General features: G+C 42.6%; 48 protein-coding genes, 2 tRNA genes and 1 pseudogene (2 of these 51 cut by a window edge). 6 read left to right on the plus strand and 45 right to left on the minus strand.

The annotated features are described in order from the left end of the window. The 10 genes and pseudogenes from ODU55_RS00270 to ODU55_RS00315 all read right to left on the minus strand — a co-directional run. On the minus strand, positions 1 to 414 hold the 5' portion of the coding sequence (locus ODU55_RS00270) for a class C sortase (RefSeq protein WP_398581476.1). 438 nt of this gene lie to the left of the window's left edge; the window shows 414 of its 852 coding nt (coding positions 1-414); it begins with the start codon at positions 412 to 414; the stop codon falls past the left edge of the window. Then, positions 411 to 1,274, minus strand: coding sequence for a class C sortase (locus ODU55_RS00275; protein WP_398581477.1), 864 nt, complete (start codon positions 1,272 to 1,274; stop codon positions 411 to 413). The genes ODU55_RS00270 and ODU55_RS00275 overlap by 4 nt, the downstream gene beginning before the upstream one ends. After that, positions 1,252 to 2,163: a class C sortase gene (locus ODU55_RS00280; RefSeq protein WP_104930196.1), complete on the minus strand. Its 912-nt coding sequence runs from the start codon at positions 2,161 to 2,163 to the stop codon at positions 1,252 to 1,254. The genes ODU55_RS00275 and ODU55_RS00280 overlap by 23 nt, the downstream gene beginning before the upstream one ends. A gap of 429 nt (positions 2,164 to 2,592) precedes the next feature. After that, positions 2,593 to 3,447 (minus strand): collagen binding domain-containing protein, encoded by an 855-nt coding sequence (locus ODU55_RS00285; protein ID WP_398581478.1) that lies wholly within the window; start codon positions 3,445 to 3,447, stop codon positions 2,593 to 2,595. A 24-nt stretch (positions 3,448 to 3,471) separates the two neighbouring features. Then, on the minus strand, positions 3,472 to 5,397 hold the full coding sequence (locus ODU55_RS00290; RefSeq protein ID WP_398581479.1) for an isopeptide-forming domain-containing fimbrial protein: 1,926 nt from the start codon (positions 5,395 to 5,397) through the stop codon (positions 3,472 to 3,474). A 38-nt stretch (positions 5,398 to 5,435) separates the two neighbouring features. Then, positions 5,436 to 13,799 (minus strand): SpaA isopeptide-forming pilin-related protein, encoded by an 8,364-nt coding sequence (locus ODU55_RS00295; protein WP_398581480.1) that lies wholly within the window; start codon positions 13,797 to 13,799, stop codon positions 5,436 to 5,438. 1,119 nt (positions 13,800 to 14,918) lie between these two features. Beyond that, positions 14,919 to 15,377: pseudogene (locus tag ODU55_RS00300) on the minus strand (DNA mismatch repair protein MutT); the annotation flags it as partial. Further along, positions 15,373 to 15,618 (minus strand): hypothetical protein, encoded by a 246-nt coding sequence (locus ODU55_RS00305; RefSeq protein ID WP_398581481.1) that lies wholly within the window; start codon positions 15,616 to 15,618, stop codon positions 15,373 to 15,375. The pseudogene ODU55_RS00300 and the gene ODU55_RS00305, both read right to left, overlap by 5 nt. A gap of 8 nt (positions 15,619 to 15,626) precedes the next feature. Next, the gene (locus ODU55_RS00310) at positions 15,627 to 18,077 is read right to left on the minus strand and encodes an ATP-dependent Clp protease ATP-binding subunit (protein ID WP_398581482.1); all 2,451 of its coding nucleotides are present in this window, start codon (positions 18,075 to 18,077) and stop codon (positions 15,627 to 15,629) included. A gap of 3 nt (positions 18,078 to 18,080) precedes the next feature. Then, entirely contained in the window at positions 18,081 to 18,539 is a 459-nt protein-coding gene (locus tag ODU55_RS00315; protein ID WP_105108258.1) for a CtsR family transcriptional regulator, read from the minus strand. Between the two features lie 143 nt (positions 18,540 to 18,682). On the opposite strand from ODU55_RS00315, the gene ODU55_RS00320 reads away from it, so the two are divergent. Further along, positions 18,683 to 19,021, plus strand: coding sequence for a thioredoxin domain-containing protein (locus tag ODU55_RS00320; RefSeq protein ID WP_398581483.1), 339 nt, complete (start codon positions 18,683 to 18,685; stop codon positions 19,019 to 19,021). Continuing rightward, the gene (locus ODU55_RS00325; RefSeq protein ID WP_398581484.1) at positions 19,021 to 19,722 is read left to right on the plus strand and encodes a GNAT family acetyltransferase; all 702 of its coding nucleotides are present in this window, start codon (positions 19,021 to 19,023) and stop codon (positions 19,720 to 19,722) included. The genes ODU55_RS00320 and ODU55_RS00325 overlap by 1 nt, the downstream gene beginning before the upstream one ends. A gap of 375 nt (positions 19,723 to 20,097) precedes the next feature. On the opposite strand, the gene tsf is transcribed toward ODU55_RS00325, so the two are convergent. Beyond that, on the minus strand, positions 20,098 to 21,138 hold the full coding sequence (tsf, locus tag ODU55_RS00330) for a translation elongation factor Ts (protein ID WP_029186461.1): 1,041 nt from the start codon (positions 21,136 to 21,138) through the stop codon (positions 20,098 to 20,100). Positions 21,139 to 21,435: 297 nt separating this feature from the next. Beyond that, entirely contained in the window at positions 21,436 to 22,212 is a 777-nt protein-coding gene (gene rpsB / locus ODU55_RS00335; RefSeq protein ID WP_012775356.1) for a 30S ribosomal protein S2, read from the minus strand. Positions 22,213 to 22,513: 301 nt separating this feature from the next. Between rpsB and ODU55_RS00340 the strand changes: the two genes are divergently transcribed. After that, positions 22,514 to 22,584 (plus strand) — tRNA-Cys (locus ODU55_RS00340). A 171-nt stretch (positions 22,585 to 22,755) separates the two neighbouring features. Here ODU55_RS00340 and nusG read toward each other — a convergent pair. From nusG to pbp2a, 4 genes are all read right to left on the minus strand, one after another. Next, positions 22,756 to 23,295: a transcription termination/antitermination protein NusG gene (nusG, locus tag ODU55_RS00345; protein ID WP_002940254.1), complete on the minus strand. Its 540-nt coding sequence runs from the start codon at positions 23,293 to 23,295 to the stop codon at positions 22,756 to 22,758. 109 nt (positions 23,296 to 23,404) lie between these two features. Further along, positions 23,405 to 23,581 (minus strand): preprotein translocase subunit SecE, encoded by a 177-nt coding sequence (secE, locus tag ODU55_RS00350; RefSeq protein ID WP_002940255.1) that lies wholly within the window; start codon positions 23,579 to 23,581, stop codon positions 23,405 to 23,407. 9 nt (positions 23,582 to 23,590) lie between these two features. Beyond that, a complete protein-coding gene (gene rpmG, locus ODU55_RS00355; protein WP_002940258.1) occupies positions 23,591 to 23,743 on the minus strand; it encodes a 50S ribosomal protein L33 in 153 nt (50 codons plus the stop codon). Between the two features lie 33 nt (positions 23,744 to 23,776). After that, on the minus strand, positions 23,777 to 25,975 hold the full coding sequence (pbp2a, locus tag ODU55_RS00360) for a penicillin-binding protein PBP2A (protein ID WP_398581632.1): 2,199 nt from the start codon (positions 25,973 to 25,975) through the stop codon (positions 23,777 to 23,779). Positions 25,976 to 26,191: 216 nt separating this feature from the next. On the opposite strand from pbp2a, the gene ODU55_RS00365 reads away from it, so the two are divergent. Together ODU55_RS00365 and ODU55_RS00370 are read left to right on the plus strand one after the other, a co-directional pair. Then, a complete protein-coding gene (locus ODU55_RS00365) occupies positions 26,192 to 27,160 on the plus strand; it encodes an NAD(P)/FAD-dependent oxidoreductase (RefSeq protein ID WP_398581485.1) in 969 nt (322 codons plus the stop codon). Between the two features lies 1 nt (position 27,161). After that, a complete protein-coding gene (locus tag ODU55_RS00370; protein ID WP_398581486.1) occupies positions 27,162 to 28,028 on the plus strand; it encodes a pseudouridine synthase in 867 nt (288 codons plus the stop codon). A 26-nt stretch (positions 28,029 to 28,054) separates the two neighbouring features. On the opposite strand, the gene purR is transcribed toward ODU55_RS00370, so the two are convergent. The 7 genes from purR to rsgA form a co-directional block, all read right to left on the minus strand. Continuing rightward, entirely contained in the window at positions 28,055 to 28,867 is an 813-nt protein-coding gene (purR, locus tag ODU55_RS00375; RefSeq protein WP_398581487.1) for a pur operon repressor, read from the minus strand. A gap of 101 nt (positions 28,868 to 28,968) precedes the next feature. Continuing rightward, positions 28,969 to 29,835 carry an aminoglycoside phosphotransferase family protein gene (locus ODU55_RS00380; protein ID WP_398581488.1) on the minus strand — a complete coding sequence of 289 codons (867 nt, stop codon included), beginning with the start codon at positions 29,833 to 29,835 and terminating at the stop codon, positions 28,969 to 28,971. Next, a complete protein-coding gene (locus ODU55_RS00385; RefSeq protein ID WP_172115013.1) occupies positions 29,835 to 30,776 on the minus strand; it encodes a 3'-5' exoribonuclease YhaM family protein in 942 nt (313 codons plus the stop codon). The genes ODU55_RS00380 and ODU55_RS00385 overlap by 1 nt, the downstream gene beginning before the upstream one ends. Then, positions 30,766 to 32,004: a DNA recombination protein RmuC gene (locus tag ODU55_RS00390; protein ID WP_398581489.1), complete on the minus strand. Its 1,239-nt coding sequence runs from the start codon at positions 32,002 to 32,004 to the stop codon at positions 30,766 to 30,768. Before ODU55_RS00390 ends, ODU55_RS00385 begins: the two co-directional genes overlap by 11 nt. Further along, complete coding sequence (locus ODU55_RS00395; RefSeq protein WP_398581490.1) at positions 32,005 to 32,637, minus strand: thiamine diphosphokinase; 633 nt, start codon at positions 32,635 to 32,637, stop codon at positions 32,005 to 32,007. Next, entirely contained in the window at positions 32,630 to 33,289 is a 660-nt protein-coding gene (gene rpe, locus ODU55_RS00400; RefSeq protein ID WP_398581491.1) for a ribulose-phosphate 3-epimerase, read from the minus strand. The genes ODU55_RS00395 and rpe overlap by 8 nt, the downstream gene beginning before the upstream one ends. Positions 33,290 to 33,303: 14 nt before the next feature. Next, positions 33,304 to 34,179, minus strand: a complete 876-nt coding sequence (gene rsgA, locus ODU55_RS00405; RefSeq protein ID WP_398581492.1) for a ribosome small subunit-dependent GTPase A — start codon at positions 34,177 to 34,179, stop codon at positions 33,304 to 33,306. A 427-nt stretch (positions 34,180 to 34,606) separates the two neighbouring features. On the opposite strand from rsgA, the gene ODU55_RS00410 reads away from it, so the two are divergent. Continuing rightward, a tRNA-Leu gene (locus ODU55_RS00410) sits at positions 34,607 to 34,688 on the plus strand. 75 nt (positions 34,689 to 34,763) lie between these two features. On the opposite strand, the gene ODU55_RS00415 is transcribed toward ODU55_RS00410, so the two are convergent. The 22 genes from ODU55_RS00415 to argH form a co-directional block, all read right to left on the minus strand. Further along, the gene (locus ODU55_RS00415) at positions 34,764 to 35,099 is read right to left on the minus strand and encodes a type II toxin-antitoxin system RelE/ParE family toxin (RefSeq protein WP_398581493.1); all 336 of its coding nucleotides are present in this window, start codon (positions 35,097 to 35,099) and stop codon (positions 34,764 to 34,766) included. Continuing rightward, complete coding sequence (locus ODU55_RS00420; RefSeq protein WP_024375775.1) at positions 35,092 to 35,385, minus strand: antitoxin; 294 nt, start codon at positions 35,383 to 35,385, stop codon at positions 35,092 to 35,094. Before ODU55_RS00420 ends, ODU55_RS00415 begins: the two co-directional genes overlap by 8 nt. A 124-nt stretch (positions 35,386 to 35,509) precedes the next feature. Next, positions 35,510 to 37,093 carry an ATP-binding cassette domain-containing protein gene (locus tag ODU55_RS00425; protein ID WP_398581494.1) on the minus strand — a complete coding sequence of 528 codons (1,584 nt, stop codon included), beginning with the start codon at positions 37,091 to 37,093 and terminating at the stop codon, positions 35,510 to 35,512. A gap of 33 nt (positions 37,094 to 37,126) precedes the next feature. Beyond that, complete coding sequence (locus ODU55_RS00430; RefSeq protein ID WP_398581495.1) at positions 37,127 to 38,704, minus strand: ATP-binding cassette domain-containing protein; 1,578 nt, start codon at positions 38,702 to 38,704, stop codon at positions 37,127 to 37,129. A gap of 103 nt (positions 38,705 to 38,807) precedes the next feature. Then, positions 38,808 to 39,674, minus strand: coding sequence for a helix-turn-helix domain-containing protein (locus ODU55_RS00435; RefSeq protein WP_398581496.1), 867 nt, complete (start codon positions 39,672 to 39,674; stop codon positions 38,808 to 38,810). Positions 39,675 to 39,802: 128 nt separating this feature from the next. Then, on the minus strand, positions 39,803 to 42,247 hold the full coding sequence (locus ODU55_RS00440) for an LTA synthase family protein (RefSeq protein ID WP_398581497.1): 2,445 nt from the start codon (positions 42,245 to 42,247) through the stop codon (positions 39,803 to 39,805). Positions 42,248 to 42,259: 12 nt separating this feature from the next. After that, positions 42,260 to 43,990: a hypothetical protein gene (locus tag ODU55_RS00445; RefSeq protein ID WP_398581498.1), complete on the minus strand. Its 1,731-nt coding sequence runs from the start codon at positions 43,988 to 43,990 to the stop codon at positions 42,260 to 42,262. Between the two features lie 330 nt (positions 43,991 to 44,320). Then, entirely contained in the window at positions 44,321 to 44,947 is a 627-nt protein-coding gene (locus ODU55_RS00450) for a DUF1269 domain-containing protein (RefSeq protein ID WP_398581499.1), read from the minus strand. Between the two features lie 156 nt (positions 44,948 to 45,103). Further along, positions 45,104 to 45,976, minus strand: a complete 873-nt coding sequence (rsmA, locus tag ODU55_RS00455) for a 16S rRNA (adenine(1518)-N(6)/adenine(1519)-N(6))-dimethyltransferase RsmA (RefSeq protein ID WP_398581500.1) — start codon at positions 45,974 to 45,976, stop codon at positions 45,104 to 45,106. A gap of 22 nt (positions 45,977 to 45,998) precedes the next feature. Then, on the minus strand, positions 45,999 to 47,165 hold the full coding sequence (locus ODU55_RS00460) for an MBL fold metallo-hydrolase (RefSeq protein ID WP_398581501.1): 1,167 nt from the start codon (positions 47,163 to 47,165) through the stop codon (positions 45,999 to 46,001). Positions 47,166 to 47,326: 161 nt separating this feature from the next. Beyond that, positions 47,327 to 47,584, minus strand: coding sequence for a Txe/YoeB family addiction module toxin (locus ODU55_RS00465; RefSeq protein ID WP_099810201.1), 258 nt, complete (start codon positions 47,582 to 47,584; stop codon positions 47,327 to 47,329). A 1-nt stretch (position 47,585) separates the two neighbouring features. Then, on the minus strand, positions 47,586 to 47,846 hold the full coding sequence (locus ODU55_RS00470) for a type II toxin-antitoxin system Phd/YefM family antitoxin (protein WP_044763722.1): 261 nt from the start codon (positions 47,844 to 47,846) through the stop codon (positions 47,586 to 47,588). Between the two features lie 75 nt (positions 47,847 to 47,921). Continuing rightward, positions 47,922 to 48,377, minus strand: a complete 456-nt coding sequence (locus tag ODU55_RS00475; RefSeq protein ID WP_398581502.1) for an 8-oxo-dGTP diphosphatase — start codon at positions 48,375 to 48,377, stop codon at positions 47,922 to 47,924. A gap of 4 nt (positions 48,378 to 48,381) precedes the next feature. Then, complete coding sequence (locus ODU55_RS00480) at positions 48,382 to 48,750, minus strand: hypothetical protein (RefSeq protein WP_398581503.1); 369 nt, start codon at positions 48,748 to 48,750, stop codon at positions 48,382 to 48,384. Then, a complete protein-coding gene (gene rnmV / locus ODU55_RS00485; protein ID WP_398581504.1) occupies positions 48,743 to 49,312 on the minus strand; it encodes a ribonuclease M5 in 570 nt (189 codons plus the stop codon). The genes ODU55_RS00480 and rnmV overlap by 8 nt, the downstream gene beginning before the upstream one ends. Next, positions 49,296 to 50,078 carry a TatD family hydrolase gene (locus tag ODU55_RS00490; protein ID WP_398581505.1) on the minus strand — a complete coding sequence of 261 codons (783 nt, stop codon included), beginning with the start codon at positions 50,076 to 50,078 and terminating at the stop codon, positions 49,296 to 49,298. Before ODU55_RS00490 ends, rnmV begins: the two co-directional genes overlap by 17 nt. Positions 50,079 to 50,162: 84 nt before the next feature. Further along, a complete protein-coding gene (rpmH, locus tag ODU55_RS00495; RefSeq protein WP_002939016.1) occupies positions 50,163 to 50,300 on the minus strand; it encodes a 50S ribosomal protein L34 in 138 nt (45 codons plus the stop codon). Between the two features lie 168 nt (positions 50,301 to 50,468). After that, a complete protein-coding gene (locus tag ODU55_RS00500; RefSeq protein ID WP_398581506.1) occupies positions 50,469 to 53,684 on the minus strand; it encodes an LPXTG cell wall anchor domain-containing protein in 3,216 nt (1,071 codons plus the stop codon). Between the two features lie 613 nt (positions 53,685 to 54,297). Continuing rightward, positions 54,298 to 55,293 (minus strand): RNA-binding cell elongation regulator Jag/EloR, encoded by a 996-nt coding sequence (gene jag, locus ODU55_RS00505; protein WP_398581507.1) that lies wholly within the window; start codon positions 55,291 to 55,293, stop codon positions 54,298 to 54,300. A 19-nt stretch (positions 55,294 to 55,312) separates the two neighbouring features. Beyond that, on the minus strand, positions 55,313 to 56,125 hold the full coding sequence (locus tag ODU55_RS00510) for a YidC/Oxa1 family membrane protein insertase (RefSeq protein ID WP_105095027.1): 813 nt from the start codon (positions 56,123 to 56,125) through the stop codon (positions 55,313 to 55,315). Then, positions 56,109 to 56,468, minus strand: coding sequence for a ribonuclease P protein component (gene rnpA, locus ODU55_RS00515; RefSeq protein WP_004194560.1), 360 nt, complete (start codon positions 56,466 to 56,468; stop codon positions 56,109 to 56,111). The genes ODU55_RS00510 and rnpA overlap by 17 nt, the downstream gene beginning before the upstream one ends. A 70-nt stretch (positions 56,469 to 56,538) precedes the next feature. Further along, positions 56,539 to 57,671, minus strand: partial view of an argininosuccinate lyase gene (argH, locus tag ODU55_RS00520; RefSeq protein WP_398581508.1) — the 3' portion only. It continues 262 nt past the right edge of the window; the window shows 1,133 of its 1,395 coding nt (coding positions 263-1,395); its start codon lies off the right edge, out of view — the gene reads right to left on this strand; its stop codon occupies positions 56,539 to 56,541.

A 57,671-nucleotide genomic window follows, 5' to 3' on the forward strand; every position in this document is an offset into this window, starting at 1 on the left:
AATAACACTTCTGCGCCCCATACCTCCAATAGGTAAATCTGTTCCAATAACAGAAGCGACTCCATCATTTAAATGCTGGGCTGTGGCTCCGATATAAATCGGCTGGCGAATTTCAATACTTGGAATGCTCAGATAACCAATCACACCGCCTTCCAAATTAGGAACAACAACAGAATTACTATCCGAACTATTCTTTTCTGCAAAAGGGTCAATTGTTGGGATATCTCCGCTACTGATTTGTTCTTCATAAGTATCAATCGCCGCTTTTTGCTCTGACGAAAATGATGTCGAACGGCTTTGGTAGGACTGATAGTGTCGATAGGTCTGAAACTCATGCAAAGACATATTCGTCAGTAAGACTAACGGCAGTAATAAGCCAATCAGCATGAGAATGTAGCCAATTTTTTTCATCATTTCACTTTTACCTTCCGATTCTTCTTCCTACTGCGAAGATAGAGGATCGCAACAATCACTAGTATAATCAGTAAAGCTATTAAGTAGGATAGCGTTAGCATATCCAAAAAGAATACTGGTTTTTCCTTTTTGGCAACTTCAGGCTCGTAAGAAACACGGTGGCCACGTACCAACAAACGATGACTGTTGATCATATACGGTGTACAGGTCAATAAAGTAGCATAGTCTTTTCCAGCCTGTACCAAGACAGGATCGAAGTCACTCGGCTCAACAACTAAGATTTGATCCACCTCATAAGCTAGTGTTTCTGCGATGTTATGAATGTAAAACTGTTCCCCGACTTTGAGACGATCGAGATTGGTAAACAGGGAAGCATTGGGCAAACCACGATGGGCTGTTATGACAGTGTGAGTACTTTCACCACCAACCGGCAATGACGACCCCTCTAAGTGTCCGGCCCCTTTTTGTAATACATATTCAGTTGTCCCAGCATAAATGGGAATCCGCTCATTGATTTTTGGAATTTCCACAAAACCAATTTTTTCCTTAACCTCAAGCATGCGCGCATATTCTGCAACTCCAGCTTTTTCTTCCTCTGTGTAGGGATCTTGCAGCTTGCGAGGGTCCAATGTCTGGTTATAGGCCCTAGCATATTCCAATCTTTTTAAAACTTCCTCACTCGGTAACTGTTGGGCTTGTTCATAAAACGACTGAATTTCACGATCAGAATCATAGCGATAGTAAAACTGTGAAATCCAAGGATACAGTGTCACTATTAAACCAAAGAGAAATAGGAGTTTCAGGAGTATGGATTGTTTGGATTTCCCCTTTTTCGTTTTATGTTGTAAGCGTTTTATCATTCTCAAACTTCTCTACCTGCTTTTTCTTTTTCCGTCTTCTTGTAAATAAGATAATCAACAAAATAATCACCAACATTCCCAAAGCATACAGAAGATAACGGATAAGAATACGCTTCTCTGCATTTTCAGCTGCTTTAAGATGGTCTTCCGCAACGTAAGGAACACGATGACCACGAACCAATAAACGGTGTGTATTCACCATATAAGGTGTACAAGTTAATAACGTCGCATAATCCTGCCCAGGTTTTATCAAAAGTTCGTCAAACTGAGTTGGCTCAACAACCAATATTTGGTCTACTTTATAAGCTAACGTTTCTGCAATATTGTGAATATAGAAAGTATCGCCGATTTTTACCTTGGTTAAGTCCGTAAATAGGCGAGCTTTCGGCAAACCTGTATGAGCAGTTAAGACTGTATGCGTATCACTTCCCCCAACCGGTAAAGAAGTTCCTTCTAAGTGACCGACACCTTTTTGTAACACGGTTTCAGAGGTTCCTGCATAAATAGGTATTTTTACATCAATTTTTGGAATTTCAACATATCCCATTTTCTCATGCAATTCCAACATCCGTGCATACTCCGCCCGTCCAGCTTCATGACGTGATTTAGTATAAGGGTCTTCAGAGACCACATTATTCAAGCTTTCATTAAAAGCTCGAGCCAAATCCATTCGTTCTTGAACCTCTTTGGTCGTTAAGTTTTGTTTTTCTTGATCGAAAGAAGTCGTTAGTTGATCAGCCTCGTACCGATAATAAAAATTGGAAATATGTGGATAGAGTAAAATCCCCAGTCCGATTAAAAATACTAGATAAAACGGGAGGTTACTCTTCTTTTTTTTCTTTGTTACTTTATCTGACTTTTTTTGTATTTGATTCTTATTTTTTTTCATGACTTTTCTACATTTTTGTTATGATGCCACTGCAAGCATCTTGCATCGTCTTTCCTTCAACTTTGTGAACACACGTTGAATCTTCTAGAGTTTTTTCAGTCTAAACTCAACGAAAACCCAAACCGAAGACAAAGACTTGTTGATAAGTTCTTGACAACGGATACTGTTGATTTTCGAGGAGTATAGTCCTTTAGTTCACTTTTAGTACTAGATAGCGAGCCGCTGGCATAACTGGAGTTAGACAAAGCGAGTCAACGAAGTAATAAAAGAAAAACTAAATGACGATATAAGACTGTTTCTCACCCTATATTATACCACACCCCCCCTCGCATAGTATGGGCAATGCCTCTCCTTTAAACCGAAAAAATCCCATTGCCACAGATTCAACCTGACAATGAGATTTTTCCTTTATTCGTAGCCTGTCAGGCACTATCGTTTCGTATAAGTAACCAAACGATAGCCCAGCAAGAAGAGGATAATGCCTAACGATAAAACCGCTATGACCACCGCATTCCCTGTATATGGAATCTCAATACCGGGCGGTGTGATGGGCTTGTTCTTGATTTTTACAATCTCAGAAACATGGGAATCCGAGCTAATCTCAAACGGTATCGTATCGTGAGACAGAAGATACCCTGTAGGTGCCTGCACCTCCTTTAGGTAATAACGACCATAAGGAAGAGGACCTACTTGAAAACGACCATCTGAGCCTGAAGTGACATGATAAGAATTGCCGTCGATATTCACTTCCTTCAGTTCTCCATTCACTTCCTCAAGGACTACAAACTCTGCCCCTGATAAGGGAGCGGTGCTTGTTGAAACCTTCAGAAAGGTTTTACTGCCGGTTTCCTTGCTTGGTCTTCTGACTTTTGCCTCAATCTTCAACACACTTCCATCTACCTTCATGACAAATGGAATGACTTCGAGTTTTGTAGGAGTCCCTACTTGTCGAACGTAATACCATCCCTTAGCCAAGCCCTGAAAGCTGGCTTGACCATCTGAAGTGAGAGCCTGTGAGGAAATTGGCTCACCATAGTGCTGTGTTAATTCTGACCGACTTTTTTCATATAAAGTATCTGCCAACTGTCCAGAAGAGGCTGGCTCTTCTGCAGCAATATACCAAGCCTCCAAGCCGGTTGACACTTGACTGGCATCTATTCCGTCTGGAAGAGGAATATGAACCTGAACATCAAAGGAGTCTTGTGCTTGGAGTGAAAGTGAGGGCAGTGATAGTACACATATAACTGCTATAAAACAACTTATCAGCTGTATCAGTCGTCTCATCTGTCCCTCCTTTTCTAGTATGAATTAGGCTTCTTCTTCAGATTGGCGTTTTTTCAAAGCGATGAAGGCAAATACCATTGCACTCAAACCTACAACTGTAAATACAACTGTACCGATACCACCCGTTTGTGGGATGGTTACTTTTTTGTTTTCTACGCGTTGATGACCTTCAATTGGTGTATCTGTAGCTGTTGTCCAGCTATTAGCACCAACTACAAATTCGATTGGTGTAGTTAATAATGCATATCCATCTGGTGCCTTGGTTTCGACAAGCTTGTAGTTACCTGCTTTCAAACCTTTGACTTCGAACTTACCATCTGCTGATGATACGAATGTGAAGGCTTTATCTTGAGCTGTTACCCATTCCCACTGCATATTCATGGCTTCGTATGCAGCATCACGAGTAGCTTTCAATGTTGGAATGTTAGCTGTCTCTTTTTTGTTCACTGCAGCTACGTAAGCAGCTTCTGCTACTTTATAAGCATTGATTGCTGCTTCTTGAACAGTTCTATCTTTCAAAGCAAGGAACTCAGTACCATTTGCGTTTGTGACGATGAACTCTGCTCCAACAAGTTTTTTCACAGCATTTGTATCAGTCGCATCGTCTGTCTTGATGAATCGTTTACCATAAGTGATAACTTCTGGCTCTTCTGGTGTCAGTGGATTCGGGTTAGGGTTTGTCGTGTTTTTTACATTAATAGTACCAGTAGCACCTTTTGAGTAGTTAGGAAGTGAACCTGAAACGCTAGTTTCCTCGATTACAACGTATTCTTTAGAGTCATCAAGATCTGTTAATTTACCTGAGTTAGTACCTACTGGGAGTTTGATTTCACCTACACGTACACCAGTTTCTTTTTCATACACACCGAATACAACTTCTTTTTTGTTTACACCTGTATCCCATGTTTTTTCAACTGTAATTTCACCGTTTGAAGGGGTTGTTGATTTTGGTTCTGAGAAGTCGCTTGGACGGTTACCATAAATCAATTTAACTTGGTTAGGGATACCTGTATCAACAGCAGCAGAATCATTCAATGTTGCGTTGTATGTCAAAGTGAAGTTTACATCAGCTGTTTTCGCAGCGTTTTCTAATTTTGTAAGACCAGCAGCAGTTAGTTTAACAGTAAAGCCACGTTTGGTTTGAACCAAGTCGTAATCAGTAGTAGCCAAATCAGCAATCTGTGCAGAAGTGATTTTCAATGAATCTAGTGTGAAGTCAAGACCTGCAACCATGGTATCTTCCCATGCAAATGTCTTGTAAGCAGCATCTTTAGGAACTTTTGTAGTAATTTTATATTCGATTGTATCGCCAATGTTTACTGGTTTTTGAGTTTTTGAACCATCTGCAAATGTTTTATCGATATCAGGTTTATCTTCCGTGTTTTTTGGATACACGTGAAGTGGAGTATTAGTATCAAAGTAACCTGTACCATCTGTTTTTGCTTGTGGCAAGACTAGTTTGAACGGTACAGCTTTCATACCAGTCAATTCATTTTGACCATTGTAATATGATGAGTTTTCTTTGTCCTCAACGAAGATATAAGTACCCTCACCAAGAGTGAATTCTGCACCGCTAGTTTGTGTAGTTGAGGTGTATGTAGTTTTTACATATCTATCTGTGTCATCAGCAATACCAAGATCAGCACCTGTCTTAGTATTTATAGCGCCTACATCAGTAGTCTTTTGCCATACATCAAATTTTACTCCAGCAACTTCCTTAGCAGAGTCACCGAAATAATCTGTCAAGTTAGCAATTGTATTACCATTGTATTTGGTAAAATCTTCAGTATATGAAAATTTGTTGAAGTCTGCTTCGTTCATAACGATTTTATGAACGACAACTTTTGTATCTTGAGTAGCTGCATGAGCTACTGGAGCAAGACTTACCAGCGTGCCAAGCACTGTCAATAGCGTGGCAAACACTGAAAATAATTTCGTCATTTTTTTCATGAATGTTCTCCTATTTTTCATCTTATGTGCATTAGGTACTATATAATGTTTTTGCGACGTAACTCAACGGCTAAAGTTACTAACATCATCACCCCCCCTAATGCAATATATGGGATTGCACCCATTCCACCTGCTTGCGGATATTCTCCTTTGCGGAGGTTTTTCACGACAATCAGGTGAGAATCCATATCGTCCAGACTGACGAGGTCACCACCATCTCGGATGGTAATCGTACCATCTGCACCTATATCGATATGGAATTCTTTTTCGATCTTTTGATAGCCCTCTGGAGCTACCGTTTCTTTCAGGATATAGGTTTTCCCTAAAGCCAATTGGTCAAAGCTCACTTCATCCCCTGTCGTCGTCGTTGTTTTGACAACGGCTGAGGCAGGATTATCACCTTCTCTTAGCTCAAACTGGGCTTCTAACCGTTGATTTGGATCACGGTAAGAGCGCTTGGCTAGTTTGATGGATGTGGTCGAGCGTGTGTTCTTCATGGTGAAGAGGACAACATTCTCCCCATTCGCTCTTTGAGCTAGGCTAACTTGATCATCTCCGTTATGGAGATAAGTCGTACCATCATGGTTAATCTGGAAACGATATTGTTTCGGATTTAGTTGATAGCCTGTTGGAGCAGCTGTTTCTTCCAAGATATAGTAACCAAAACTTAGTGGTGTTTCGAATATACCATTTGCAGTTGTACCACTAGCAATTTCAGCATCTTTAACTCCATCATTGTTCGAATCGCTATAAATCTTGAATGTTGCTCCGTCTAGGAGTTGATTATCATTACGACTATCCGATTTTTGGAGTCGGAACTTGAATTGCTTGAAGTTCTTGACGGTTATCTCAAGGGTAGCCCCTTGTGACACATCAACCGTTACCATATTCGAATCAAAGTCTATGAGTCTCAGACTTCCATCTGCTTGGATCTCGAATTTAATATCTCGCAACTCAGTGGTTGGTCTATAACCACCGGTCGGAACGACTGTCTCTTTCAAGATATAAATACCGACTGGCAGGTTCGAGAAGGTAATACTATTGTCCGCATTGCTGGTAGTGCCTTTCATGCTAACACCATCAATGACTACGGGTCGATTATCCTCTGTAAAGAGTTCAAATCGAGCGTTCAATCCAGTCGTTGGATTATGGTAGTCCCGTTTCTTCACTTTGATGCTACGACGTTCATTTTTAACGGTAATCGTTGTTGAGCGATCCGTCGCATCAATGTCACCGATAGCAAAGTTGTCATCTCCATTATCTGTCGTTACGCTACCATCTTCTGCAACCACCAGCTTGTACTTTTTACCGTTGGTCACATACCCTGTCGGTGATTGGCTTTCTTGGAGATAGTAGGTACCCGCGTCTGTAACAGTAAATTCAAGAATACCTTGGCTATTTGTTGTCTTTTCGTCCCCTATCTGGGTTGTTTGGTCAGAAGCAAAGAGCTTGAACTTGGCTCCTGCGAGAAGAGTTTGCTTGGTCTTGTCTATTTTCTTAACCTTGATTTTCTTCTCAAACTCATTTTTAAGGACGATAGACAAACGGTTATCCTTGGTTGTAGTCCCCACTAGGTTTGCAGGGGCATCCACCCCAAGTACAATCTGATTGGAAGCATTAACAGTAAATGTAAATGCTTCTAACTGTTTGTAACCACTTGGTGCACTGATTTCTTCCAATCTATAGCGCCCCTGTGGAAGCAAGAAGACAGCATCTCCATCAGCTCGTGTCGTCCATTCTACTGTCTTAGCAGTTGGAGTAACAACACCACTATAATTATTTTGATGCCATGTCACATCTTTAAAGTTTGGAGCAGGTGTTTGATCCAGTGCAGTTATTTTCAATCGAACGCCTGCCAGACTGACACCTGTCGCTTTTTTCAGTTTTTGAACGCTCATCTCAAGGAATGGGACGTTTTTTACAGTCAGGCGGATTTCTCGATTTTCATCTGCGTTGCTGGTCGTCAAGAGTTCTGCTGGTCCTTCAAGAACGGTTAGTGTTCCATTGGCAGCAATCTGTACCTTAATATCCGTAATTCCATTGTAATTGCTTGGTGTTCGTACCTCTTTGAGGACATAAACACCAGGATTGAGATTACGGAAGACAAGGTTCTCACCAGACGACGTCGTATTTCCGGCATCGACACGACTACCATTTTCACGATAAAGTTCAAAACGGGCATCCAGTCCAGCATCTGTCGTCGAATCTTTCTTGATGACTTTAAAGTTATAGCTTTTTTGCGTATTTTTTACTTTAATACTAATAGCGTTCGCAAGAACACCGCTCACACCAGGTAAATCTGCTACGCTGACCGAATTCGTTTGACTTAAAACTCTAAAACGTGTCACCGCTTTTTGTTGGGTCACGTCATAGGCTCGTGTGGTTTCCTCCAACTCCAGCAGAACAGGTGCCGTTAAACCATCGTAACCTTCTGGCGCCTGTACTTCTACCAGTGCATACCGACCAAGAACCGTAGCAGTTAAGCGTGTCAGTACACTTTGACCTGTAAATTCCAAAGTTTGCACAAGGTTGCTGTCATTAAGAGTAACACTTGATACAGTATCAGCTGTTGTACTATCGTCAACTTTGTAGAGCTTAAAGGTGACAGGTTTTGAGATTTGGGTGTTATTGCTATCAACCTTCTCAATTTTGAACTCTGGATTTTCGATGTTATCGATTTTAATAATATTGGCTGTATCATTACTTCTACCTGCGTCAATCGTTTGGGTAGCATCTCGAACACTTACCTGCAGGTCTTTGATTCCCAACCATCTACCTGTTCCTGTCTGTAGATTTCGTACACGAATGTATCGTGCATAGATATCTACCGATTGAGTAAGGTCAAGCGTTGTGAAATCACCGAGTGATTGGTAGGTGATGCCATCTGATGAATACTCAAGGGTATAGCTATCCATCTTGTCACGGTCACTACCATCTGTAGCATTTTTACCTTGCGCAAAGAGGATTTGTGTCACGCGTTGAACCGAACCTAAATCTACTCCCCACCATTGACCTTCATTCAAGGTTGAACTTGGAAGTTGGTACAAGGCTCCAGTGGTTAGATTTCCATCAAGAGATTTATCATCTGTATTAGAGCCATAGGTAGGGGCACTAGCAATCTCTGCCGATTTTATCACACGCAAGTCGCTTGCTGTGTGGCTACTAGTGTCTGAATTAGGATAGAAGCGCACACTGCCATCTCTATCAACATGAATCGTGTACGTTTCTGTCGATTTAATGTAGCCAGATGGGGCTTGGGTTTCTATCAGAGTATAGACCCCAGGCTGGAGGTTTTCAAAGACAAAGTCTTGGTTAGCAGCTTGCTGTTTGACGATGGTGACGTTTGGAACATCATTCTTGGTCAACGTAAAGGTCATTTGCCCAGTGATAAGATTAGTCAAATCACTAATCCCTTTGACACGCTTGCTAACTTTGAATTTTCCGAGTGGATAGTTCTTTACTTTTATCGTAATCGTATCTGGTGAGCTCGTCGTCACGTCAATACCTTCAAGATAATCACTAGAAACTTCCACTACACCATCTGCCCGAATGGTAAATGGTACCAAACCTGATAAGCCGATATAGCCAGACGGAGTTGTTTCTTCTTTGATGTAGTATGTTCCTGGGGCAAAGTTTTTAGGGAAACTTACTTCTCCATTGGTAAAGTTTGAAATTTGTCTATCAATGACATTTCCTTGGCTATCAGTGATACCGATGCGGGTCTGCACAGTTACTTTTTGTCCAGTCAGTGCATCTACTTTCTGCACTTTCACCTTATAAGTTGGAGGGCGGTTAGTGATTTGACTGCCTCCTGATGCAAAGGTAATCGTACCTGTGTCAGAAACGGTGAATCGAGCGGCAGCTGTGGTTAGCTTGCTATAACCTGATGGTGCGCTGGTTTCCCAGAGTTCATAGGTTGTCCCACCTTGCAGGTGATCTACTCGGAGTTTCCCTTGTGCATTTGAGGTCAACCCTGTCAACACTCGTTTGTAGCCTGTTTGGGTCATCTGACGAAGTTCAAACACTGCATCAGCGAGTGGCTGACCTTGCTCGTTTACCTTGGTAAACTCGGTACTGAAGTCCTCATCCACAACATTGATGCTAAAGTTACCGTTAACAACTTCGATGGCTCCTGTCTGAGTATTGGCAGTATCTGTTAACTTACGTATTTTCAGCTCTCCATTCTCTTCATAGACTTCAATATCTATTGGAGAAATCGTTTTATAGCCTGCTGGAGCTTTTGTCTCTGTCAAGGTATAGGTCCCTTTTGTGAGGTTAGAGAAAATGAATTGACTCGCAGGAATCACATCACCTATAGTAATGTCATAATTGCCACCATTTTTGCTCTGAAGTCTGAAGACCGCACCTTTTAGTGGCTGGATTTCACCAAGCTCAAACTTATTGATTTGGAGTGTAGTTGGCTTGGTATTGACAACTTCTGTTGGACTATTGGCATCGTATTGTTTACCATCAATGGTAATATTTTGACTATTGGTGATGACAATCTTGTGCTCTGTCGGGTCTAAGATATAGCCAGATGGCGCTTGCGTTTCTCTAAAGGTGTAAGTACCGGCAGCTATCTCTGAAAACTGAATATTCCCATCATCATCAGAAACTGCAGTTCGATACGGCTCAGTCCCTCTATACAGTGTTAAAACTGCACCTGCTAGTGGACGTTTTTGACCATTTTCATTCGTAACTTTTTTCAATTTCAGGCTATACCAATCTACAGGATAAGCACCACCTCGTGAGGCTGTATCTCCTTCACGACGATAAATATTTCTTGTTCTTCCGTTGCCCAGAACTGGATTTCTATACTTAACACTCATACCATTATAGTACAGTCCGTTCGTTTGGTACTTTTTCCTCTCCGTCAGTCGAACTACAATTGCCTTATTGGCCGTATTCCCATCATGGTAAAATTCAATTGTGTGAGTACTAGTAAAATTATCAAATGCAGCATTGGAATTTCTTTCGCTATAAACCTTTACCGATATACCTATACTATTGTCTGGTAAACCATAATGATGGACATTTCCATTTTGTGAAGTCCCTTTATAACCTAACTTCACCAAACTATCCTTGGAATAGGACATAGCCTTGGTACCATCTGCAATATAGATTTCGATAGACTGAGGAATACTACTTGATACGTTCCCATTAGGATATAGTTCTAAACCTGGATGTAAAAAATCCCAAAACTTTCGACTATCCCCGCTAGCGCTACCTATATTTGCGCCAACTGCATTATAGACCAGTTCCCAAGTAAACGTATCGGCAGTCTGGCTATATTGGTATTTATTCATTCCTCCAAACCTAGACAGTCCTCCTTCACTACCATCAGTGTTTGTAGCATCTAAAGTCCCATTTGTCTGTACCGTTTTTTCGCAATTCATCCCGCTTCCATTGTAAGTGGATTTGAAATTCAGCGTCTTACTAACATATGTCTGATTACGAGTAGCCGTAGTGTACCACTCTGGAAGATTTGGGATGACCCCTGTTTTATAGAGTTCGTTCGTTGCTCTGTTGTTAATTTTTATCACATTACTGGTTGGTGCACCAATCTCAAACCAACCATAATAATCCTGTACAGAATAAGCATCTGCTGTCAATACAAAACGAAGTAAGTTATCTTTTTCATGATATACATTAGCTATCATCTTACCATTTGCAGATACAGTGGTCCATACATTATTAGGATTGGCAACATGACTCAACTTTAACTCTGGTGGCAGTTCTAACGTAAATGAGTCCCCTGCACGCGCAAAAGCAGGTATTTTCAAGTTCATTCTCATCGAACCATCAAAACCACCCCAAATAGTAGAACCTGACTGATACATAACGTAATTGATACTGACAGGGTCTATACTGGTTACTCCATAGTTTCCACAAGTACCCGTTGGAAATATCGGTGTCATTGTATTATTTTTTTTATTTGTAAAGACATAGTAAAGATTTTCCCAGTCTGTCTGTCTGCTAGAAAGAATGTAACCTGATGGAACCGCTTCGGTTATTTCATAGTATATTCTCTTTTTAGTCGCTGTGCTTCCTGTACCAGAAAACTTGTCAACATTAGCAATCGTAACTTGTGTCGTATTTGCGCTAATTGTTGCCGTGCGATTGGTTAAACTTCCACCATTTGCCGTAAAGGTCACATCGACCTTATCACTACCAGTCTCCCAGTTTTTCTGTATGGTAATGTCACCTTTCAGGGCTTCTAGTTGTGCTCCTGAAATAGTATGGTTAGCTTTCTCGTTTGTGACATTCGTTATCGTCTTGACTAGAGCAATAGCACCTGGCGGAACATCCGTAACTGTAATTTGATTATTTGTCGGTGTTACAACAGTTGCAGAACTTTCCGTGTAGCTACCTGTAGCGGTCGGCGTATAAATGTAAACTGTATAGTTATGAACCGCCTGTGAGCTATCTAAAGCAACGTCGAATGTAAACGTTTGTGGATCTGTGGTATCATTTAGCTGCGAACTAGTCCATTCGATGACTTTGTCATTGCCATCACGATACTTACCAATGGTACGGTTGACGTTCGAGGTATTGACCGTATCAACTTTTAAGTCGCCTAAAGGACCTCCGTCATTTTCAGCTGGAAGTGTAATGGTATCTGCTGTTGATAAGGTACGCGTTTCAGCTTGACTTAAGGTAACTGACGTACCATTATAGGTAAGTTTACTTCCCTTTGGAGCATTCACTGTTACTTCCGAACGATAATCTAAACTGTAGTTATCACTCGGAATCACTACAGGAGTTTCAATCGTATAGACGTATGTTCCATTTTCAACTGGTAAGTTATCTGTTGCAGACTTGAAGTTATCTGAACTTCCATAGTAGGTCGTATTGGTTGTTATCGGAGTGCCATTTTTTGTGACTGAGGTAATTCGTGGTTCTCCTAGACCTGAGTCTGTTGTGGTGGAGAAGGCATTTCTGATAGAGGTGATATTGCTATTAGCACCCCCTACCGTAGTCGTATACTCCCAGATGATTTTTGTGGTATTAGTAGCCGAGTCAACCACTACTTCCTTTTTCTTCAAGACACCATCTTGTGCATAACTCTGATAGAAACCTGGGATAGAAATCGTGATTGGCTTGAAGATGTACTTGAAGATAGACTCTTCACGTGTATAGGTAGTTGTTTTATTACCAGATACGGTCGTGGTAGTCGTCGTTGTGGTCGTTCCTGTTACTGTAGGCGCTGCAAACAATGAAACATCAAACAATGACCGTGCCATTCTATTTGAACGTCCCCCCAATGAAGCACTTAACATTGAACTGATATCATAGGTTATTAAAGAACTCTTGAGATTATTAACAAGCGTTAGCTCTTTCGTCACATTAGCCTCTGATAAGACTACGGTCTCTTCTTTAGAAAGTTCATAATTATCCGCAGTTGTTTTTTGAACAACTGTATAGGTTCCTAGCGGGAGATTTGAAATGGTTACAAGACCATCTTTATCTGTTCGTCCTGTATAGACCGTATCGCTCTGCTCAGTATTGCGAACTTCAAATTCTGCACCCTCAATAGCATTGTTTGCCGAATCTTTCTCTTCTGCTTGTGCTGAGGTAGACTCTGTAGATTTTGTGACTTTAATCTGGATAGCACCTCGTTGATCAACAGCCTCCGCTACCGTTCCCTCTGCTTCCGAAGTTGTTGTACTAGCTTGTGACTCTTGACTCTCAGGTGTTTGTCCTTCTGTTTCAGAGGTAGGAGGATCCTGGGCAGGACTGACCTCATTGACATCTTCACTGGAGGTAGTAACTTCTTTTTTAGGGTAGTCTTTAAATACACTTGGTTCAGACTTAAAGTAAGCGATGACGTCTTCTTTGATGACTGCCACAAACTCTCCCTTTACAACGTCACTTACTTTAGTAAAACTTACCGTTAACTCATCAGCTAGATTTTCCGAATTAACTTTTGGAAGCAAACGGTAGGAATGATACTGTTCCCCATAGGGTGGGAGGGTTTCTGCATTTTTCGCTAATTCATCAGAAGCACCTAAGACGGTATTTCCCTCTTGCATTTGTGAGTTAGAAATTAAGTCATTCTCGTTATATGAGTCATCTAACTCCCAATCTTTAGTTAAAGTCTCCTTCTTTAATTCCAGACCTTTTTGTGCAATGACAACTAAACCGTTATCTTCAATTCCCTGCTTATCTACGCTTATGGTTAAACCCAAGGTATTCGGACTTGACAACGACTCATCTATACGAAGTGATAACTTCTCTTTTTCTTCTTTTTTATCCTCAATATAGGTTCGCCTTATCGTCCTGTCAGCATTAGCGATTTGTTCCTCTGCCAAGACGCTTGCTATTCCAGAGAAACTATTTGCAATTAGTAGCGTAACTGATAATAACTTAGCTATTTTATAAGCTTCTTTTCTCAGCTTCATCTTTCCCTTCCTTCGCTTTACCTTTCTATTACATCAATGATCTCTATCTACTTTAAACAAGCGCATATCAGCCGTTTCTTTTTGATTACTTCAACGAGCAAAGCGACTCAATTTCCAACCTTTTACAGTTAGTAGACTATAAAAGTAGCCTACAGCTCGTTACCTTGCGCTAAAAGACTATAATTCGAATACATCAACTCTAATACGTGACAAGTAATACTTTTAAGAGTAGTATCGTCATTTAGTTTTTCTTTTATTACTTCGTTAATTCGCCTTGCCTAACTTCAGTTATGTCTGCGGCTCATTGCCTCGTACTAAAAGTAAACTAAAAGACTATATATTACATAGCTATCCCAACAAATTGTACATACATTAGTATTATATCTCGACCCCCAAAAAATCAAGTGGCTTTTATATCAAGCAAACCTTCTCGCCCACCTCTACAGACGCTCCCGTTAAAACATCCTTATGCTCATGAACAATTTTAACGCCATCAATTTTCTTTAATTTATCCAATACAATATTTTGGTTCTCTCAAGAAATTAAGTAGAACGTTCTGCTTTAAAATAGTTAAAATCATTTTACAGTGAACAAAAACTACCCCCCCCTTAAATATCGAGGGGAGGGTGATTTCATAACTTGCAAAGTTAGTATAGCATAAGTGTTTGGAAAGTGCAAGCATTTTTTTGATTGTTTTACACGTCGTACGCATGAAGAAAATGCATGTAACCATTTTCTTGATACATGCATTTTTTCAATTTATTTTCATAGTTTTTACATTTAGTCATGAATAATTCCTCAAATTCAGACTAATTATAGCATAAATTTTTGCTAAAAAACTATATAAAATATGAAAGTATGTTTTCCGAAAACAAAATTTTCTTCATGTGTTTGGCGTGTTTTTTGATTGTTTTATACTTACTTTGAGAATTTACCGTTTTAGTTCAAAAAGTTCCAAATGAAAGTTCCAAAACATTGCTTGAAAACGAAAAACTCAGGAGCTGTTTCAGGTCATCAAGTTTTTACCAGACTCCCTCAAACCATCCTAAGTTTGTAACAACCGTTCTATTCTGTATGATAACTTTGTGTCAATTCCATCAGGAGTTGACTTTTTTCATTTCACAAACTAGGGTAAGACCTTCGCGGTTTGCGTTTGGACCACCGCTCTTCCCCAACTTCCTCAACAAATTCTCCATATTTGGACAAAAAATTATTGTAGACAATCTTTTTGTCTGGTGAAATGACGTTCACCAACTCCGTTGCAGTATAGATATTAAATGGTTGACACAATAAATTTAGAAAAGTAGGATTCCACTTCATCCGTCCCTGGATCCGTTGAATGGAGGCCGTGACAATCTCGTAATGGTCAAAGGCAAAATCCTCTGCCGTCAAGGCTCGACCTTCATAGGAGCACTGCGATGCTTTAAAATCCACATCAATAATAATAGGCTCCCGTCCATCTGGACCTGGCTTGACTAAGTCCAAGGCCTGACTGGGCAAGTAGACCAAGTGAGCAAGCGTCATTATCCTGCCACGTGGATCCCGCTCAGGATTGGAAAACGTCAACAATTGCTCAATCCAAGGAGTTGCGCTTGGTTGCTGAATCAATCTGCACAACGACACCGCCTACCAAGTCATTCTCCCAGTAGACCTGAAAGGCTTGAGCCTTAGGGGCAAGCAGGCTTTCCAAAATCTCCTCACGGCTAATCACCTCTTCCCCCTCTGGCATTTCCTCTGCCAAGGCTTCTAAAAACGCAGCTTGATTGCGGCGGATAAATTCTTCACGCTCTTCTTCCAGAAGCGGTCTTAGTTCTACCATTTTTCCTCCTATTTGACCACATCAAATTTGAGTTCTTCGCCCTTGACCCCAACCTTCAAGGTCGAACTAGTAGTCAAGTCACCACGGAGTAACATTTCTGCCAACGGATCTTCCAATTTGGTTTGTAAGAGCCTACGTAGCGGACGAGCTCCCATTTCTGGGTCATAACCTTGTTTAGCCAATAATTTGAGGGCGGACGGTTGCAGTTTAAGGGTAATTCCTTTCTCAGCTGTTACAGCCAACAAAGGTTTAATCATGACCTTGACAACATCCTGCATATGAGTTTCCGTTAGGCTATGGAAGACAACTTTCTCGTCAATACGGTTGATAAATTCTGGACGATAGGCCTTTTTCAATTCCTCAAAAATGCGTCTCTCCACTTCCTTGTGGTCCTTAGATAAATCAAGGGCACCAAAACCAACTGTCTTATCATCACGAAGGGCTGTTGCTCCCAGGTTTGACGTCATGATGATAATGGTATTTGAGAAATCAACCTTACGTCCCTTACTGTCCGTCAGAACACCATCATCTAAGACCTGCAAGAGAACATTGAAAATATCTGGATGAGCCTTTTCAACCTCGTCAAAAAGAAGAACAGAATAAGGTTTATTACGAACTTTTTCTGTCAATTCGCCACCTTCTTCATAGCCCACGTAGCCCGGAGGTGCACCGTTTAAACGGCTGGCTGCGAATTTCTCCATGTATTCAGACATATCAAAACGGATAAGAGCAGATTCATCATCAAAGAGGACTTCTGCCAAGGCCTTGGCAAGCTCTGTTTTACCAACACCAGTTGGTCCTAAGAACATAAAGGAACCAATCGGTCTGCGACCTGTACGAATCCCCGACTGATTGCGGCGAATAGCTCTGCTAACTGCAGAAATAGCTTCTTCTTGACCGATGACACGTTTATGCAGTTCTGCTTCCAAATTCAGATATTTCTTGGTATCTGACTGACTGAGCTTGGCTACAGGAATACCTGACAAGCGGCTAAGTGTTTCTAAAATATCTTCTTCCGTCACTTCTAAGTCATAGTTTTGATTAGCTTTTGTTGTTTCTTTCGCTTCAAGTAAGAGCTTGCTGACGGTCTTGTACTTTCTAGCCATCAAGGCCTTGTCTATGCTGGTCAGACCTGTTTCCTCAGTCTGCCCTTTCACTCGATTTTGTACCGTTGCACTGGCTTCATCTAGCAAGTCAATGGCAGAATCTGGCAGGTTTTTGCTGGTCAAATACCGCTTAGCGTAGGTCACGGCAGTCTCAACAGCAGTATCTCCAATACGGACCCTATGGTATTTCTCAAACGTTCCTTTTAAACCTGTTAAAATCGCAATGCTATCTTCCACCGTCGGCTCTTCAATGGTTACTTTGGCAAAACGGCGTACCAAGGCTGCGTCCTTCTCAATATGTTTTTGGTACTCATCTTGAGTCGTCGCTCCGACCGTACGGAGAGTGCCACGAGCAAGAGCTGGTTTGAGGATATTGGCTGCATCCAAGGTCGAATCAATCCCTGACCCTGAACCCATAATGGTATGCAACTCATCGATGAAGAGGATGACCTGACCATCTTCCTCGATGTCGTTGATGATATTATTCATCCGCTCTTCGAAATCACCACGGAAACGAGTTCCAGCGATAACGTTCATTAAGTCAAGTTCCAAAACCCGCATCTTAGCCAAGCTGACAGGGACATCACCTGCAGCAACACGTTGAGCAAGACCCAAAGCAAGTGCAGTTTTTCCGACACCAGCATCACCAACTAGAACTGGGTTGTTCTTGGTTTTACGTGATAGAATTTGGATCATCCGCGAGATTTCTGCATCGCGACCGATAACTGGCTCCATCTTGCCTTCACGGGCCAAAGCGGTCAAATCACGAGTATAGTCCTCTAATCCACCAGTCTGTGGAGCTGGAGGCATGCCCATCATCTGCCCCATATTCGCAGCCTTGGATTTTCCACCCTTCATCACACTACGGATTGCTTTTAAGTCTTCCTTAGTAAATCCTGCACGGGCTTCCAAATTTTTACGCAAATCCAAGAAACGGATCTTATCATCTGAGTCTTCAAAATGAAAACCAACCTTGTCCAAAATCTGACTAGCTGTTGAACGTTTATCCAAGAGCATAGCCATGAACAAATGTTCTGTACCTAACTCCTTGGCCTTGACAACTCCAGCAATTTTCTTGGCCAAACTAGCCGTTTCATCCAAACGTTTTGAAGAAGGCAAGATACGGAAACTATCCAACTCTTCCCGATAAACCTTATCCGTCACAACAAAAGTCGCATGTTCATAGTCAGAAATCGAAACAGGATATTCTGCCAAGACAGCTCCCGCAACGGTATCATGGTTGATGACAAATGATAAGAGAACATGCCAGGTTTCCAAGTAATCACAGGCATAACGTTGGGCGACCAACTGGGCATCTTCAAATACCCTTTGTAAACCAGTTGAAATTTTCATGAATCAATCCTCTTTCCTATCTAAGCGTCGTAAGACTTGACGCATCATGCGAGCGCGAATGACACTTGCATCTTTTCCTAATATTTCATCAGAGCCTGTGGACAAAAAGAGATTGCCTTCTCGTTCTGTCATCAAACCTTCATCAAAAAGGAGTTGTAAAATATCCGCATATACCGTAGCAGATAGTTGCTCGCCCATATTGTTCAATAAATCATGAACCAATTCGTGCTTGTCCGAAAAGGTAATCCGACCAATACGAATGTAGCCACCGCCACCACGCTTGCTTTCCACTATGTAGCCTCGACTGGCTGTAAAACGGGTTTTTATCACGTAGTTAATCTGACTTGGCACCACTTCAAACCGACTGGCCAATTCACTCCGACGCAACTCTGCCACATTGACCTGGTCCAAGATGGCTTTGATATGTTCTTCGATATAATCTGATGTATTCTTCATCGCCATAGTATCGCCTCTTTCTTTGACTATCTTTGACCATTATACCCTAAAATGAAGAATTTTGAAAGCAAAAGCCCAGTCCCTTCCGTAGCAGAATTTTGAAATCTGCTCTGCTTTATCCTATAATAAAAGAAAAAAAGGAGAACATTATGAACTTCCAAGACTACATCCAAGATTTTACTAGCGTAACCGTGGAGCAGGCACAGGGCCTCCTAACTGCTCAAGAGGGCGACGTTCTCTTCATCGGACGAGCAACCTGCCCTTACTGCAACCGCTTTGCACCAAAACTCCATAAGGTCGCCCAAGACAAGCAAGTGACCGTCCACTTCCTCGACTCCAGCCAAGTCAGTCCTCAACTTCAAGCACTTCGCGACCACTACCAAGTGCCTACAGTCCCTGGTCTTTTAGTCGCTAAATCGACTGGCGTCCAAGTCCGCTGCAATTCCAGCATGACGGAAGAAGAAATTGCGGCTTTTATTGAGGACTAATGCTAGACATTTCCTACCAAGCCAACACCTTCCACATCTCTCATCACGGAAGACCAGTAGGCAAGATTCACAGCTACCAAAATCCCTACCACCAGACCAATACCTATCTGCGACTGGATTTAGTTGATTTCGATTGTACCATAGCAGAGCAGCTCTTCCAGTCCCTACAGACTTCCTTGGGCAAAAAGCCTCTTCAGGTTATGCTCTCCTCTGCAGAGCAGGAAAAAATCCATTTCCTCACCGCAGCTGGATTTGTCTGCAAGCGGAAATGTTATGAGTTCGAAGTGACCAAACAAGACTATCTCAGTCAAACAGGCACTACCAACCTAAACATAGTCCGCAAAGGTACCGCACTCTACCAAAGAGCTAGCCAGCGATTCTTTGACCACTATCAGACAGTTCATCAAGACATCAACCCTTGGACTGCCAGTCAAGAAGAATTCGAAAAGGATTTACCTGAACTAGTTTATACAGACTCAGAAAACTGGGCCTTCGTAGAAAACAATGAAATTGCCTACGTATGCGGAAAAGATGTACAAAGCTTTGATTCCTTCATCCAAGCAGTTATTGGCTCCCTATTTGAACAATATGAGCAAATTAGCTTTGAGGCTGATGACTGTGATCCTATCGCCATGCGCTTGGCTGACCAATTCCGACAACCACACAAACCTAGCTGGGATACTTATATTTTAGAAATCTAACAAAAAGCACCGACCACAAGGCCGGTGCTTTTTAAGGAGATTATGAAAAATATTTAGGATTGAGTATAGTATAACTCACTCGACCTACTCAGGCATCAGCCCTAAGACCGATTTATCAAAAAAAGAACCTCCTTTCGGAAGTTCTTGAATTGTCGAGCAGTCTTTCAGTTTGCTTTTAGTACTCGCTTCAAAGGTTTGGGGAACCTTTGAAGGCTGGAAATAGTGCGAACCAAGTTCGCCTCAAAAGAGCCGTAGGCTGTACTGAAGTACGGCAAGGCGAGTTCAAATACTCCAGTGGAGTATTTGAAGTTGGAAATATGGAAACAACGTTTCCTCGCTCGTCGAAGTAATAAAAGATAAAATGAAGACTACCAATTATTTACCAAGAGCTGCTGCCATCGTAGCTGCAACTTCTGCTTCGAAGTCGTTTGAAGCTTTCTCGATACCTTCACCTACTTCGAAACGAGCAAATTCTACAACTGAAGCGTTCACTGAGTTCAAGTAAGCTTCAACTGTTTTGCTGTCGTCCATGATGTAAACTTGTGCAAGAAGTGTGTAAGCTTGGTCAACTTGAGTATTGTCAAGCATGAAGCGGTCCATTTTACCTGGGATGATTTTGTCCCAGATTTTTTCTGGTTTGCCTTCTGCTGCCAATTCAGCCTTGATAGCTTCTTCAGCTGCTGCAATCACTTCGTCAGTCAATTGAGCTTTTGAACCGTACTTCAACAATGGCAATGCTGGTTTGTCAACCATTGCACGGCTTTCGTTGTCTTGTTCGATTTTGTGGTTGATTTGTGCCAACTCATCTTTAACGAATTGCTCATCCAATTCAGTGTAAGAAAGAACAGTTGGTTTCATCGCAGCGATGTGCATTGAGATTTGTTTTGCAAGAGTCTCATCTCCACCGTCGATAACTGAGATAACACCGATACGGCCGCCGTTGTGTTGGTATGCACCAAATGCTTGAGCATCTGTTTTTTCAACCAAAGCAAAGCGACGGAATGAGATTTTCTCACCGATTGTTGCAGTTGCGTTTACGTATGCTTCTTCAAGCGTTTCACCTGAAGGCATAACCAATTTAAGAGCTGCTTCGTTGTCAGCTGGTTTACCTTCTGCAATTACTTTAGCAGTAGTGTTTACCAATTCAACGAATTGAGCATTTTTCGCAACGAAGTCTGTTTCAGCGTTAACTTCAACAACTGCTGCTACGTTACCATCAACGTAAACACCTGTCAAACCTTCAGCTGCTACACGGTCAGCTTTCTTAGCTGCCTTAGCCATACCTTTTTCGCGAAGCAATTCGATCGCTTTTTCGATATCGCCTTCTACTTCAACCAATGCTTTTTTCGCGTCCATAACGCCAGCACCTGATTTTTCACGCAATTCTTTAACGAGAGCTGCTGTAATTTCTGCCATGTCTATTCTCCTTGTTTGTTTTTTATAAAAATAGAGGGAGCGGGCTCAGCCCTGCCCCTCTAGGATTGTTTTTTTTGATGTTTGAAATTGTACACGAGCTAAAATCCTATAGATTTTAAATCGCCTTCGTTACTTATTTAATTGTAGTCAGGCTAAAATCTTAGTGAAAAAGATAAACTTCCTTGTATGCAAGCATACTGCGTCAGTTTCCTATTTTCGCTTTTGAGTTTTTAGGCTCAAACTTTTACAGTCCACTGGACTGTAAAACTCATACAGATTTCTAAACGCCTTCGTTACTTATTTTCCTTCTACAACTTCAACCAATTCTTCGATTGATTCTGTAGATGCTGGCTCAGCTGCCAATTCAGCTTCAACTGCGGCTACGCTGTCTTCACCTTGGTTACCTTCGATGATAGCGTCAGCCATTTTAGCTGTGATCAATTTAACAGCGCGGATAGCGTCATCGTTAGCTGGGATGATAACATCGATATCATCTGGATCTGTGTTTGTGTCAACCATCGCTACAACTGGGATTCCCAATTTTTTAGCTTCTTTAACAGCGATTTGCTCTTTGTGTGGGTCAACGACGAACATTACGTCTGGAATGCGTGGCATGTCAGCGATACCGCCCAAGAATTTTTCAAGACGTGCACGTTGTTTGTTCAACAATGCTACTTCTTTCTTAGGAAGCACTTCGAAAGTTCCATCTTCTTCCATGCGGTTGATTTCTTTCAAACGAGCGATACGTTTTTGGATTGTACCCCAGTTTGTAAGAGTTCCACCCAACCAACGGTGGTTGATGAAGTATTGACCAGCGCGGATAGCTTCGTCTTTAACAGCTTCAGCAGCTTGTTTTTTAGTACCTACGAACAAGATAACTGCGTCGTTTGCTGCAGCGTCACGGATAAATTCGTAAGCTTGGTCAGCCAATTTTACAGTTTGTTGCAAGTCGATAACGTGGATACCGTTACGCTCTGTGAAGATGTATTTAGCCATCTTAGGATTCCAGCGACGAGTTTGGTGACCGAAGTGTACACCAGCCTCAAGAAGTTGTTTCATTGAAATTACTGCCATGAGTATTTCTCCTTTTTGTTTTTTCTCCTCTCCCGAACTTCGACTTGCAGCCCAACCTTTCGGCAACAAGACCACAATTGGTCCGAGATGAGTATTTGTTGCACAGCAACTCTATTAGTATATCAGAATACCTGACTATTTTCAAGTAAATTAGCAGAGAAATTCATGAAAATCTACCACCAAAAATCTGCGCTAAATTCTCAAAGTAAGTTCTAGCCTAACCCCAAAACTGGAAATTAGACTGATACAAAAATTTCCACTTGACCAAATTCACTATTTAAGGTACAATATTCTTTGTTATGGCGGTATAGCCAAGTGGTAAGGCACGGCTCTGCAAAAGCTTGATCGTCGGTTCAAATCCGTCTACCGCCTTTTAGTACCTGATTTAACAGGAATTAACCGAACACAAAGCCCGTAAAATCGGGCTTTTTTGATTTTCCGTCTGGTTAAATTCAGTTAAATCTGGTAAAGTTGGTGGGCAAAATCTTTTCAAACCATCAAAAAACTCCCCAAAGGCTATTACCTAGGGGGAGTAGAGTAGATTTACAACTCAGCAATCTGGCTCAAGTTAACCTCTGCAATGGTATCATTACCAAACATAGAGATAACCATTTTGACCTTGTTGTTATCAATTTCTGTGATTTTTCCTGTGTAGTCTGTGAAGGCACCGTCGATGATACGAACAGTATCGCCAACTTTGACATCAATATCAAATTCTTGAACGGTTTGTCCCATAGACACCAAGATTTGACGGATTTCTTCTTCCAAAAGTGGAGTTGGTTTTGAACGGTTACCGTGTGAACCCACGAAACCTGTAACGTTTGGCGTGTTACGAACCACAAACCAAGCTTCATCGGTCATAACCATTTCAACCAAAACATAACCAGGGAAACGGTTTTCTTCTACTTCCTTGACCTCACCGTTCTTTTCAACCTGAACAGTCTGAGTTGGAATTTCTACACGGAGGATGTTTTCCAACATGTTATAAGTGTGGGCACGTTGGAGCAAGTTTTCCTTCACTTTATTTTCATATCCTGAGTAGGTCTGTAAAACAAACCAGCCTTTATCAAAACTATCGTACATTGTTACTTCCTTTCTTTGGAAACACGGAATTTTTAGACGCTAAAAAAAGCCCGAAGGCTTTCGCTTTTCCTTATTATATCACTTCCATTTTACAAATGGCAAGTATTTTCTAGAAAAGATTGATCAAACTCATGATTCCTCGTGACAAAATCAAGTCAAAGAGGTAAACCACTGCTACGAAAAAGGCAGTATATTCCACTACAGACACGAAATCCGTCCAGCTCTGCTTACGAGTTGGCCAAGACGTATCTTTTAAAATGCGGATAATGTCTTTGATAAATTTCATGCGCGACTCCTATCTGGTTTCCTTGTGAACAGTGTATTGTCCACAGTGTTTACAAAATTTATTTACTTCTAACCGTGTTGGCTTGGGATTGCTCGAAAGACTAATCGAATAGTTTCGAGAACCGCAAACAGTACAGGCTAGGCTTGCTTTTTTTAGTGCCATATAGCCCTCCATCTATATCATTCTATCACGTTTCTACGGATTTGACAACTCCCCAAACCAAGACGTGATATTATCCCACAAGGTCTTTGCTCGCTCTGGTAACTGGGCATCGATTAGATTTTGTTTGGTTTGCTCAATCAAGTTTTTCGCCTGATCTGAAATTTCTTGTACCTGCTCTTGACCAAGGCTTGATTCAGTTTGCGCAGCTTCATCTGGAGCTACTTCTACAATACCATTTTGTGCATAGGCATTTTCTACTTCGAACTGAGTTCCTGCAGTATATGGCAAGATTGAATTGGCTACAGTCTGGAAGACCGATGGAGCCATCCAGTAGCTACTGCTATCTATATAATGATTTTCATCTGTCTGCTCAAAACCAACCCACTGACTGATGACCAAATCAGGTGTGTAGGCAATATGCCACTGATCATTGACAAGATTGACATCAAAACTCGTTTCAGTTGTTCCTGTTTTCCCGGCAATATAATAATTGGCCGCATCTGCTGTCACTCCCGTACCATTGGTATAGGTTCCAAGCATCATTGCTGTCATCTTATCTGCGACAGAACGGTCAATCACCTTGCTACTTGTTTCTCGATGCTCTACTAAAACCTTTCCACTAGCCGTTTCAATACGAGTGATGAGGTGGGCATCCTTCATCACCCCCTTATTCGCAAAAGTAGCGTAGGCCTGGGCCATTTGCAGAGGATTAGTCTCCACTCCAGAACCAATTGACACACCCAAAACTTTCTCAACATTTTCCATATCAAGCCCAAACTTTTGTCCATACTCGAAGGCTTTGTCAATCCCCAAGGTGTTCACTATATAGGCTACTGGTAAATTGTAAGAGAGAGCCAAAGCTTGATACATTGGAATGGTATCAGAAGTCGAATAATCATAGTTATGCAAGGTGTAATCGCCGTAGGTTTCTGTATGGTTATCCAGAGCCATATCAATCGACCAGCCCGCCGCTACTGCTGGAGCATAGGCAACAAGAGGCTTGATTGTTGAACCAGGACTGCGCTTGGCTTGTGTCGCAAAGTTGAAGGTCCGAAAGACTGCATCCTCTGAACTGTTAACTCGACCAACCAAGGCGCGAACTCCACCAGTCGTAGGATCAAGAGCTACGCTGGCAGCCTGAGCATGGGTACCATCAAAACTTGATGTCGGGAACATAGTCTCATCATTAAAAATCACCTGCATGCTGGCTTGAGAATTTTGATCCATCTCTGTGTAAATCCTATAGCCGTTATTAATAACGTCTGATTCTTTCAGTCCGTATCGCTCAATCGCCTCAGCAATCACAGCATCAAAATAGGATGGATAGGAATAATTGCTTTGTTTCCCTGTATAGGTATCTGAAAGCTGACTGGCTAGGTCTACTTGGAAACCTGCATCTGCAGTCGCCTGATCAATATAACCAGCATTGACCATATTTTGCAGGACTGTATCCCGACGATTAACTGCATTTTCTAGAGAATAATAAGGATTATAAATCTCAGGTCCCTTGAGCATCCCTGCTATGACGGCCGCTTGCTCAAGAGTAAGATCACTGGCTGGAATACCGAAGTATTTTTGGCTTGCATCTTCCACTCCCCAGACCCCGTTTCCAAAGTAGGCATTGTTGAGATACATGGTCAAAATTTCTTGCTTACTGTACTTTTTATTGATTTCAAGGGCCAAAAAGAATTCTCGAGCCTTTCGACTGATGGTCTGATCCTGAGTTAGAAAGGCATTTTTTGCCAATTGCTGGGTAATAGTTGAACCACCTCCAGACCGACCTAACGTCAAGGCAGCCAAAATTGTACGCTGGTAATTAATGCCTGAATTTTTGTAGAAGCTCCGATCTTCTGTAGCGATAACGGCATTCTCTAAATTATCAGAGACAGCATCCAGCTCTACATAGGTCCCCTTCTGACCAGACAATGTCCCAGCTTCCGCCCCGTCCTTATCATAGATAATGGTTGTAGCCTTCAAGGCCTCCTGCAAATCACCAACATTAGCTGTTTTCGCTAGGAAGAAGAGGTAGCCACCAACTGTCAGCACCATAAGCCCGACCAAAATCATCAAAATCTTAGTCAACTGGTAACGACGCCAAAATTTGCGGACGGGTTCCGGAATGCGGGATTTTTTCTTCGGCTTATCTAACGACTTACCACTCCCTCGTCGACTGCGACGGGAAGGTCCCTCTTGTCCTAGACTGTCTTGTCCAGACTGGTCTGGTCTATCCATTGTTTCTTTTTCATCTAATCCCTTTATCTGGATGGTTTCTTGTAAATCTTGGTCCATCATCTCTTCCTTTCTGTTTGAATTTTTTCCATTATACTACATTTTGCACATTTCCTTAAGAAAAAGCCCCTCTTGACACTTGTGACAGCTGAGAGAGGAGAGAAATTTTCTCGAAAATATGATAAAATAGGGTCATTCTGAACAAAGAAGAGGATTCCCATGACACAAGTATATGACATTACCATCATCGGTGGCGGACCAGTCGGTTTATTCGCCGCCTTCTACGCCCACCTCCGTCAAGCCAAGGTCAAAATCATTGACTCCCTGCCCCAACTGGGTGGCCAACCTGCCATTCTCTATCCTGAGAAGGCTATTTTAGACATTCCCGCCTTTCCAAGCCTGACAGGACAGGAGTTGACCGACAACCTCCTCGCCCAGCTGGCTCCATTTGACACCACCATCTGCCTCAATGAAACCCTGACTGCTATTGAACCAGGAGAGGTCATTTCCCTGACGACTAATAAAGGTAGCCACCAAACTAAGACCCTGATTATCGCTATGGGTGGCGGGGCCTTCAAGCCTCGTCCACTGGAGATTGACGGTGCTGACAGCTTTGACAACGTCCACTACCACGTATCCAATATCCAGCAGTATGCCGACCAGGACATCGTCGTCTTGGGTGGCGGTGACTCCGCAGTCGACTGGTCCCTGGCCTTTGAAAAAATCGCCAAGACCACTCAGATTGTCCACCGTCGTGACAACTTCCGAGCCCTCGAGCACAGCGTGGAAGAGCTCAAGCAGTCCAGCGTCAGCATTCACACACCTTTTGTCCCTAAAGGGCTTTCTGGGGAAAATGGCAGAGCTTCTAGCATTCATTTTGACAAGGTTAAGAGCGAGGACAAGCTTGACCTGGCTTTCGACCACCTCTTTGTCAACTACGGCTTCAAATCATCTGTCGGTACGCTGAAAGAATGGGGATTGGAACTCAATCGCCACCGCATCGTCGTCAACAGCAAGCAAGAAACCTCTGTCCCTGGTATCTATGCTATCGGTGACTGTTGCTTCTACGAAGGCAAGGTTGACCTGATTGCGACTGGACTAGGCGAAGCCCCAACCGCAGTCAACAATGCCATGAACTACCTCAATCCAAATGAAAAAGTGCAACCCAAGCACTCAACCAGCCTATAAGATGAAAATTAATATTCGCATTCCCCAAGCCTTTCCACAACTGACTGTCAAGGAAGTCTTGGAAGATTATTTTCTCATTCCCAGAAAAATCCGCCACTTCCTCCGTACCAAGAAGCATGTCCGTGTCAACGGCCAACTGATAAACTGGCAGAGCCCGATTTCTGCAGGTGACCTGCTGGAATTGACCTTTGACCAGGAAGACTATCCTGAAAAAAATATCCCTCTGGGACAGGCGGACTTGGTGGAGGAACTCTATCAAGATGAGCATTTGATTATCGTCAACAAGCCTGAGGGCATGAAAACCCACGGCAATGAACCGACTGAGATTGCCCTGCTCAACCATGTGTCTGCCTATGTGGACCAGACCTGCTATGTGGTCCACAGGCTCGATATGGAAACCAGCGGAGCCATTCTCTTTGCCAAAAATCCCTTTATCCTGCCCATTCTCAATCGGCTTTTGGAGGACAAGGTCATCTACCGTGACTACCTGGCCCTCTGCCAAGGGCAGCTAAGAAAGGCAGATTGGACTATCACTGATAAAATCGGACGGGACCGACACGACCGCAGAAAGCGGGTGGTCGACAACCGCAAGGGACAAGCAGCTCTGACCCAAATCCGCCTCTTGAAGACCCTTGACAAAAATAGTCTAGTTTCCTGTCGTCTCCAAACAGGTCGGACCCATCAGATTCGGGTGCATTTGGCTCATCATGGCCATGCTCTGATTGGTGACCCACTCTACAGTCGAATCGCTGCCCCCCGCCTCATGCTCCACGCCCAAAAACTCAGCTTAACGCACCCTCTGACCCTTGAAAAAATCAGCGTAGAAGCACGGTCGGAGAGCTTTGATAGAATAGTAAAAAAGAGCTGAAAAACCAGCTCTTTTCTGTATCTATGTTATTCAAAAATATTCCCCAACTCAACATCCACGCGATTTTCCTTGACATTGATGTCTGTCACAGCAAGCAAAGACTTGTAGTTAGCCACATTGCGGTCACCTTTTTGGTTTTCTGCAAAGACAGCAACGCCTACCAATGTTGAATCAAACTCGGAGAGCAGGCTAATCATACCATTGATGGTGCCACCATTTTTCAAGAAGTCATCGACGATTAAGACACGGCTTCCCGCCTTCAAACTGCGCTTAGACAGGAACATCTTTTCAATACGGTCGCTAGATCCAGAAACATAGTTGACAGAAACGGTTGACCCTTCTGTGATCTTGAGGTCGCGACGAACGATAACAAATGGTACATTCAAAACATTGGCAACGGCATTGGCCAAAGGAACCCCCTTAGTCGCAACCGTCATGACCGCATCGATTTTTTCTTCTTTGAAGGCATTGGCAATAATGCGACCAACATTTTTCAAGATATGTGGGGTAGATAACAAATCAGACGAGTAGATATATCCACCTGGCAAGATACGGTTGCTTTCAGCCATTTGGTCACGAAGGGCTTGTGCTATTTCAACAGACTCTGCCTTAGAGATGGATGGAGTGAAAACAACTCCTCCACTAGCTCCAGTAATGGTTTCAATCTGTCCGATAGAGCTCTCCTCAAAAGCCTTTTTAATGATGGCAATATCCTCTGAGATAGATGACTTGGCAGATTCATACTTTTCCGCAAAGGTATTCAAACTAGTTAATTCATAAGGGTGGTTGATGAGGTAATTGGAAATGACAACCATACGCTCACTTCTTCTTAATTTCATATCGTTCTCCTTTTGGGCTTTTTCCTATTATAGCACAATCAACGCAAAAAGCGAACTTTTTTATTTCAAAAAGTCCGTCTTTTTCGTATTTTGTTTATCGCTTACATATACCACTTTGGAAGATGATGATTAAAATATTCATACCATTCAGAAATCTTCTGCGCTTGCAACTTCATCAATGAAATTTGTTCGGAATCTACTTGTTCTGCCCAAGAAAGAGCGCCTAAACTGTTTACTGTTAAGTATAGAGCTAAAAGTCTCCAAAATTCCTCTGGAATAGCACCGTCAAAATAGGCATCTACCTGACCGCGCGCAAAGGCTGGAGACAAATCTGCCGTGAAAATCAAACGGTTGAATTCTTCCCAGGGGTCTCCTATGTCGTAGCGATCAAAGTCTAAGATTTTTAGTTTTCCATCTCTTCCCAGTAGAAAATTCCCTGTATGAAAATCTCCATGATGGTAGGCAATCTGTCTCCCTTCAAGCAAGTGACGATTGGCCTGGACAAAGTCTATCATAGCTTGACCATTTGGATAGGAATGACTAGTTGCTTGGTAGGCCTTGATTTTACTGTCAATCTTAGCCTGATAAAAACTGTTCCAGTCCCGTTGACTTTGGTCAATCGGTAGGGCATGCAAGGTTCGCAAAAACTGCCCTGACTGACAGCCCAAATCATACAAGACAGAATCAGACAGGCTAGAAGCCACTTCATTCATATCCTGACCTTCCACCCATTCATAAAGGGTGTAAACGGACAAGTCATCCGCCCAAAAATTTAGTGGCTCCGCCACAGGCAAACCTAGACCAAACAGGTTTTCAACTAACTGAAACTCTAATCGCTTAGCCTCATAGGCTGGTCGCTCTGCTATTCTCAACAGACCAAAGCGACCATCTTCTAGCTGGACCTTGTACTTTCGGTCCGTGGACCAGCCTTTGGTGAGGGGCTGTCGAGATAAAATCTTAACTACCATTAGTCGATATTGGGCTTATAGAAGGCACGGTTGTCCATGGCAAAGATGCGGTTGGTCATCTCACCTGGGCCGACCTTGTCCAAGGCCGATAGCATCATCATCATTTCCGCATCAATGTTGTCAATCATGTGGAGGATTTCCGCCTCCATAATCTGCGGACGGACTGGGCTACCATATTCCAAGAGGCCGTGGTGGCTGAGGATAACATGGCGCAGAACAGTCACTTCTTCCTTGCTATCGTCGATGCCCAATTCCACCAAGACCTTGGTAATCTCTTCATCAATTAGGGAAATGTGTCCAATCAAATTGCCACGGACAGTGTAGCCTGTGTTATCAGGACCTGTCAGTTCAATCACCTTGGCTAGGTCGTGGAGCATAATCCCTGCAAAAAGCAGGCTCTTGTTGAGCTGGGGATAGATGTCTCCAATTTTATCAGCCAAGCGGACCATGGTCGCCGTATGGAAGGACAAACCTGAATAGAAGGCATGGTGATTGGTCTTGGCCGCTGGATAGGAATAAAATTCCTTGTCGTACTTGCTGTAAAGAGCACGGACAATCCTCTGCCAAGTGGCATTTTCGATGCGGAAAATCATCTGGTTCAGATAGTCCTTGGTGTCCTTGACATCCACCGGTGGCTTTTCCTTGAAATCAGCAGGGTCATTAGGTTCGCCAGCCTTTGGTAAACGGAGGACCAACTGATTGACTTGCGGGGTGTTGTTATAGACTTCACGGCGTCCCTGCATATGAACTACAGTTCCAGCAGTAAAATCCTTGATTTTCCCTGGTTGGGCGTCCCAGACCTTGCCTTCAATCTCACCAGTATCATCCTGGAAGGTCAGAGCTAGGTAGTCTTTGCCAGCCCGTGTTTGACGGACTTCTGCGGTCTTGATGAGATAGAATCCTTCGAAGAATTCATCTTTTTTCATTTGGTTAATTTTCATTGTCTTCCTCATCTAATGGGGACAGGCCAAGCAGTCCCTTGGTTTGATCATCTTCGTACAGGTCAATGGTACGAAGACTACGCTCGATAGCGTTGGTGCGAGTGGTTAGGAGTTTGTCAATATTGCTGCTAGCCTGATTAAGTTGTTTCTGAGCCTTCAGCAAGAGGTCAGAAAACTTGCCAAATTCCAGCTTGACATTGCCCAAGACCTTGGAAATATCATCGGCCGACCGTTGAATGTTGAGGGTTTTAAAGCCGACAGAGAGGGAATTGAGCAGGGCAGAAAGGGTAGTCGGTCCTGCTACCACGATATTTTCCTGACGACGTAAGTCATCAAAGAAAATGGGATTGCGGACCACTTCTGAATAAAGTCCCTCGGTTGGCAAGAACAATACTCCAAAATTAGTCGTTTCAGGCGGATTGAGGTACTTGCTCTGAATATCCTTGGCAAAACGTTTGATAGCAGCCAAGAGATTTTTGCGATGGAGGTCTATCTGGTCCTTGTCCCCACTTTCGTAAGCATCTTCCAAGCGGTAGTAATCCGCCAGCGGAAACTTGGAATCGATTGGCAAGTAGATATAGTCGCCCTCCGTCCGTCCTGGTAGCTTGACCGCATACTCCACGCGCTCACTAGAGCCTGAAACCGTGGCAAACTCTCGCTCATATTGGCTAGGTGTCAAAATATCCTCGATAATCTGTCCCAGCTGCAATTCACCCATGATGCCACGGGTTTTGGTGCCAGACAGCACCTTGTTAAGACTGCCCACATCACGCGCCACCGTCTGCATTTCGCCCAAACCACGATTGACCGATTCCAACTGCTTAGACACCGTTTCAAAGGAGGCTTGTAGGCGGGTTTGCAGGGTTTTCTCCAGCTTTTCCTCAACCGTCTGCCGCATTTCTTCCAGACGTTTTTCATTGGACTCCTGAATGGCCTGCAAACGGCGGTCGGTGGCATCTCGCGTTTCCAAGTGGCTCTTATTCAGCTCTTGACGGATGTCGGTTAGCTGTTGGTAAAGCTCCGTGCGGAGTCTTTCTACTTCCTGATGAATGGCTTGCTGCTGTTTGAGAGTTGCATTTTCTAGTTGATAGCTGAGCTGATCAGACAAGTTGTCTGCTGTGTCTTCTGCCTGATCTTGCAAAAGCAGGGCCAAGCTCTGCCATTTTCCATAAAGATAAACCAAGGCAAGCAAGACCAGTATCAGCAAAATAAGTAATACAATATCCATCTAATCCTTGTCCTTACTGTAGATAAGGACCACGTAGCCCTTATCCAGTTGAATGTCTATGTCTCTATCTATAAATTCGTTAGAGGAATAGCATTTTTTGAAAAAATAATTACTGGCATCCAACGGGTACTTGGCATGACGAATGGTCAGACGGCTTTGGTCCGACGGCATAAAGGAGATGTACTTCATCCCCTCCACCGCTGGCAAGAGGTGCCGCCCCGCAGGCCGAAAGCGAATGACGTTTTGACTATCCACCAGCTCAATCTGCTCCATAAAGGCAACCAAGTCCGGCTCTGCAGCCAGAAAGAGATTGGCCATCATGTGGTCCATGCGGCCACCCAAGGCTCCGTATATGCGAACCTGGGCCTGCGGATAGGCCTTGAAGATTTCCTTTAAAGCCAGCTCCAAATCTGTATCATCTTTTTCAGCAGGAGCTTGCAAAAAACGCTCTGCTTGATCCTTTATCCGCCCCAACTCTTCAGGTGTCACCGAGTCAAAATCACCGATGGCCCAGTCAAGAGGCAGGGAATGGTCCAGAAGACGAAGAGAGCCTGCATCTACCCCCACATAGAGGTCGGCAGGCTCAGGAAGGCAGTCAAAGGAACCGCCTGCAATGACAGCAATCTTAATCATTGAGGGCAGCTCTCAGTTTGGCAACGTTGGCATCCAAGTCTCCTTTGAAGAGATAGGAACCAGCCACAAAGACATTGGCACCCGCGTTTTTGGCTGAATGAATGGTCTTGTCGTCAATTCCGCCATCCACTTCGATATCAAAGTTCAAGCCCTTGGCTTCACGGAGTTTGACCAAGCCCTCAATCTTCTCAGCTACTTCTGGAATGTAGGCTTGTCCACCAAAACCTGGGTTGACCGTCATGAGAAGCACCTGGTCCACCAAATTGAGCACAGGCTCAATGGTCACAAGGGGTGTGCCTGGATTGATGACCACACCCACCTTCATACCAGCAGCACGGATTTTCTGCAAGGTCCCATGCAGGTGAACCGTTGCTTCTGCATGAATGGTTAAAATATCTGCACCCGCACGTGCAAAGGTCTCAATATGATTTTCAGGATTGGACACCATGAGATGGCAATCAAAAACCAGCTTGCTATGAGGACGCATAGCCGCAACCACATCCGCCCCAAAACTGATATTCGGCACGAAATGACCGTCCATGATGTCAATATGGACGTATTCCACACCTGTCTGCTCAATACGCTTGAGCTCTTTTTCAAAATTTGCATAATCTGCCGCCAAAATAGACGGTGCAATCTTATAATGTGACATACAGAACCAACTTTCTATTTGAATTTCTTACTTACCTTGGTGTAGGTTTCACGCTGATTTTGGATTTCGCTGAGGAATTGGAGATAATTGTCAAAGCGACTTTGGGAAATGGCAGAGCTGGCAACAGCTTCCTTGACCGCACAATCCGGCTCATGGGTGTGGGTACAGGTCCTAAATTTGCAGTCCTGGCTGCTTTCCGCAATCTCTGGGAAACAATCTGTCAGAGCCTCAGCCTCCTTGACTTCATAGTCTAGGGATGAAAAACCTGGCGTATCCGCAATTTTCCCACCGAAGACATTGTAGAAGCTGACCGCACGAGTGGTATGGCGACCACGCCCCAGACTATCTGAAATAGCCCCTGTTTCCAAGGCTAATTCTGGCGCAATGCGATTGAGAAGAGTCGACTTACCAACCCCTGTCTGCCCCATAAAGACCGTCACCTTATCCTGCAATAATGGCGTCAATTCCTCCAAACTATAGACAAAAGGATAGCCAATTTTCTCATAGATAGCCTTGAAGGCATCCATTTCCGTCCGATCTTCTACCAAGTCCATCTTAGAGATATAAATAATAGGATCCATGTCCTTCTGTTCCAAAAGCACTAGGAAACGGTCTAGTAGATTGGCATTAAAATCAGGTTCCTTAGCCGACATGATAACCACCGCCTGATCAATATTAACGATAGGAGGTCGAACCAAGCTATTTTTTCGCTCATGAATCTTTAAAATGTAGCCTTCTGAATTTTCCACCGCAGAAAAGTCCACAAAATCACCCACGTAGGGCGTTTGGCCTTTCTTACGAAAATTTCCTCTGGCTCTGGTTTGATAAATCTGTCCATTCGCCTCGACATAGTAAAAACCAGCCAAGGCCTTGATAATTCTTCCTTGCAATGAAGACTCCTTTGTGTGTACTTGTTCCTATTATACCAAATTTCCTAGGAAAAAGGGAGCAGGAAAGAACTCGAACCTTAATAAAAGAGCGCGTCACCCATTTCACGTTTCAAGTTGTTGAGCTGAAACAGTCTATTCCCAGACTGTTTCAGTCCCACCCCCGCACAGCTCAAACTGTCTGGGAGACAGTTTGAGGTTGGAGATAAGGCGAACTTTGTTCGCAACAGTCGTAATGGTTAGATTTGGAGTGTAAAACACGAACTGCTGAGATTTGCTTTGCACATCTTATCTCCAACCTCCAACAATCAACCACTGCGCTGAGATGTTGACACTAGCCTTATGAAGTGGGTTGGTCTTTTACCCAGACTCTGAGATTTTACACTTTACTCTAGTCATTTCAATTGAAAAATAGTATAATAAAAAGCAAGCGGAGGTGGTGGAACGGCAGACACGCATGCTTCAGGCGCATGTGCCCATCGGGTGTGAGGGTTCAAATCCCTTCCTCCGCATTATTTATAAAGGATAACCCCAAGTCAGAATTATTGGCTTGGGGTGATACTTTGTGCTAATTATTTGGCTTCAAATCATTTAAGTAATGTTATCCAGTTTTGCTTTGAATGCAAGATACGGGCTACAAAAACCTGATAGCCCTCTATGAAATAAAAAACAAGGTAATGTTCTATCGGCATATAACGGTAGGACTTTCCATCGGCAGTGAGGTTGCCAAATCCTCTGCTAGATACCAAGGGACAGACTTCAGGGAATAGCTCTGACACTTCTAAAGCCGTCAATATCAAATCAATTTTGCTATCCGCTGCTTGTTGGCTGTAAAAATTGATCAGAATGTAATCATAGATATCCTGCAAATCCTGTTTGGCTCTATCAGAAATAACAAGCTCATATTTTTTCTTATCAGTCAAGACCAAATTCCTTTCTGACAGCCACGAGAGAACTTGTCTTACCTGCTAGAATATCCTGATGCCCTAACAAGATTTCTTTCTTTAACTCTTCAAAAGCAATCTTGTTGCTATCCTCCCTATCGTCTTTTGTAACAAATTCTTGGGCATCAATAGTACCTGTCGCAATTTTTCTCAAGGTCGCATTCAGCACATCTGAAACTGTCATGCTTTCTCCTGCTAATAGCTCCTTTGTCTGCTGATAATAAAATGAATCTGCCCTAAAATTTACCTGTTGTGTTGCTCCCATTATTCTCAACTCCTTTGTATAGACATTTTGTACATACAGTTTACCCCTTTTTCAGAAGTTGGTCAAGATATTCGCTAAATACCCCCAAGTCAAAGTTGATGGCTTGGGGTAATTTTTATATTTTCTAGCTCAATTTCCCATCCCGCATTTCCAAAACCACATCAAACATGTCTAGGATGGCTGGGTCTGATTCATGCAAGATGGTAATGATGAGTTTGTCCTCCAGCTGCAAGAGGTTGGTCAAAACCTGCTTGGTCAGGGCAGGATCTAAATGGGCGGTCGGTTCATCCAAGAGCAAGATGTCCTTGCCACTCATCAGGGCACGGAGCAGACACAGGATATTTTTCTCACCACCACTCAAGAGACTGGGGTCTGTTGTTGTACACAAGGTGTCCTGCAAACTCTCTGGCATGCTCTTCAACAAGCCAAGCATGACATCTCTTCCCTTCTCATAGGTTCCGAAAACAGACACATTGCTTTCAAAATCGGTATGGTAAAGATGCTCAAACTGGCTGAGATAGAAGGCGGTAGCTGCTTCCATTTCATGTGAAACATCATGTTCCAGATAGGAAACACTTCCCTTGTCCAGAGCCAGTTCTCCTGCCAAAGCTCGTAGAAAAGTCGATTTTCCGCTGGCTGACGGACCAATGATGGCATACTTTTTCCCCTTGTCAAACCGATAGGAAACATCGGCTACCGCTAATTCTCCCACACGATAAGCTACATCTTTCACTTCCAAGGCTGTCACATTGGGATAGCTTGGCACTTGCTCAGACAAGACCTGACCAGCAAGATAGTCTTCTAGGTTGGCGACCGTTTCCTTGGTCGAATGGATATAATTGACATCCAAGAGGATGTATTTCATAGGATAGATGAAATTTTCAACATAGCTGAAGGTTGCAATGGCAGCACCGATGGTCAGCTCTTTTTGTAGCAAGAGGTAGCCGACCAAGCCAAAAGCTGTTAATTGCACCAAAAACATGGAAAATCCATTGACAACATTAGCCAGGGTCTTGAATTGCCCAAAGCGAAAACGAGCTTGTTCACTTTCTTCTACCGACTGATGGTGGACACGGCTGATGGAGCCGAAGGTTTCAGTATTAACGCGGTTCTTAGCAGAAAATAGGTCTGTCACCACCTGAAAATAACTTTCCAAACTCTGTAAAAATGCTCGCTGCCGCTGAGAAAGAGGACCAGAAATCCACTTGGGAATGAAGACTGCCAGAGCAGAAGACAGAATAATGCCCACCGCAACCAGGGGATGAACAAAGAGAAAGAGGGAAACTGCATAGATGAGCATGCTCAAACTAGAGCGGATAATATCCATAAGAGGACTCAGATAACTCTCTTCAATGGTTTCCAAATCGTTGTCAAAAATGGACAGATAGGCAGAGACATTCTTCTCTGAGAATTTGGATAAAGGCTGTGATAACAAGCGATTTGCCAGGCCTTTTTTAGCCGTGACATAGAAACCCTGAGACACCTTCCACTCATAAACCTGGGAAATGTACTGAAAGACTGAATTAGCAATAATGGTCAAAGCATAGGCCAACAAGAGCCAGACAAGCCCTGACCACCCCATCTGAAAAATATGGTCAAAAAGATACTTATTTAACTCGGGCAAAACGACATTGGTCAAACTATATAAGATATGGAAAATCAACTGAATGGCAATAACAAACCGCAATTGATAGATGATTTTTTTCATAACTCCTCCTAGATAGGAACAATCTGACAAGAATTAATTGCTCTCCCCAATCCGTACCACCCCATCATAACGATAAAGGACATCATCGGACACACGGTGGGAAATATGAATGAGCGTCTTATCAGCTAGTGAGGTAAGGTAGGCTTCAATTACTGCATAGGTTTCCTGATCCAAGGCAGACAGACTTTCATCCAGCAACAAGATGTCCTTATCTTGTAGCAAGGCACGAATCAAGAGCAGGCGTTGCTTTTGTCCTCCAGACAGTCCACTATCATCACTGATTTCCTCGCTCAAAGAAGCATAACTTGGAAAACGACTGTCAAGATTCATGGTTTTAATGAGGGACATCAGCCTATCTTCTGAAACAACCTGTCCCATGGTCAAGTTGTAGAGAACCGTATCATGGAAAAGAGCTCCCTCTTGTGGCAGATAGGCAATCTTGTCTTGAATGGCTTGGTGGGACAAGTCTGAAAGAGAGGTTTTATCAACGTAAATATCCCCTGCTTGCAATTGGCTATTCTTGGTCAAAATAAGAGCCAAGGAAGATTTGCCAGAACCACTTTCCCCAAGAATTAAATACTTCTTGCCACGTTCAAACGTTACGGTCAGGTCTTCAAAGACCTGCTTCTCACCGATGGCATAACTAGCCTTGACCAGTTGCATGCTCTGGAAAGCTGAAGCTAGTTCCTGTCCCTTCGTTTCTTGCCCCAAAGTAGGTAGCTCAAACTCTTGCTTCAATTCCTTAACGGCATGCCTATCCAAAAAAGCTGCTGCAATGCTATTAATGGGATCCACCAACTGCTCTGAAATGGTCAGAATAGCTGTTAAGCCACCGATGGTCAAGGCGCCAGAAAAGACCTGAAAACCACCGATAAAGATAATCGAAAGAGTGGTCAGATAAAAGACGAAACCGACTAAGAGCCGCATGGTTACTGTCGTTCGATTGGCCTGATTGACCTTGTCATTGACTGCTTGATAGCGATCGTTCAGTCCATCTAAAACCTGCTGTCTTTGGCGGCTATTTTTCACTTGCAAATAACTCAGAAAGACATCTGAAACCCTTGTATTATAGACCTGCTGACTGTCCGAAATCGCCTCCTGATTGAGCCTTCTCCGTTTTTTAAACAGATAAGGAATCACAACTGGCAAGAATGAAATCAGAATCAAGAAAATAGCGGTCAGACCATCCAAACTAAGAAGGGCTAGACTGGCAATGCCAAAGGTACAAGCACCTTGAAAAATCGTAAAGAAAGCATCGTAATAATCTTCTTTCACCGTCTCCAAATCATTATTGAGCTGGGAAATATAGGCCCCTGCCCCCTGCTCAACGAACTGCCTAAAAGGTAAATCAAAAATTTTCCCAATAAAGGTCGCCTGCAATTGGAAACCTACTTGATTAAGATAGCTGACATTGGCAATTTGACGGATGTATTCAAAGACCAGCATGATAAGGACAGTTAGCCCCATCAGCACAAAATAAGACACAAAAGCCTGCCTATCTCCAGCCGCAATAGCATCAATAATATAGCGATATTGGTACAGAAAGCCAACATTGAGCAGGGCTACTGCAAAAATACAAGATAAGGTTAGCCAAAAATTCCTCTTTTTCATTTCCCCTCCACCGTTGGATAGATTTCTAAGTAAACATTTAATCACTTTCATCTACATTATAGAATACGAATTGTAATTGAATCCATACGTCCCCTATATGCAACTATTTCTCATTCACTATTTTTTCAAGTATCCTTTCATACCAATCTGCTATATTTTGACTATCAACAGCTCGTAAAAGTTCGATACACTTTCTCATCTCCAAGATAGCATTGGCACTTCCTGTCTTTCGATAATCATAAAAAGCCCTACCAAATTTAAACAAGATCCGTTCAAAAATTTCCGTTTCATCGAAAAACAGACTTTTGATGGTCTTTTCAAGAAAGATTGCATCGGAAAGTTCCTTATGTTGAACGCTGACGAGATAAGCACTAAGGAGAACTTGAGAAACTACCAATCGATGTTGTTTCATTTCACGGTAAAACTGTGTACGATGAAGTAACTCTCTACAAAAAAGCATCATTGTTTGATGACCCAATTTGTCAATCGTATTCGCAAATAGTAAGATTTCATAGTAGCTCCAATTCTCAACTCGAAATAAGTAATCCGTTAAAAAGGCTGTATCTTCTTTCGATACAACTACTGTCTTATCTAAGTTTCTCAGTTTATAAGCGATTAAAATAGCATTCAACCGATGAAACTCCTCCCGTTCTCCCCCCTGAGATTTTCTCATTTGTTCTGACAACAGTTGTTTTAATTTCGCTACATTTCCAATATATAGTGATTCTTTGATTTGTTCCAAAATTCTAGTCAGCTCATCTTTTTTGAAATCCTGACTAGCATACACAAACTCGTCCACATCCACATTCATTTCCGCCAGCACACCAAATAATTTACTGACAGTGATGTCGGATTCCCCATTTTCAAACCGAGAAAGTTGTGAAGTCGAAATATGTCCCTTGGCGACCTCCGCCAGACTCCGCCCTTTTCCCTCTCGTATCAATTTAAATGTTTGTCCAAAACGATTCATATCTTTACCTCTACATTCACGATTGAAAAAGTATTTAAAAACATAATTATTATACCATAACTTCCCATGTTTGTGTCTTTTTCACATAAAGAAAAAACCAAGCCAGCTATCTGACTTGGTCATTGTTTTTATTCTGTTGTTTCTGTCACCACATTGAAAAAGTCTTTGTATTTCAAAAGGTAGCCCTTTCCTGTGGAAAGGTCATATTGGACCAGCTTGAGTTCCTCTGCTACCTTCGCATCACGTTCGGCTAATCCCACTCGGTCCTTGTGGAGTACTTCCGTCAAGAGGGCATAGTAAGGACTGACCTTGTTATTGGTCGTCTCCAGCATCAGTGCATTCATGTCGCTAGAATTGACCAAATCATAATGGTAGTCTTCCGTTTCAAAATTACTCCAAACAAAATAATCCGTCTTATATTGCAGACTTGGGTCCGTCGCAAAGGCAGACTCTGGATAGAGACCTGGCAGGTGGTCACCGTAAAAGACGACTGTCACTTTCTTATCCAAGGTCTTAAGCTGGTCTAGAAAATCCCTTGTTGCCTGATCCGTAAAGGATAGGAGGCGAACATAGCTGGTCAAGTTTTCATTTTCCTCAGCCGTGAAGCCCTCACCCGAAGCTGTTATACCTGCAGGCTCTAGAGAATTCCACTGAACATGGTTCTGCATGGTAATAGCCGACACAAAGCTGGTATCGGCAGAACGTACCTGATCCAAAATCAAGTCATAGGTCTTCTTGTCACTGACAAAATTCCCCTGATAATCCTCAGCCGTCACAGTAAGAGGATACTTGGCACTATTGAGAGTGTAAAATTGCTCAATTCCCAGCTGCTTGTAGATAGAATTTCGGTTATAACTGGTATCGTAGTAGGGGTGAATAGCGATACGATTATCTGCTGGATAGAGGTCACTGATACTCGGCAACTTCTTCATATTAGGGGCCACATCCAGATAGACGGACGAAATGGACGAGTTGTAATTGTAGAAGGGCAAACCACTGTAAACCTGAAACTCGATATTAGCCGTACCACCGCCATAGTGGTCACTCTTCATCAAGCCACTGGTAGTCTGACTCATGATGTACTCAATATTTGGAAGGACATTTTGACTAAGGGTCACGCCTGGAATCCGACGCGGATCAGCCAAACTCTCACTAAGAATGTAGATAACCGTCTGGTCAGTCAATTGACCTGTCCGTTCTGCATTGATTTCCTCGGCCAGAGCGGTGTACTTCTTCACAATAGCCTTCATGGTCTTCTCAGAGTAATTTTCAGGCTTTTCCATACTGGTCTTGCTGAGCTGTTGCAACCAAAGAAATGAAAGAGTGCGATAGCGCGCCACAAAGGCATAACCCTTCCAGTCCACATTACGCCAGTTATTGACCTGAGAAAGAATAGGAATCCAACCAACAATCTTGTGGTCTTTCTCGTTGCGAATAGCCCAACCCATTCCCAAAATCAAAGACACAATGACTGAAATTCCTGCCAACCGTTTCCAGATGGATTTGACAATCTGTCCTTGGAAGTGCTTCTTATGAATTCGCCTGTAAACAAAGAATAGGATGACCAAAAAGACAAGCGATACCAAGACAACCCGCAGACTGATGAAGCTGAGAATCATCCCCATATTGCCAATCCATTTGAAATCGTTGGGGGTCATCGGCTCCGAACGGTAGCGGAATTTGAGAAAATTGGCCGCAATCAAGGTCACATTTAAACCAGCAATAACGGCAACAGATAAGATTTGACGGTTGATAACCAGGCTAATGATGACATTGAGGAAAAAGAGGCAGGCAATCTGGAAGACAATAGCTCCTGGAAAGAGGTGGCGTGTGAAATAAGAGCCCGTTCCCCCAGCCATCGAGGCCTGATAACCAAAATGCGACAAGGTAGCCAGTGCCAAGCTGATAAAGAGCATACTGTGAACGTTGGTCCGATTGGCCTTAAACTCTTCAAATGCCTTATGAAGATAGCGAAGAAAAATGTAGGTCCCTATAAAATGAATAGGGGCAAAAATTGGTGTTTGGATAAAGAAATCCACATAGGAGCCATTTTCAACCAAACTCTCATAATGGCTATCTTTCCAGTAAGATATAGCTAGTGGACTGAGAGAAAGTAAGCTGGTCAAGAGCAAATAGCTATCTGGCACCAGATGACTGGCTGACCACTTGCTTAATTTTTCTCTGATTCCTGCATTCTTCCGCCATAAGAATGCCAACAGGATAGGCAGAAGCAACATCAAAAGCAGTTCAAACTGAAAGAGATTATTACGGAAAATATTCCAGGGTTGATACTTCTTGGCATTGATTCGATAGACCAGATTGACAAGATATAGAAAACCTAGAAAATAGCAGACATACTTGGCAAAGGTTTTGGTCTTTACAAACTTCTCATATTTATCAAGCAAGACCAATACATAAAAGGTAAAAATAGAATAGGCAAGCAAGGTCAGAGGGACAAACCAGAGCGGAAAAGATATACCACTTAGCAAGAGGGCCCGTCCCATCGCCAGCAAAACAGTCATGACCATGACCAGAATGAATTGCTTGCATGCCTTGGGATTGAGTTGTTTCATAACAGTTCTCTCTTAGGAAAGATTTGATTTTCGGTAGGCAAAAATATAGTAAATCAACCAGAGTAGCCATCCAGTCAAACTGATAATGATAACTGGCCATAACCACCACTGTTGCTTGTAGGATAGGATAAGGGTATTCTGCCCTTTTTTGCTAGTAACCGTTGGTACACCAATAGTGGAAAGTTCCAATTCTTCTCTATCCAAGACCTGGTCATTCAAAACCAGCTGACTATCTTGGTAGACAATGATTGGCACAGCTGTTTCTTCTGCTTCTGACGCCGTCCAAGTTACCACCAGCTGATTGCCATCAACTTCTTTGGTAAAGTCTTGATTTGGCAAAATCACTTGGTCACGATAGGTAAAATAGGTATTGTCCGACTCTTCATTGGTCATATGTTGCGTTCTATCTGACAAGTCTGGTACATAGTCTGGCGTTGATTTCTGAGCAGTGTGGATAAAGTCACCCAAGTCTTTGGAATGGAAGGAAGCCCGTAACTCTTCCGTCGTGCCGTATAAGGTCGTATGAATGCGTTTTTGCAGGAAGGTATCGCTATAGTAATGCCCATTGATTTCCTTAAAACTTTCATTCCAGAGGAAACCGACCGAAACAAGCAAGGAAGCAAGGGCCACACCTGAAAAGATTTTCTGCAGTTTGTCGGACAAGCCAGAAACCTGGACTCCTACGACTGCCAGTAAAAGAGCATTGGCGTAGAGGAAAAAGCGGAAGGGAAATTGAATCAATTCAACAAGTGTAATTCCTTTCCCTGCAAACAACTGCCAAGGGAAGAGGTTGGTTGACAAGATCAAAAACACTGCGTAGGTTAAAGCAAGACCACCCAGAACCAGCGATTGTTTCTTCCAATTTTTCACCAAGAAATAGAGATAGATTCCAAAGAAAATTGGCAATGGGTATGGATAGTATAGAAAGGCTGTTTTGAGCCATGTTACGGTATTGAGGACAAATTTCTTATTAACAAACGGTGGCACCAAGGTATTGGTCGCGTTGATATAAATAAGCGGCAACCAGATGTTGATGGTCAGAAGCAAGAAAATGCACACCGAAAGGGCTACTTGCCCAATAATCTTCATTTTTTGGTCTGATTTCCACCAACCAATAAGGAAGAGAACACCATAGGCAATGACCAAGAACAAGGTCGATAGCATATGAACCTGCAACATAAGTCCTACTGCTCCTGCCATGAGGAATATCGACACTTTTTTGGTCTGTAGGAAACGGACTGCAGGAATCAAACAAAGCGGAAAGAGGGCCACACCCCAGCTGGTAAATCCTTGAGTTGCCCACCAATACTGGATGGAGTAGGTCGTTACAAAGAACATGGACAGGAGAATAGAGTGGGCATATTTGACCTTGACCTCACGCATGAGGAGATAGAGGGAGGTCGCACTCAGAGTGCCCAAAAGAAGGTTGGACAAAATCTGATAGCGGAACCAGGTCCCACTTAAAAGAACTAGCGCCCCTTGTAGATAGGCAAAATAAGGCCCGTAGAGAGCATTGACAATCCGTCCTGACTGCTGATAGCCATACAAACTGATAATATAGGAGAAATTCCCCTCCTTCATCTGCATAGCCGCATCATAGAAACGGTTGTAGTGGAAAATCAAGTCCGCACCTGTCACCATACCCTTAGTTAGCAAGTGAGGAACCAATAATAATAAAGAAAAGCCCACAAATAGACCAATGGCAACTAGATGGGGATGCTTTTTTAACATGTTTTTGAACATAAGGATACCTTCATAAAAAAAGAGGGAAACCCTCTCTTGTTTTTGTAAATATTCTGTCAATTTGCAGACAATATTTTTCAAAAGTTAGTCACATTTCAGTATAGCAAGCTTTCTCCCCACTGTCAACGAACAAGATAGATAGAAAATGGTTTTAGGTAAAATAAAGATTGACCAAAATTCACAAAGTATGTTCTAGCCTTACCCAAAAACTGGAAATTAGACTGAGACAAAGAAATAAGGTATCTCTATTATACGACGTTATACAAAGAAAAGCCCTTGGAAACTTGTGTTCCAAGGACTTTGTCTTCAATCTTAAAGCTAATACTTTTTTTAAAATTTTTCTTTAATGTCAGCTTTTAGCTTGTCAAATTTTTCTTTAATGTCAGCTTTTAGCTTGTCAAATTTTTCATGACGGGCTTCTTTTTTATCCGAAATTAAACGTGCTTTAGCCTGATGAGCTAGATCTTTTTGGATTTCGAGGGCTGATTCTACTTCTGCTGAAACAGTCGCAATATCCCATCTTGCAATAATAGTCTGATATTTCTCAAAAATAGCATTTAAAACAGATTCATCATTTTCTTGCACAAGTGCAATAATAGCGACTTCCCCGTTAGTCAATTTTTCACTAACGGTTGTAATTAGCTCCGATTTAGCCAATTCTTTATCTAAACCAATAGAAGCACCAATCGTTCCACCAGCTACAAAACCAAAGAGAACCCCAAGCGGGCCACCTAAAATTCCAATGAGACTGCCAATGAGACCGCCTTCGAAATAATCGCTCCCTACAGAATTCATTAAATCAAAGCTGTCCTTCACTTTAACGATTCCATCCTCAGCCTTCACAATTGAAACTTGGGCTAATTTTGTATTTTCAGTTTGACCAAATTGTTTTAATTCTGAAAATGCTTGAAAAGCCTCACTTTCAACACGAAAAATTGAAACAACGATATTTTCCATAACTTATACTTCCTTTCCTGTTTAAATAAATGGATTGGGTCCATGCCCTGTGTATAACGACCTATACAACAGTTATTATAGCACATTACCGTACTATATACAATACAAAGTACCAAATAAAGATTGACTGCAGATTTCTCCACAATCAATTCTTTTTTATAAACCAACTTCCTGGAGGCTGTCAGACAAACGCGCGAAGTCAGCCATGGAAAGTGCTTCTCCACGGACACTGGCTTCCAGCTCTGCCATGCCAAGTGCCTGCGTCAACTTGTCCTTGACTTCTTCGGACTTGCCAAAATGGTTGGTCAGGTTGTTCCACAGGGTCTTGCGGCGGTGAACAAAGCTGGCCTTGGACACCCGGAAGAAGAAATCTTCGTCCTTGACACTCACCAAGGGTTGCTCGCGACGGACCATTTTGAGAATAGCGGAGTCCACGTTTGGAGCGGGTACAAAGACAGTGCGAGGCACGATGAAGGCCACCTTGGCAGTCATGTAGTACTGGACCGCGATGGACAGGCTACCGTAGGCCTTGGTGTTTGGCTCGGCAGAAATGCGGTCGGCCACCTCCCGCTGCATCATGACCACGAACTCGCTGAAGGGGATCTTGCTCTCAATCAGGTGCATGAGGATAGGGGTGGTGATGTAGTAGGGCAGGTTGGCCACGACCTTGATAGGCAGGTCAGGATTCTTGAAATTCTGAATTTGGGTCTGCAGATCGGTCTTTAGGATGTCTTGGTTGACTACGGTCACATTGTCAAAGCGACCCAAGGTGTCCGCCAAAATCGGAATCAGGCGGTCGTCAATCTCAAAGGCCATAACCTCAGCGGCACTCCCCGCCAAAAACTCGGTCAAGGCTCCGATTCCAGGACCAATCTCAATAACATTGACATTCTGGTCAATCTCTGCCGTGTCCACAATCTTCTGTAAAATATTGGTATCGGTCAAAAAGTTCTGACCGAAGGATTTCTTAAAGGTAAACCCGTGGCGTTCTAGGACGGCCCGAGTAACGTTTTTGTCTGCGATTCTCATGTGTGTTCTTTCTATACTACATTTATAACCAAGTGCAATAATAAATCATTTTTGAATTAGGGTCCTCAGTTATAATGTTAAAACATTTTTGATTTGAAATTAAATCAATTAAAACTTCTTTGTGTGGATGCCGATATCTGTTATTTTTTCCGGCTGATACAAAGTAAGTTGCGTGATTCATTTTCTTTCTAAACCCCTCATTATAATTATATTTTGATCCGTGATGAGGGATTTGAACAAGGCTTATATTTCTAAAATACTTAGAATAAACAACTTCAATAGAATTCCATTTTTGTTTACAACTGACCCACTTATTTTTATTCTTACTGTATTTGCCAGCTTCATAGTCACCTGTATAAAGACAACCATTGAGAGCTAAACTTCTTTCATTTATCGGATAAATCAAACATTTCCAATTGTACCTACAATAAGGTCTATAGCAACACCTAAAATAAGAACTATCTCTTGTTCCCGAATATAACGTCATTGAATTTACATTTAAACTTCCAGGAACTTTATAATAAGCTTTTTTTAGCGCAGATCTATCTGTATTTGTTCCTAGCTGCCATAAATCTATTAATTTTTGTAAGTCAACTTCTCCCTTTGAATCTAAAATACTCATGCTTAGATTCAATCTTTTTAGCTCTGCATCCAGGATTTGTTTTCTCATATCCTCGCGAAAATTATGCGGAAGATAAATCCATTCAAATGTTCCGTGATTACTACCAAGTATTACTTGAGATACTTCTATTGCTCTATTTTCACTATTTGCATCTTCAGAAATTGGATGTAATTGTACCTCTATGCCCCCCTCTAACTCTCGAATACTATTCCCATCACTATTTATAAATTGAGTTAAAAATTGAGATTGAGGATTTATGAGGTTTCTTAACCTATAAAATTGCTTTGCTCGATTGGTTATTAAAGGAAAGAATAGATTCTTAACGCGACAATAGTCTAATAAAAATTTCAAACCATTCACATGGTCATCATCTAGATGAGATATAAATACAGCGTGAATTGTCTCTCCTTTATTTAAGTTAGATTTTATTTGAGTCTCCACATAAGTTACACCAGTAGCTGAACCACAATCATATATAACTCTATATTTGTTTCCTTTTAGTATCAAAGTTTCTAAATAAAAAGCACCTTGACCAACTGGTAAAATTTCTCTCTTAACGAAATTCATTAGTAGCATCCTCCTATTTAGGTTCGTTTTATTAAATTATGTATGTAATCGTCGACATCTCTCCCCCTCACTTCAACAACTTCACATAGTCACTCTTAGTCACAAAGAGATGACCGACACGAACTTCGTTGTTCACCACACGATAAAGGGCATTCCGATCTTTACTTATAATGATCCTTTAAAGACAGGATGCACAACCGATCAGCCTCCACCATATAAATCAACCGATTCTCCGCATCAATCCTTCTTGACCAAGCACCTTGATAATCATACTTCAAAGGTTCTGGTTTGGCAATGCCTTCAAAAGGATGTCGCTGCATATCCTTGATAATTTTATTGATTCTCTTCAGTGTTTTCTTATCCTGACCTTGCCAATAAAGATAGTCTTCCCAAGCATCCTCTGTAAAATGGATTCCCATGCTAGTCCGCCTCTATCAGGTTTCGTTCTTGGGTTTGCCCTGCTTTGACTTGAGCCATACCACGCAAAACTTTTTGAGACAGATAGGTGTTCCGAGCAACAGTGAGGGTTTCTTGTAAACTATCCCACTCGCTCTTTGAGAGTACAACAATATCTTCCTCTGGATTTTTATTAACCACAACCAGAGGCTCAAACTCGTCATTGACCTTTTTCATATAGTCTTTTAAGTGATTTCGAAAATGGGAATATACAATAGCTTCCATAAGCAATACCTCTCATCATTTCTAGGCTTACTATAGCATAGAAAAAAAGAGTTGTCAAACTTATTGTACAACTCTTTAGCGATTCTCCACCTTCCACTTACCATCTTCAAACCAGTAAAAGTTCTCCGTCAGTTGTGGCTGTTCAAAGATTTCCAACATGGTTTCAAAACCGTCTGCCAACGGAACTTTCTTCAAATCCTCACGGTCAATCCAGAAGACCTCGCCCTCATCTGAAGATTGAATAGAGCCTGAAAAATGACTGGTTTTGTAGCAAAATACTAGATAACGATAGTGGTCAGTAGGGTCCGTCCAGTTTTGAATGCCACAGAGTTCGAGATTAGATACTGTCAAACCTGTTTCTTCTTTGACCTCACGAATGACGGAGGAAATAATTGATTCATTTGGTTCGACATGGCCACCAGGAAAAGTCACTCCAGGCCATTTCTTTGACTTCCTATCCTGGACCAATACCTGCTGACCGTCTGTAATCATGCACATATTGGTTAGGATGACGTATTCTTGTCTAGACATTGCCCTATCTCCCCAAATCATCAAAATAATAGAGATTCAGAAATTCTTCCTCAGTAACTAGACGTTCAAAATTGTAAAACCAGCGATAGACTTCCACAGCTGGGCCATCAAACTCTACCCTGTCGTCCATTTCTTGCACACTGGCAATACGAAACAAACGGCTCTGCTTCCAAATACCATCCGCATTGACATAGCCATCTTCAACTAGACCACGCAAATAGGCTGCTAGTTTATTCTTATCAACCTGCTCATCCTCACAAACAAGGACATTAGCCGGTAGCAAGTAGGTCACTTCTTCATAAGATGAATAATTTTCATAAGAAGGTTCAAACCCGTTTTTAACCAAGCACTTAACAGCGTAGACCCTATCCATGATAGCTCTCCATTGCCTCCTCAACTTCCGCCAGACCAATCCCAAACAACTCCAAGCGTTTGAGCAGTTGCTTGCCGTTGCAGTAGCCGATGCGGAGCTTTTCTCCCAGATACTCCCTCCGCTTGCGGCTGTCCCCACCCATAAGAAAGCCTAGGCGCATTAGGTCTGACTTGGTGATGTCAAAGTTATGTTCATCATCGTAGTAACCACGCACGCCTGCGAGAGCTTTTTCCAAGTCCTCAAAGCTGGCGTGCTCAATGCCCAAGGACCGCCCTTTTGTCTTGGACTTTGGCCGAGCCTCGTCCCGCTGTAAAAAGGCGTGTTTGACAGTGGGAATGGCCTGCATAATCATCTTCCGAATCCGCTCCCCATTGTAGTCTGGGTCGGTAAAGACAATGACGCCACGCAGGTCATGGAGTTTCTCGATGCATTCCAAGTCATTGTCTGATATGGCAGAGCCTCTGGTTTCGTAGGTGTCCACCTCGTAAAATCGTTTTAGGTTGGCTGTATCGTCTTTTCCCTCAACAACGAGGACTTCTTGTATCTTAATTTTCTGAGTCAATTCTGAACAGGCTCCTTGCATTCTCGTAGGTCGCTTTCGCCACTTCTTCGACCGACTGGTTGCGAAGCTGGGCCAGCATATCCACCACATATCTGGTGTAGCCGGTGCGATTTTCCCGACCACGCTTGGGAACTGGAGCCAGGTAGGGAGCATCTGTTTCGACCAGGATCTTTTCTAGGGGCAATGCTTGTGCCGCTTCCTGAAGTTCGACGGCTTTCTTGAAGGTCACCACTCCCGAGAAGGAGATGTGCATCCCCAGGTCCATGAAGGCCTGAGCCTCCTCTAGCGTACCAGAGAAGGAATGCATGATGCCTCCACGCGAGCCGACGCCAACTTCCTTGATGATCTGGTAAGTATCTTCCAAAGCATCACGAGTATGAACCACAAAGGGCAAATCCAACTGCTTGGCCAACTCCATCTGTCGCTTGAAAACACGAGCTTGGGTTTCCTTGTCCGCTGTCATCCAGTAGTAGTCCAACCCAATCTCCCCCAGGGCAATGACCTTGGGATGTTTGAGTGCCTCAAGCAAGTAGCTTTCTACTTCCTCATCATAGGTGCCAGCCTCTGTCGGATGCCAGCCCAATGTCAGATAAATTTCAGGGTGCTGGTTAGCCAGTTCCATAGCCTTGTCAATGGTTGCTCGGTCAAAACCGACCACATTGTGGAGGGTGACCCCCATTTCTTTAGCAAAGTCTAATTCTTCTTGAACCCGACCGTCAAACTGCTCTACGTTGAGGTGGGTGTGGGTATCAAATATCTGTATCATGGTTCTATTGTACCACATTTCAAGCCATTCTTTTCCAACGAAAAAACCAGCAGACTCGAGTTTCTGCTGGTTTTAGTTGTATTCTTATGCTACTGTAAGAACTTTACGTCCCTTACGGCGACGAGCTGCTAACACGCGACGGCCGTTTTTAGTTGCCATACGGCTACGGAAACCATGTTTACGAGCGCGACGGATTTTACTTGGTTGAAAAGTACGTTTCACGATGAATACCTCCTCTTAGATTCTTGTATTCGTTTAGCCGGCTAGTTTTGATCAGTTACTAAACATACCAAACTATTTTATATAAATTCTGGGGTTTTGTCAAGCTACTTCATAATTATTTTTTAATCCCCAAATTAAATCTAAGTCTCTTGTAAGCATCTCAAGCACTTACTCTTCTCTTTTTTTCTGTACAAATGACGCCAGTGTTGCCAAAGCCAATCCCAACACAGTCGCTACTACGCCTGTCTGTGCAGCTGTATTTGGCAAAGCATTCACCTTTCTGGCTCTTGTAACTTTTGAATCAACATGGTTGGTTTGTTCAACTGTAGCATTAGTTGGTTGAGCAGACGCTTCCTCTCTCCTATTTGCATCCAATTGCCCACCATTACCTAGGCTACCAACTAAGACGCTATCAACTGAGCCAACTGGGCTAGTGTTATTACCAGAAACTGAAGCCGTATCACCGGCACTTGCGCTACCTTCACCAATTTCTGAACTTGCGCTATTACCTGAAACTGAAGCCGTATCACCGGCACTTGTGCTACCTTCACCAGTTTCTGGACTAGTGTTATTGCCTGTTCCTGAAGTTGTGCCACTTGGTTGAGGCTTTTCATCATTTCCTTCATAGACAATAGCATAGTTAGAGAAATGGCTTACTTTGAAAGATACCAGATTGAAAGTTTTATCCCACTCGTATTCCAACTCTTCTACTGCACCTGTTTGTGGTAAGTAGTAAATCACCTTGGTCACCTTACGATTTGGTGAAACAGGTAGGGTAACAAAGGCACCTTTACTGGACTGGATTTGGACAAATTGACCATCTTTATCAAGTGTCTTAATGTCAAACATATCCACATCTTCACGCTTGAAACTATCAGGCAATTTTTCCAAAATAGTAGCATCCTCTACCTTAACGACTTGAAGACTGCTTACTGCACTAACATCTGCCTCTGAAAAGCTTACATAAACATCTTCAATTTGACCAGACAGAACCTTAGTTGTACCAACCGCATTCTCCGTAGGTTGAACCCCATCTTCTAGCGCCATCGCAAATACATAGAGGCCCTTACTGTCCTTACTTCCCTTCACCAATCGACGACCATCTTCCAAAACTGGTTTTAATTCTGTCAATTCTCCCGTAGAAGGCAAGTAGTAATAAAGACGTTCTCCCTCTCTCAATTCATACTCTGATAAGACCCAGTCAGCATTTACTGTCGGTAGATTATTTCCTTGCCGGTCATAGAATTGAATTTTATTCACACCTAAACGACGGTTTTGCAACTCTTTTGGCAACCGCCCTAGCGAGCCATAGACCCAACTACGCCCAATCGAACCAATCTGTGTCCGTTCCTCTCCTGATAGAAGGAAATTGGATTTGAAGACCTTATCTCCGCTGATCTCCAAGGTCCAATTTGGAAGATTGGTAATCTCTTCTTTCCAGCCATCAAAATAAATTTCCGCACGTTTTAAAGAATAGCTACCAATGTGGTTTTCTGTCACAGAATCAAACAGAGAACCTGTAAGCCAACCTGTTACAACAGGATTTGATGAATCGGAATAGTCCTGTTCCACAGATAAATGGTAGTCAAATGAATTTCCAAAATTTCCCGAAGTTGGTCGAATATCAAAGTCCAACTGAGTTGTTCCAGACGAGATTAGACTAGAATTTGAAGTTTTTACTTTTATAGCACCATTTTCACCAACATAAATCTTGTCAGATTTTTTTAACTCCAATAAATTTGGCAGGCTATAGGCTGGATTCTCAATCTGGAATAAATACCCTCCAAAAGCTAAGAAATACTCATTAAAGGCTCCAGAAGCCAGACGATTTAGGTTCAGGTAACCATGCATATAATCTTTGACCGTAAAGGTCAAATCTACCTCACCTGTTTCCCACTGGTCTGTACTGAAATAAAAACTATCTCTTTCATCAAATTCAAAGGCAGTACCACCTAAAGCTTGTACATTGAACACCCTATCGAATTCCAAAGAAACCGTTTCTGTATAACTCTGCTCACTCTTTTTCTTTTTCAGCTCTGCCAAGTACTCGGGACTTATTTTCACCTTATAGACCAACTGATCTCCCACTTGGAGCTTGTGCAAGACCCTATTGTGATAAAAGCGCCCCGAATCATCGGGAAGAGCGTTGATGGAGTGGCTCCAGGATGGGTCAAGAGCAGCCAGTTCACTTCGGCTACCGTCGGTACCAATATGGGTTAGGGAAGTTATTTCAATGTACTTATAGTCTTCATCTAGGACTGTCACTGTCGGCATCAGTTGGGCCAACTTATTCCTATTGGCTTCACTAATTTCTACCTGTTTCTTCCAATCTTTTGTAGAGAAATAACCATAACTGGTATCAAATGCCAGCTTCTTCTCTCCAGCCTCAGAAAACTTCTCTGCAATATGAAGTATGGAACGTCCTGTCTTTTTACCCGACTTATCATACTCGGCACCAAAAAAGCCATAAGAAAAGTCTTGTAGCATAACCCCATAAGAAACTTCCGGCAGGCTGTCATAAATCAGGGTATAAACAACATTTTCCCCTTTTTTCACGGTCGTCTTATCAACCTTAACCTCTACTAGATTTGGCTCTACAAATTGCGTATTCGTTTCAGCATAAGGTTTAATCACAATATCTGACAGATTGTTTATTTTCTCAAGACTAGCCGCATCCAATTCGTAGGGTTTGCTTTCCAAATCTGTCAAACCGATTTCCAGGCGATAGGTTCCAGCAGGTACTTCTCTAAAGTGAGCATAGGCGGTTTGGGTAGTTTCTGGGATGCTGGTATCAATTTCAGTACCAATAAAATCACCATTAAACCGATAATGTGGATGCTTCTCAATCGTTGCTGTTTCAACATAGGCCTCTCCACTATCTTTATTGATTAGCTTATGAGTAACGACTGCTGGTTGCTCAACTTGCTCAAAAGTAATTTCCAGACCGACGTTCGCCTTCCTGTACTCCTGCTCATCCTCTGCATTCACAGCAATATCCGCTATGATTGGAGCAGCTTGTTCGGATGTTTCTATGATCAGTGTTCTTTCCTCTGGCACACTTCTCTCTGTTGGCACCCCAGCTTGCTCTCCCTCTAGTTCAGAAAGACCTGCCTCGACTTCCGTCTGTGGTGCAACTTCTACAGGAGTTGGAGGTTCGGTCTGGTCAGAACCTGTTTGTCCTTCTTCACCTACAGTTGGTGCTTCGGTCACTACAGAGCTATTCTTAAGCTCGGTAACAATAGGTTCTGGACTGGTCTCTTCTGCGTGGACAGACAAGACTTGCCCCATCGTCACCGTACCTACAGCCATCGTCGCAGCCCCCATCAACAACATCAATTTTCGCTGACGTTTATAGGCATACTTGTATTTCTTTTTTCTTTTCATATATTGCTCCCTCTTTATTGTTTGGTTTCACCTATCCCGTCTACTCCTTTCTAGTGGACAGGTATTTTCATCTATTATTATATATACCTCCCCCGAAAATGCAAGAAATTATCGGCTACCTAGCCAAAATTTTTGTAAAAAACGAACAAGAAAAAGCCAGCTCCCTATCACAAAGAAACTGGCTAGCAAATGATAGTCATTTCGTTCATCGTTGATTACTCGGTTTCCTTATTTCCAACTTCAAATAGTGTCATCATTATTTGAACTCCCCTTGCCTGATTTTGCAGAAGTGACTTGTTCCACTCTTTTATCTCCCCAGTCCATTGACTGGGCAAGTAATCCGAGGGATTGTTTCAAATCAATAACTAAAAATAAGAAAGCATAGCGGAAACCATTTGTTGGAAGGAAGATATTCTGGAACAGGCAACATCTTTATCTGGTTCAACGACACAAGAAGAGTTGTGAGATACAAGATTCTAAAATTGTTTGAATAGACTGGACCTTGGGAAAACTCCTTTTTGACTTTAGCCTATCACTTTATTGAAAAAAGACCCTATCCAATAAATATTGGAGTAGGGTCCTTAACTTAATGGTATTGAGGCTCAGCCTCTTTTTAATCACGATTTCCTTCAATATCCACTACGACATAGCGGTTTGGTTCGCTACCTTCTGAATAGCTTGTCAAACCATCCATTTTTGAAATGATACGGTGGATGATTTTACGCTCACTGCTTGACATAGGGTCTGTATGGTAGGCTTCTTGCTCAGCCAAGACACGTTCAGCCAACTTTTGTGCATAGCCTTGAAGCACTTCTGCACGGTGTTCTACATAGTCATTCACATTGATAGTAATGTAAAAATTACGTTCATAACGGTTGTAGAGGAAATTCTGAGCCAATAGTTGCAAAGCCTTTAAGACTTTTCCGTGATAACCGATAACACGACCTGGTTCATTGGTATCCACTTGAATATTGATTGTACGGCGATTATGACTTGTATCAATACGTGCCTCAACATCCATATCATCCAGAATTTCTTGTACATAAGCTGTCACTTCTGAAACAACTTGTTCAATATCATATTGTTGCTCAATTTTGATATCCAGGTCTGTAAATTCGTCCTTGGCAACTGCTTCAGTAGCCGGTTCTGAACCTACTTCTTGTACAACTGGATCAGGTGCTACACTAGCTAATAATTCATCGGAAAGAATTTCAATCCGACCTGTTTCTTCCAAAATCGTTGTCGCTTCTTTTTCATTTTTCAAAATCTGCGCTTTAATATCATCATCAAGCGTTTGACCAGACTTTTCAAATTCTTTCACCGCTGCAACAACTTTTCCTAGGTCAATCGTAGCCTCTGAAACGCTTTTTACTGGTTCATTGAGGTCATTAATTTCACTTGGAACGCCACGAACTGCTTTCTGATTAGCCTTAACAACCGTTGTTTCATTGATGACATCAATATCCACAATCGCTGGCTTTTTACCGAAACCAAGGAAACCTTTTTTCTCACGCGCAACCACAGTAATATGTGCTTTTTTTCGAGGAATATTTAGCTCTACCAAGCCATTCTGGATGGCCTCTTCAACACTTGCTCCTGTAAATTTCATCTTCTCTCTCCTAGTTTTCCTATTTCTTTTTCTGTGCTTTTTTCTGTGCCCGTCGAATTTTTGCCTGACGTTCTTTTTCCGCATCAATTTTCGCTTGACGCTCTGCTATTATTTTAAACGGATTATTGAACACCAAGGTTTGAGCAACCTGATAGGCATTTGACACTGTCCAATACAAAGCCACCCCACTAGCAGCTGCCACAGCAAAGAAAAAGATCATCACAGGCATGACATAGGTCATAATTGTCATAGCCATATTCTTCTCAATTGCTGATTTATTGGTCAACCATGAGCTGAGGAATGTAAACACTGCAGCCAGAATCGGCAAAATAAAGAACGGATCCGGCTCCCCAAGATTTAACCAAAGGAAGTGACCTACTTTCAAGGCTTCAACACGTGTCAGAGCTTGAAAGAGGGCCAAAAGGATTGGCATTTGAATGAAGAGCGGAATCATGGACGCTCTCATGCTGACGCCATTCTCTTTGTAGAGAGCTTGCGTTGCTTCATAGAGCTGCTGGCGACTTTCCATATCCGTTCCTGGATACTCCGCTTGCAACTTTTTCAGCTGAGGTTGAAGCTCCTGCATCTTCCGTGAGGAATTCATCTGTATTTGGAACAAGGGCAACAGAAGGGTTCGAATTAAAATGGTAAAAAGTATAATACCGATTCCAATTTGACCGTTGATAGATAGGAACTGAATAATGCTGGCAAACCAGTAAATTAATCTATCCCACGCATCTGTAGATTGACTGGTCACTGGCCCTGTTCCGCAGGCTGTTAAAACAATTAGAGATACTACCAGTAGACCTGCCCATTTAACTTTCTTTTTCAATCACAACACCTTCCTGGTATAGTTTAGCTAGTTTCAAAACATGGATGAGGTTTTGCTTCATTTCTTGATAGGACAATTCCTCTACACCTTTTCGAGCAATGATAACAAAGTCATCTGCTACCAGTTGATGTTGGCATTCAATTAAGATGTGACGAATCCTGCGCTTAATTTTATTTCGCATGACAGCGTTTCCCAATTTTTTGCTGACAGATAAACCTACTCGGAAATGCTTTTGCTCTTTAGGTAATCGGTAGACAACAAACCTCCGATTGGCGACATTGTTTCCTTTTGTAAAAATGTCATTAAAATCTCGTTCACGCTTGACACGATAGCTTTTTTTCAAACTGCCTCTCCATCTTCCAAAATTACTTCTATTATACCATAAAATTCAAAAAAGCCAATAAACATACCGTTTAGAGGCCTTTCGAAGCGATTATTTGTGCTTTTGCCTGCTGAATTTGCCAACGAATGGATTCAAATCCAGTTCCACCTAGCGAATTTCTGCGCGAAACTGCTGTTTCAGATTCTAAAACTGTATAAATATCCGGTCCAATGACAGGCGACAGCTCTTGAAAACGTTCCAAAGGAACATCCTGTAAATAATAGCCTGCCTTGCTACATTCCAAGACCAGTTTTCCAACAATCTCATGCGCTTGGCGGAAGGTCAAACCCTTGTTTGCTAGATAGTCTGCCAATTCAGTCGCATTGGAAAAATCCTTCTCTGTCGATTGAGCCATCCTTTCCTTATGGACCGTCATCGTTTTCAGCATATCTGCCAAAATATCGATAGATACTAAAATCGTTTCCGCACTATCAAACATGCCTTCCTTGTCTTCCTGCAAGTCCTTATTATAGGTCAACGGTAAGGATTTCATGACTGTCAGTAGGCCAACTAAGTTTCCATAAACTCTACCTGTTTTCCCCCGAATCAGCTCAGCCATATCTGGATTTTTCTTCTGAGGCATGATGGAAGAACCTGTTGAAAAGGTATCGGATAGGGTGACAAATTGGTATTCATGTGAACACCAGTTAATGATTTCTTCACACAAACGCGACATGTGCATCATGAGGATACTGGCATTTGACAGAAATTCCAAGATAAAATCACGGTCAGACACAGCATCGAGAGAATTACTATAGGGCTTGGCAAATCCCATTAAATCCGACGTCATCTGACGGTCAATCGGAAAGGTCGTCCCTGCTAAAGCCGCCGCACCAAGTGGGGATACATCTGTATGCTGCATGTTGAATGCAAAGCGCTCACTGTCACGGCTGAACATGTTGTAATAGGCCAACAAGTGCTGAGCAAAGCTGATAGGCTGGGCATGTTGCAAGTGGGTATAGCCGGGCATGATGGTTTCCACATGCTCCTGTGCAAGGTCTAGTAAAACCTGACGTAGGTTGGTCAATTTGTCTACCACTTGAAAGAGGGTATCCTTCAGATAGAGGTGCATATCGGTCGCTACCTGATCATTACGAGAACGAGCTGTGTGGAGTTTACCTGCAACTGGGCCTATTTTCTCCGTCAATAGACTTTCGATATTCA

This window comes from Streptococcus sp. 2022WUSS037 (genome assembly GCF_044427225.1).
Lineage (GTDB): Bacteria > Bacillota > Bacilli > Lactobacillales > Streptococcaceae > Streptococcus.

What these genes read in the sequence shown, in the direction of transcription:
- ODU55_RS00450 (WP_398581499.1), bottom strand. Translation starts at nt 44,947, where the DNA reads ATGGAAAATATCGTTGTTTCAATTTTTCGTGTTGAAAGTGAGGCTTTT.
- purR (WP_398581487.1), bottom strand. Translation starts at nt 28,867, where the DNA reads ATGAAATTAAGAAGAAGTGAGCGTATGGTTGTCATTTCCAATTACCTC.
- ODU55_RS00380 (WP_398581488.1), bottom strand. Translation starts at nt 29,835, where the DNA reads ATGGTAGTTAAGATTTTATCTCGACAGCCCCTCACCAAAGGCTGGTCC.
- ODU55_RS00475 (WP_398581502.1), bottom strand. Translation starts at nt 48,377, where the DNA reads ATGTCTAGACAAGAATACGTCATCCTAACCAATATGTGCATGATTACA.
- ODU55_RS00320 (WP_398581483.1), top strand. Translation starts at nt 18,683, where the DNA reads ATGAACTTCCAAGACTACATCCAAGATTTTACTAGCGTAACCGTGGAG.
- nusG (WP_002940254.1), bottom strand. Translation starts at nt 23,295, where the DNA reads ATGTACGATAGTTTTGATAAAGGCTGGTTTGTTTTACAGACCTACTCA.
- secE (WP_002940255.1), bottom strand. Translation starts at nt 23,581, where the DNA reads ATGAAATTTATCAAAGACATTATCCGCATTTTAAAAGATACGTCTTGG.
- rsmA (WP_398581500.1), bottom strand. Translation starts at nt 45,976, where the DNA reads ATGAGAATCGCAGACAAAAACGTTACTCGGGCCGTCCTAGAACGCCAC.
- pbp2a (WP_398581632.1), bottom strand. Translation starts at nt 25,975, where the DNA reads ATGGATAGACCAGACCAGTCTGGACAAGACAGTCTAGGACAAGAGGGA.
- ODU55_RS00285 (WP_398581478.1), bottom strand. Translation starts at nt 3,447, where the DNA reads ATGAGACGACTGATACAGCTGATAAGTTGTTTTATAGCAGTTATATGT.
- ODU55_RS00395 (WP_398581490.1), bottom strand. Translation starts at nt 32,637, where the DNA reads ATGATTAAGATTGCTGTCATTGCAGGCGGTTCCTTTGACTGCCTTCCT.
- ODU55_RS00370 (WP_398581486.1), top strand. Translation starts at nt 27,162, where the DNA reads ATGAAAATTAATATTCGCATTCCCCAAGCCTTTCCACAACTGACTGTC.
- ODU55_RS00420 (WP_024375775.1), bottom strand. Translation starts at nt 35,385, where the DNA reads ATGGGAGCAACACAACAGGTAAATTTTAGGGCAGATTCATTTTATTAT.
- ODU55_RS00470 (WP_044763722.1), bottom strand. Translation starts at nt 47,846, where the DNA reads ATGGAAGCTATTGTATATTCCCATTTTCGAAATCACTTAAAAGACTAT.
- ODU55_RS00390 (WP_398581489.1), bottom strand. Translation starts at nt 32,004, where the DNA reads ATGGATATTGTATTACTTATTTTGCTGATACTGGTCTTGCTTGCCTTG.
- ODU55_RS00315 (WP_105108258.1), bottom strand. Translation starts at nt 18,539, where the DNA reads ATGGCGATGAAGAATACATCAGATTATATCGAAGAACATATCAAAGCC.
- ODU55_RS00440 (WP_398581497.1), bottom strand. Translation starts at nt 42,247, where the DNA reads ATGAAACAACTCAATCCCAAGGCATGCAAGCAATTCATTCTGGTCATG.
- jag (WP_398581507.1), bottom strand. Translation starts at nt 55,293, where the DNA reads ATGAAATTTACAGGAGCAAGTGTTGAAGAGGCCATCCAGAATGGCTTG.
- ODU55_RS00280 (WP_104930196.1), bottom strand. Translation starts at nt 2,163, where the DNA reads ATGAAAAAAAATAAGAATCAAATACAAAAAAAGTCAGATAAAGTAACA.
- ODU55_RS00480 (WP_398581503.1), bottom strand. Translation starts at nt 48,750, where the DNA reads ATGGATAGGGTCTACGCTGTTAAGTGCTTGGTTAAAAACGGGTTTGAA.
- ODU55_RS00435 (WP_398581496.1), bottom strand. Translation starts at nt 39,674, where the DNA reads ATGAATCGTTTTGGACAAACATTTAAATTGATACGAGAGGGAAAAGGG.
- rpmG (WP_002940258.1), bottom strand. Translation starts at nt 23,743, where the DNA reads ATGGCACTAAAAAAAGCAAGCCTAGCCTGTACTGTTTGCGGTTCTCGA.
- ODU55_RS00445 (WP_398581498.1), bottom strand. Translation starts at nt 43,990, where the DNA reads ATGTTCAAAAACATGTTAAAAAAGCATCCCCATCTAGTTGCCATTGGT.
- ODU55_RS00385 (WP_172115013.1), bottom strand. Translation starts at nt 30,776, where the DNA reads ATGAAAATTAACCAAATGAAAAAAGATGAATTCTTCGAAGGATTCTAT.
- rpsB (WP_012775356.1), bottom strand. Translation starts at nt 22,212, where the DNA reads ATGGCAGTAATTTCAATGAAACAACTTCTTGAGGCTGGTGTACACTTC.
- tsf (WP_029186461.1), bottom strand. Translation starts at nt 21,138, where the DNA reads ATGGCAGAAATTACAGCAGCTCTCGTTAAAGAATTGCGTGAAAAATCA.
- ODU55_RS00465 (WP_099810201.1), bottom strand. Translation starts at nt 47,584, where the DNA reads ATGGGAATCCATTTTACAGAGGATGCTTGGGAAGACTATCTTTATTGG.
- ODU55_RS00365 (WP_398581485.1), top strand. Translation starts at nt 26,192, where the DNA reads ATGACACAAGTATATGACATTACCATCATCGGTGGCGGACCAGTCGGT.
- ODU55_RS00490 (WP_398581505.1), bottom strand. Translation starts at nt 50,078, where the DNA reads ATGATACAGATATTTGATACCCACACCCACCTCAACGTAGAGCAGTTT.
- ODU55_RS00305 (WP_398581481.1), bottom strand. Translation starts at nt 15,618, where the DNA reads ATGGTAGAACTAAGACCGCTTCTGGAAGAAGAGCGTGAAGAATTTATC.
- ODU55_RS00295 (WP_398581480.1), bottom strand. Translation starts at nt 13,799, where the DNA reads ATGAAGCTGAGAAAAGAAGCTTATAAAATAGCTAAGTTATTATCAGTT.
- ODU55_RS00430 (WP_398581495.1), bottom strand. Translation starts at nt 38,704, where the DNA reads ATGAAAAAGAGGAATTTTTGGCTAACCTTATCTTGTATTTTTGCAGTA.
- ODU55_RS00460 (WP_398581501.1), bottom strand. Translation starts at nt 47,165, where the DNA reads ATGAATTTCGTTAAGAGAGAAATTTTACCAGTTGGTCAAGGTGCTTTT.
- rpe (WP_398581491.1), bottom strand. Translation starts at nt 33,289, where the DNA reads ATGTCACATTATAAGATTGCACCGTCTATTTTGGCGGCAGATTATGCA.
- ODU55_RS00325 (WP_398581484.1), top strand. Translation starts at nt 19,021, where the DNA reads ATGCTAGACATTTCCTACCAAGCCAACACCTTCCACATCTCTCATCAC.
- ODU55_RS00310 (WP_398581482.1), bottom strand. Translation starts at nt 18,077, where the DNA reads ATGAAAATTTCAACTGGTTTACAAAGGGTATTTGAAGATGCCCAGTTG.
- ODU55_RS00425 (WP_398581494.1), bottom strand. Translation starts at nt 37,093, where the DNA reads ATGAAAAAAATCATCTATCAATTGCGGTTTGTTATTGCCATTCAGTTG.
- ODU55_RS00290 (WP_398581479.1), bottom strand. Translation starts at nt 5,397, where the DNA reads ATGAAAAAAATGACGAAATTATTTTCAGTGTTTGCCACGCTATTGACA.
- ODU55_RS00275 (WP_398581477.1), bottom strand. Translation starts at nt 1,274, where the DNA reads ATGATAAAACGCTTACAACATAAAACGAAAAAGGGGAAATCCAAACAA.
- ODU55_RS00500 (WP_398581506.1), bottom strand. Translation starts at nt 53,684, where the DNA reads ATGAAAAGAAAAAAGAAATACAAGTATGCCTATAAACGTCAGCGAAAA.